The 57671-nt window shown below is 48.7% G+C and carries 48 protein-coding genes and 2 pseudogenes; 45 read left to right on the forward strand and 5 right to left on the reverse strand.

Going from position 1 to position 57671, the window contains the following annotated elements; genetic code table 11:
• The first annotated feature begins 629 nt into the window (after nt 1-629).
• The 10 genes from guaB (at nt 630) to trxA (ending at nt 11105) form a co-directional block, all read left to right on the forward strand.
• Complete coding sequence (guaB, locus tag NtB2_RS03640; protein ID WP_109245591.1) at nt 630-2111, forward strand: IMP dehydrogenase; 1482 nt, start codon at nt 630-632, stop codon at nt 2109-2111.
• A 139-nt stretch (nt 2112-2250) separates the two neighbouring features.
• Nucleotides 2251-3054, forward strand: a complete 804-nt coding sequence (locus tag NtB2_RS03645) for a Cof-type HAD-IIB family hydrolase (RefSeq protein ID WP_109245592.1) — start codon at nt 2251-2253, stop codon at nt 3052-3054.
• 12 nt (nt 3055-3066) lie between these two features.
• Nucleotides 3067-3654, forward strand: coding sequence for a peptidylprolyl isomerase (locus NtB2_RS03650; RefSeq protein WP_109245593.1), 588 nt, complete (start codon nt 3067-3069; stop codon nt 3652-3654).
• A 1-nt stretch (nt 3655) separates the two neighbouring features.
• Nucleotides 3656-4060: a CvfD/Ygs/GSP13 family RNA-binding post-transcriptional regulator gene (locus tag NtB2_RS03655; RefSeq protein WP_109245594.1), complete on the forward strand. Its 405-nt coding sequence runs from the start codon at nt 3656-3658 to the stop codon at nt 4058-4060.
• An 11-nt stretch (nt 4061-4071) separates the two neighbouring features.
• Entirely contained in the window at nt 4072-4677 is a 606-nt protein-coding gene (locus tag NtB2_RS03660; RefSeq protein WP_109245595.1) for a TVP38/TMEM64 family protein, read from the forward strand.
• 149 nt (nt 4678-4826) lie between these two features.
• Nucleotides 4827-6128, forward strand: a complete 1302-nt coding sequence (locus NtB2_RS03665; protein WP_109245596.1) for an FtsW/RodA/SpoVE family cell cycle protein — start codon at nt 4827-4829, stop codon at nt 6126-6128.
• Nucleotides 6129-6314: 186 nt separating this feature from the next.
• A complete protein-coding gene (gene abc-f, locus NtB2_RS03670; protein WP_109245597.1) occupies nt 6315-7763 on the forward strand; it encodes a ribosomal protection-like ABC-F family protein in 1449 nt (482 codons plus the stop codon).
• 19 nt (nt 7764-7782) lie between these two features.
• Nucleotides 7783-8346, forward strand: a complete 564-nt coding sequence (locus NtB2_RS03675; protein WP_109245598.1) for a CvpA family protein — start codon at nt 7783-7785, stop codon at nt 8344-8346.
• A 17-nt stretch (nt 8347-8363) separates the two neighbouring features.
• Nucleotides 8364-10700, forward strand: coding sequence for an endonuclease MutS2 (locus NtB2_RS03680; RefSeq protein ID WP_109245599.1), 2337 nt, complete (start codon nt 8364-8366; stop codon nt 10698-10700).
• A 90-nt stretch (nt 10701-10790) separates the two neighbouring features.
• Nucleotides 10791-11105 carry a thioredoxin gene (trxA, locus tag NtB2_RS03685; protein ID WP_109245600.1) on the forward strand — a complete coding sequence of 105 codons (315 nt, stop codon included), beginning with the start codon at nt 10791-10793 and terminating at the stop codon, nt 11103-11105.
• Nucleotides 11106-11275: 170 nt separating this feature from the next.
• Here the strand turns inward: trxA and NtB2_RS03690 are convergent, their stop codons facing one another.
• Both NtB2_RS03690 and NtB2_RS03695 read right to left on the reverse strand, forming a co-directional pair.
• Complete coding sequence (locus NtB2_RS03690; protein ID WP_109245601.1) at nt 11276-11596, reverse strand: type II toxin-antitoxin system RelE/ParE family toxin; 321 nt, start codon at nt 11594-11596, stop codon at nt 11276-11278.
• A gap of 12 nt (nt 11597-11608) precedes the next feature.
• Complete coding sequence (locus tag NtB2_RS03695) at nt 11609-11899, reverse strand: type II toxin-antitoxin system Phd/YefM family antitoxin (RefSeq protein ID WP_109245602.1); 291 nt, start codon at nt 11897-11899, stop codon at nt 11609-11611.
• Between the two features lie 122 nt (nt 11900-12021).
• On the opposite strand from NtB2_RS03695, the gene NtB2_RS03700 reads away from it, so the two are divergent.
• The 3 genes from NtB2_RS03700 to NtB2_RS03710 are packed head-to-tail and all read left to right on the forward strand — an operon-like array spanning nt 12022 to nt 15448.
• Nucleotides 12022-13875, forward strand: a complete 1854-nt coding sequence (locus NtB2_RS03700) for an ABC-F family ATP-binding cassette domain-containing protein (protein ID WP_109245603.1) — start codon at nt 12022-12024, stop codon at nt 13873-13875.
• Between the two features lie 41 nt (nt 13876-13916).
• Entirely contained in the window at nt 13917-14609 is a 693-nt protein-coding gene (gene gst, locus NtB2_RS03705; protein WP_109245604.1) for a glutathione transferase, Atu5508 family, read from the forward strand.
• Nucleotides 14606-15448, forward strand: a complete 843-nt coding sequence (locus tag NtB2_RS03710) for a thymidylate synthase (protein WP_109245605.1) — start codon at nt 14606-14608, stop codon at nt 15446-15448. The genes gst and NtB2_RS03710 overlap by 4 nt, the downstream gene beginning before the upstream one ends.
• Before the next feature lie 31 nt (nt 15449-15479).
• Here the strand turns inward: NtB2_RS03710 and NtB2_RS03715 are convergent, their stop codons facing one another.
• Nucleotides 15480-16094: a TetR/AcrR family transcriptional regulator gene (locus NtB2_RS03715; RefSeq protein WP_109245606.1), complete on the reverse strand. Its 615-nt coding sequence runs from the start codon at nt 16092-16094 to the stop codon at nt 15480-15482.
• A 238-nt stretch (nt 16095-16332) separates the two neighbouring features.
• Between NtB2_RS03715 and NtB2_RS03720 the strand changes: the two genes are divergently transcribed.
• Entirely contained in the window at nt 16333-20601 is a 4269-nt protein-coding gene (locus NtB2_RS03720; protein WP_109245607.1) for a 2-hydroxyacyl-CoA dehydratase, read from the forward strand.
• A gap of 254 nt (nt 20602-20855) precedes the next feature.
• On the opposite strand, the gene NtB2_RS03725 is transcribed toward NtB2_RS03720, so the two are convergent.
• Complete coding sequence (locus NtB2_RS03725; protein ID WP_109245608.1) at nt 20856-21440, reverse strand: hypothetical protein; 585 nt, start codon at nt 21438-21440, stop codon at nt 20856-20858.
• Between the two features lie 381 nt (nt 21441-21821).
• Between NtB2_RS03725 and NtB2_RS03730 the strand changes: the two genes are divergently transcribed.
• From NtB2_RS03730 to NtB2_RS03835, 22 genes and pseudogenes are all read left to right on the forward strand, one after another.
• Nucleotides 21822-22286, forward strand: a complete 465-nt coding sequence (locus tag NtB2_RS03730) for a MarR family winged helix-turn-helix transcriptional regulator (protein ID WP_109245609.1) — start codon at nt 21822-21824, stop codon at nt 22284-22286.
• 172 nt (nt 22287-22458) lie between these two features.
• Nucleotides 22459-23940 carry an MDR family MFS transporter gene (locus NtB2_RS03735; protein ID WP_225867046.1) on the forward strand — a complete coding sequence of 494 codons (1482 nt, stop codon included), beginning with the start codon at nt 22459-22461 and terminating at the stop codon, nt 23938-23940.
• Nucleotides 23940-24728, forward strand: a complete 789-nt coding sequence (locus NtB2_RS03740) for a DUF4811 domain-containing protein (protein WP_109245610.1) — start codon at nt 23940-23942, stop codon at nt 24726-24728. Before NtB2_RS03735 ends, NtB2_RS03740 begins: the two co-directional genes overlap by 1 nt.
• A 319-nt stretch (nt 24729-25047) precedes the next feature.
• Nucleotides 25048-25743 (forward strand): histidine phosphatase family protein, encoded by a 696-nt coding sequence (locus tag NtB2_RS03745; protein ID WP_109245611.1) that lies wholly within the window; start codon nt 25048-25050, stop codon nt 25741-25743.
• On the forward strand, nt 25727-26530 hold the full coding sequence (locus NtB2_RS03750) for a M15 family metallopeptidase (RefSeq protein ID WP_109245612.1): 804 nt from the start codon (nt 25727-25729) through the stop codon (nt 26528-26530). Before NtB2_RS03745 ends, NtB2_RS03750 begins: the two co-directional genes overlap by 17 nt.
• A gap of 12 nt (nt 26531-26542) precedes the next feature.
• The gene (locus tag NtB2_RS03755; protein ID WP_125194944.1) at nt 26543-26950 is read left to right on the forward strand and encodes a hypothetical protein; all 408 of its coding nucleotides are present in this window, start codon (nt 26543-26545) and stop codon (nt 26948-26950) included.
• 130 nt (nt 26951-27080) lie between these two features.
• Complete coding sequence (gene hrcA, locus NtB2_RS03760; protein ID WP_109245614.1) at nt 27081-28121, forward strand: heat-inducible transcriptional repressor HrcA; 1041 nt, start codon at nt 27081-27083, stop codon at nt 28119-28121.
• A gap of 11 nt (nt 28122-28132) precedes the next feature.
• Nucleotides 28133-28684: a nucleotide exchange factor GrpE gene (grpE, locus tag NtB2_RS03765; protein WP_109245615.1), complete on the forward strand. Its 552-nt coding sequence runs from the start codon at nt 28133-28135 to the stop codon at nt 28682-28684.
• A gap of 66 nt (nt 28685-28750) precedes the next feature.
• Entirely contained in the window at nt 28751-30577 is a 1827-nt protein-coding gene (dnaK, locus tag NtB2_RS03770) for a molecular chaperone DnaK (protein WP_109245616.1), read from the forward strand.
• A 298-nt stretch (nt 30578-30875) separates the two neighbouring features.
• Nucleotides 30876-31328, forward strand: a pseudogene (locus NtB2_RS03775) (fructose-specific PTS transporter subunit EIIC); the annotation flags it as partial.
• Between the two features lie 168 nt (nt 31329-31496).
• Nucleotides 31497-32945: a cardiolipin synthase gene (gene cls, locus NtB2_RS03780; protein ID WP_109245617.1), complete on the forward strand. Its 1449-nt coding sequence runs from the start codon at nt 31497-31499 to the stop codon at nt 32943-32945.
• A 16-nt stretch (nt 32946-32961) separates the two neighbouring features.
• Nucleotides 32962-34230, forward strand: a complete 1269-nt coding sequence (locus tag NtB2_RS03785; protein WP_109245618.1) for an RsmF rRNA methyltransferase first C-terminal domain-containing protein — start codon at nt 32962-32964, stop codon at nt 34228-34230.
• Nucleotides 34231-34239: 9 nt separating this feature from the next.
• Complete coding sequence (gene rapZ / locus NtB2_RS03790) at nt 34240-35187, forward strand: RNase adapter RapZ (RefSeq protein WP_109245619.1); 948 nt, start codon at nt 34240-34242, stop codon at nt 35185-35187.
• An 18-nt stretch (nt 35188-35205) separates the two neighbouring features.
• Nucleotides 35206-36183, forward strand: a complete 978-nt coding sequence (locus NtB2_RS03795; RefSeq protein WP_109245620.1) for a gluconeogenesis factor YvcK family protein — start codon at nt 35206-35208, stop codon at nt 36181-36183.
• Entirely contained in the window at nt 36183-37088 is a 906-nt protein-coding gene (whiA, locus tag NtB2_RS03800; protein WP_109245621.1) for a DNA-binding protein WhiA, read from the forward strand. The genes NtB2_RS03795 and whiA overlap by 1 nt, the downstream gene beginning before the upstream one ends.
• A 129-nt stretch (nt 37089-37217) precedes the next feature.
• Nucleotides 37218-39818: an ATP-dependent chaperone ClpB gene (gene clpB / locus NtB2_RS03805; RefSeq protein WP_109245622.1), complete on the forward strand. Its 2601-nt coding sequence runs from the start codon at nt 37218-37220 to the stop codon at nt 39816-39818.
• 147 nt (nt 39819-39965) lie between these two features.
• Complete coding sequence (locus NtB2_RS03810; RefSeq protein WP_109245623.1) at nt 39966-40517, forward strand: YceD family protein; 552 nt, start codon at nt 39966-39968, stop codon at nt 40515-40517.
• A 105-nt stretch (nt 40518-40622) separates the two neighbouring features.
• Nucleotides 40623-41318 carry a response regulator transcription factor gene (locus tag NtB2_RS03815; RefSeq protein ID WP_109245624.1) on the forward strand — a complete coding sequence of 232 codons (696 nt, stop codon included), beginning with the start codon at nt 40623-40625 and terminating at the stop codon, nt 41316-41318.
• Nucleotides 41319-41359: 41 nt separating this feature from the next.
• Nucleotides 41360-42886 (forward strand): sensor histidine kinase, encoded by a 1527-nt coding sequence (locus NtB2_RS03820; protein ID WP_109245625.1) that lies wholly within the window; start codon nt 41360-41362, stop codon nt 42884-42886.
• A gap of 127 nt (nt 42887-43013) precedes the next feature.
• Nucleotides 43014-44375 carry a UDP-N-acetylmuramoyl-L-alanine--D-glutamate ligase gene (gene murD / locus NtB2_RS03825; protein ID WP_109245626.1) on the forward strand — a complete coding sequence of 454 codons (1362 nt, stop codon included), beginning with the start codon at nt 43014-43016 and terminating at the stop codon, nt 44373-44375.
• Nucleotides 44376-45449, forward strand: coding sequence for an undecaprenyldiphospho-muramoylpentapeptide beta-N-acetylglucosaminyltransferase (murG, locus tag NtB2_RS03830; RefSeq protein ID WP_109245627.1), 1074 nt, complete (start codon nt 44376-44378; stop codon nt 45447-45449). It begins immediately after the preceding gene.
• Nucleotides 45446-46696, forward strand: a complete 1251-nt coding sequence (locus NtB2_RS03835; RefSeq protein ID WP_109245628.1) for a cell division protein FtsQ/DivIB — start codon at nt 45446-45448, stop codon at nt 46694-46696. Before murG ends, NtB2_RS03835 begins: the two co-directional genes overlap by 4 nt.
• Before the next feature lie 453 nt (nt 46697-47149).
• Here the strand turns inward: NtB2_RS03835 and NtB2_RS03840 are convergent, their stop codons facing one another.
• A complete protein-coding gene (locus NtB2_RS03840; RefSeq protein ID WP_125194955.1) occupies nt 47150-48115 on the reverse strand; it encodes an asparaginase in 966 nt (321 codons plus the stop codon).
• A gap of 251 nt (nt 48116-48366) precedes the next feature.
• Between NtB2_RS03840 and NtB2_RS03845 the strand changes: the two genes are divergently transcribed.
• The 9 genes and pseudogenes from NtB2_RS03845 (at nt 48367) to nrdR (ending at nt 57650) form a co-directional block, all read left to right on the forward strand.
• Nucleotides 48367-49761: an HAD-IIB family hydrolase gene (locus NtB2_RS03845; RefSeq protein ID WP_109245630.1), complete on the forward strand. Its 1395-nt coding sequence runs from the start codon at nt 48367-48369 to the stop codon at nt 49759-49761.
• 707 nt (nt 49762-50468) lie between these two features.
• On the forward strand, nt 50469-51119 hold the full coding sequence (locus NtB2_RS03850) for an HAD family hydrolase (RefSeq protein ID WP_109245631.1): 651 nt from the start codon (nt 50469-50471) through the stop codon (nt 51117-51119).
• A gap of 21 nt (nt 51120-51140) precedes the next feature.
• Entirely contained in the window at nt 51141-53099 is a 1959-nt protein-coding gene (locus NtB2_RS03855) for a GGDEF domain-containing protein (protein WP_109245632.1), read from the forward strand.
• A 14-nt stretch (nt 53100-53113) separates the two neighbouring features.
• Nucleotides 53114-53566, forward strand: coding sequence for a 50S ribosomal protein L9 (gene rplI, locus NtB2_RS03860; protein WP_109245633.1), 453 nt, complete (start codon nt 53114-53116; stop codon nt 53564-53566).
• Between the two features lie 2 nt (nt 53567-53568).
• A complete protein-coding gene (gene dnaB / locus NtB2_RS03865; protein WP_109245634.1) occupies nt 53569-54936 on the forward strand; it encodes a replicative DNA helicase in 1368 nt (455 codons plus the stop codon).
• Between the two features lie 492 nt (nt 54937-55428).
• Nucleotides 55429-55689, forward strand: coding sequence for a Veg family protein (locus tag NtB2_RS03870; RefSeq protein WP_109245635.1), 261 nt, complete (start codon nt 55429-55431; stop codon nt 55687-55689).
• 40 nt (nt 55690-55729) lie between these two features.
• Nucleotides 55730-56494 carry a phosphotransferase family protein gene (locus NtB2_RS03875; RefSeq protein WP_109245636.1) on the forward strand — a complete coding sequence of 255 codons (765 nt, stop codon included), beginning with the start codon at nt 55730-55732 and terminating at the stop codon, nt 56492-56494.
• 45 nt (nt 56495-56539) lie between these two features.
• Nucleotides 56540-57193 (forward strand): annotated as a pseudogene (gene trmB / locus NtB2_RS03880) (tRNA (guanosine(46)-N7)-methyltransferase TrmB); the annotation flags it as partial.
• 10 nt (nt 57194-57203) lie between these two features.
• A complete protein-coding gene (gene nrdR, locus NtB2_RS03885) occupies nt 57204-57650 on the forward strand; it encodes a transcriptional regulator NrdR (RefSeq protein WP_109245638.1) in 447 nt (148 codons plus the stop codon).
• Nucleotides 57651-57671 lie beyond the last annotated feature (21 nt).

The following is a 57671-nucleotide window of genomic DNA, read 5'->3' on the forward strand; positions in this document are numbered from 1 at the left end:
TAGAATCAAACATAAATCTTATCTTTCTTTCGGTATTTGTGTGGTTACTTATATCTTAGAGATAAGATTTTTCTTTTGCAAGAAAAAATCGTGTGGGACATTTCCCACACGATTTATTATAGAGCCAGAATAATTTGTGAAAGTCCCTTTCGGGGCTTTTTTGCTACAGTTTTGAGGCAAAAATGCGGCCTAAGAGAGCATTCTTGCCCAAAACTGTGCAAAGCTTTCCTTATTTATGCCTTGCAGGCAGCTTTGTCCCTTCGGGTTGGGGATGTTTCTAATAATGGAGTGCTCGGGGCTTGCTTGGCTAAGCTTTTGAGACAGCAATGCGACCAAGGGGAGCATTGAGGCCCAAAAGCTTCCAAGCAAGGTTACAAATAAAGAAAGCGAAGCTTTCTTCCGTACTTCGACTATTTCTAAGTGCCTCGACGGCTCCCGAAGGGAGACTAAGAGGGGCTTAGAGTTGCTCGAAGCTAGTTCCGCGAGCACCCACTACTAGAAACATCCCCAGCTCAAAGGGAATAGCCGACTGCAAGCCAATTCTATGCCTTGAAAAAAGAAAAGCTAAGTGTTAAAATAGTGAAAATACAAAAAGGCCAATGGCCAAAATAATTGGAGGATATTGATCAATGTCAAATTGGGAAACCAAGTTTTTGAAAAAAGGCTTTACTTTTGATGATGTACTGCTGATTCCTGCGGAATCACACGTTTTGCCAAATGAGGTGGATATGAAGACCCAGTTGGCCCCAAATTTGACCTTGAATATTCCCGTGATTTCAAGTGCCATGGATACGGTCACTGATTCAAAAATGGCGATTGCTATGGCCCGTCAGGGTGGGCTTGGCGTCATTCACAAAAACATGACCATCGAGCAACAGGCTGAAGAAGTCCACAAGGTAAAGCGTTCAGAGTCAGGTGTCATCACAGATCCTTTCTTCTTGACACCAGAACACATGATTCAAGAGGCTGAAGACCTGATGAGCACCTACCGTATCTCAGGTGTCCCAGTGGTTGAGACCCTTGAAAACCGCAAGCTGGTTGGGATTTTGACCAACCGTGACCTCCGCTTCATCTCAGACTATAATCAAAAGATTAAAAATGTGATGACGGCTGAAAACTTGGTGACAGCGCCAGTTGGCACAACTTTGGAAGACGCTCAAGCCATTCTCCAAAAACACCGGATTGAAAAATTGCCATTGGTTGATTCAGAAGGCCGTCTTTCTGGTTTGATTACCATCAAAGATATCGAGCGTGTGATTGAATTCCCTAATTCTGCCAAAGATTCTAAGGGACGTCTCTTAGTGGCTGCTGCCGTTGGGGTAACATCAGATACTTTCGACCGAGCAGAAGCCCTCTTCAATGCAGGTGCTGACGCAATTGTTATCGATACAGCACACGGTCATTCAGCTGGTGTCCTCCGCAAGATTGCAGAAATCCGTGACCACTTTCCAGACAAGACCCTGATTGCAGGGAATATTGCGACGGCTGAAGGTGCCCGTGCCCTTTTTGAAGCAGGGGTTGACGTGGTCAAGGTCGGTATCGGCCCTGGATCAATCTGTACGACCCGTGTCGTTGCCGGTGTCGGTGTGCCACAGATTACTGCTATTTACGACGCTGCAGGTGTAGCTCGTGAATACGGCAAGAAGATCATCGCTGACGGTGGGATCAAGTACTCTGGCGATATCGTCAAAGCCCTCGCGGCAGGTGGTGATGCGGTAATGCTCGGCTCAATGCTTGCAGGTACTGACGAAGCACCAGGTGAAGTTGAAATTTACCAAGGCCGTAAGTATAAGACTTACCGTGGTATGGGTTCACTTGCAGCCATGAAGAAAGGGTCTAGCGACCGTTACTTCCAAGGTGCAGTCAATGAAGCTAACAAGCTGGTCCCAGAAGGCATCGAAGGTCGCGTGGCCTACAAGGGCACTGCTTCAGATATCGTCTTCCAAATGATTGGTGGCCTGAAATCAGGTATGGGCTACACTGGTGCAGCCAATCTCGACATGCTCCATGAAAATGCTCAATTTATCGAAATGTCAGGTGCTGGACTTAAGGAAAGCCATCCACACGATGTGCAAATCACTAAAGAAGCCCCTAACTATAGCGTACAATAAGAAAAAGGCTAGTGTTCTAGCTTTTTTATTTTCACCAAAAACCGTCTAGCTGAGCAAAGAAGCTGTTTTCATCCCGCTTTTCAGACGTGGCATTTAAGGGAAGAAACTGATATAATTAAGACTAAGTAAGGAGTTCAGGATGACAGATTTATTAGACAAGGCTTCAAAAATTAAGATTATCTTCTTTGATATTGATGACACACTGAGGGTCAAGACGACGAGCTTCATGCCTGAGTCCATCAAGCGAGTCTTTAGCGCCCTCAAGGCCAAGGACATCCTGACTGGGATTGCGACAGGTCGCAATCTCTACGGTGTCGTCCCTGAGATCCGGGCCCTAAATCCAGACTTCTTGGTGACCATCAACGGAGCCTATGTCGAAGACGGCAAACACCAGCCCATCTACCAGCAGTCCTTTTCAGACGAGCTGGTGGAGGGTATCGTTGATTGGATGAAGGCTGAAAAGAGCGACTATGCCTATGTCGCGGCTGACGACCTCCGGGTATCAGCCTGGAATGACCTGATTGATGAAGCCATCCAGCCGATTTATGGGACCCTCAAGGTAGAGCCAGATTATTATCAGTCTGAGAAAGTCTATCAGATGCTGACCTTCTCGGACCATGATGACAAGATTAAATTGCCTGAAAGCTTAGTCAAAGAAGTCCGCCTGGTCCGCTGGCATGAGCATAGCTCAGACATTGTGCCGGTCGAAGGCAGTAAGGCCATCGGCTGTCAGAAGGTCCTTGACCAGCTAGGACTCAAGCCTGAAGAGGCCATGAACTTTGGCGATGGCCTCAACGACCGGGAGCTCTTTGACTGGGCTGGCCTCTCTGTGGCCATGGAAGTCTCTCATCCTGAAATTTTAGAAAAGGCCGACTACATTACCGACAAGGTCGAGAATGACGGCATTCTAAAAGCTTTACAAGAATTAAAAATTATAGATTAAAGAGGAAATACAATGACATATCCACAAACTGACCTGAACAATGTAAAAGGCCCTAAGGCCACAATCCACACCAATTTTGGCGACCTCAATATCCAACTCTTTGAAGAACAAGCTCCAAAAACTGTCAAAAACTTTGTTGAACTCAGCAAAAAAGGCTACTATGACGGCGTGATTTTCCACCGGATCATCAAGGACTTTATGATTCAGGGTGGTGACCCTACAGGGACCGGCATGGGTGGTGAGTCTATCTATGGCTCAAAATTTGAAGATGAATTTTCGACAGATGTCTTCAACATCCGCGGAGCCCTCTCTATGGCTAATGCTGGCCCAAATACCAACGGTAGCCAGTTCTTTATCGTCCAAAACAAGAACCTGCCTTATCCTAAGGACGCCCTCCTTGAAGGTGGTTGGCCTGAAGAAGCAGCAGACGCCTACCAAAATGGCGGTACACCTCATTTGGATGGCCGTCATACCGTCTTTGGCCAGCTCGCTGACGAAGCTTCCTACAAGGTCCTCGACGACATTGCAGCCACTGAGACAGGGGCTCAAGACCGGCCAGTCAAGGATGTTGTGATTGAAGGCATCGATATTACTGAATAAAATGGACAAGAATGTAAAAATTGGAGATGTCGTTGAGGCTGAAATCATCGGTTTGCAGGACTATGGTTGCTTTGTGAAATTTCATATCACTGCTGAAAAAATCCTGGAATACAAGGGCCTCATCCACATCTCTGAAATCCAATCTGGCTTCATCAAAAATATCCACGAAGTGGTCAAGCTCAATCAAAAAATTAAGGCTCAAATCATTGATATTGATGAGTACTCAGGAAAAATCAGTCTCTCTATGCGGAGCCTAGAAGAGGCCCCTAAGGTCCACCACTACTATCGGAAGAAATATTTCACAGATAACCGCTTAAATATTGGCTTTTCAAGCTTAGACAAGCATTTGAAGGACTGGGTGCGGGAAAATGAAGCTTATTTGAGCCAACAACAAAAGCGGAAGTAGAGGGTCTGCCTTTGAATGAACAAGTCTTAAAATATGTGAAAAGGACCTTTAATATCCTGACCATACTGGGACTGGTGGCGACCATTGTCGGCGGCATCTACCTTTGGAGGATAGGGGCCTTTCAAAATCAAGAGGCCCTCAGGCAGGTCATTTTGGCCCATCATTACATGGGACCGCTGATTTTCTTTTGCCTGCAAATCCTGCAGGTGATTGTCCCGATTATCCCGGGTGGCATCACGATGGCGGCTGGTGTTCTCATCTTTGGCCCGGTCTGGGGCTTTATCTACAACTACGTCGGCATTGTCCTTGGCTCCCTCCTTCTGTTTTATTTTGGAAAGAAGTATGGCCAGAGCTTGGTCAAGACCTTCATCAAGGAAAAGTCCTACAACAAGTACATGGGCTGGCTCGACAAGGGGCAGAAACGCTTTAATATCGTCTTTACCCTCTTGATTCTCTCGCCGGTCGCACCAGATGACGCCCTGGTCTTGATTGCCAGCCAGACCCGGATGAGCTGGAAGTATTTTACGCTGGTCATGTTTCTTTGTAAGCCCCTGCCCATCTTGTTTTATTCTTATTTCCTGATTTTTGGGGGAGATTTTATTGGGCATTTCTTATAAATAGCTACTATAGAGTGGAACGCAACGAACCTTATCTGAACTCTTAACTCCCTGTTGAGAGTTTTTTCATTTTCATTTTTATCCAAAAGTTAAGCAAAAAAAGGTATAATAGAAAGGAAATTCTAGTGAAGTGATAGAGAGGGAATAAAATGCCCGAAGCAATAAATAATAAAGCAAAAAATAAAGCGAAAAATAAACAAGTCAGACGATTTACCTTTGACAGCCGGATTGACTATGCCGTCATCCTCCCGGTCCTCCTTTTGATCGTGATTGGCCTCTATGCCCTCTGGGTGGCCGTTTCTCATGATTATCCTAACCAGGCGATGACCTTCGTCCTCCAGCAGGGCTCCTGGGTCATCATCGGCCTGGTCATTGCCTTTCTGGTCATGCACCTCGATGCCAAGTGGCTCTGGCAGTTGACACCAGCCTTTTATTTCATCGGCCTGGCCTTATTGGTCCTCCCGCTCTTCTTATTTGACCCCAATCTGGTCGCCTCGACCGGGGCGAAAAACTGGGTCTCTATTGGAGGCCATACCCTCTTCCAGCCCTCAGAGTTCATGAAGATTACCTATATCCTTATGCTCTCCCGCTGGATTGTGAGTTTTCAAGATAAGTTAGAGACCCGTGAGCTCAAGGACGACTTCCGCCTGATTGGCCGGCTTTTCCTGGCCACATTGCCCGTCGCCGTCCTTAGTGTTTTCCAACATGACTTCGGGACCTTCCTGGTCTTCGTTGTCATCCTGGCTGGTTTGATTCTGGTTTCAGGTGTTTCCTGGAAGATTATCCTGCCGGCAGTCCTCGCTGTTGTCCTGATCATTGTCGCTGTTGTCCTCCTGGTCATGAATCCGACAGGTCAAAAATTCCTAGGCGAGGTCTTCAGTCAGTACCAGGTTAACCGCTTTGTCGCCTGGCTCCATCCTTTTGAATACACAGAGACCTTCTCTGCCCAGCAGGCTGCTGCCCTGACGTCGGTCGGCATTGGTGGCCTCTTTGGAAAGGGCCTTGGCATGGCCAATGTCCACGTCCCTGTCCGTGAGTCAGACATGATTTTTACCGTCATTGGCGAAGATTTTGGCTTCATTGGTGGTGTGGTCGTGATTGTCCTTTATTTCATCCTGATTGCCCGGATGATTCGTGCGACCTTCCAGTCCAACAACCCCTTCTATACCTACATTTCGACCGGTTTTATCATGTTATTACTCTTCCACGTCTTTGAAAATATCGGGGCTGCCATTGGCGTCGTGCCACTGACCGGAATTCCACTGCCCTTCATTTCTCAAGGGGGGTCAGCCCTCATGGCTGACCTGATTGGTGTCGGCCTCGTCTTGTCGATGAAGTATAATCAGCTCCCTGACTGGTTCAATGCCAGAGACCAGGCCAGACGAAATCTGGAGATTAAGAAGAACAAGCGACGGCGGGCCAAGGCCAGCCAAATGGCTTCTAAGTCTTGACAGGTCTTCGGACTTATGATAGACTGATGCTATCATTTATCGGAGGTAAGGTCTATTGATTCTTTAAGTCACTGTACAATTTAACATTCCATATCGCATGGTTTTTTGTCAGGACTTAAAGAAGAGAGAGATTGACCTTTTATTATCATAAAAGCTCTTTTTGCAGTCCTGTGAAAGGAGTTTTTTATGTCCAATATTCACATTTCATCACTCAATCTATCTTATGGCTCCAAGGTCATCTTTGACAATGCTGAGCTCAATATCGACCTCAGCTGGCAACTGGGCCTAGTCGGTAGAAACGGCCGGGGAAAGACTAGCCTGCTTAAGCTTCTGGCAGAGCGAATCCCAGTCAGTCAGTACTTTCCGCAGACAATCCCAAACCCCAGCCAGCTGACCTTCTACCTGCTCCAGGATCTAATCGCTGTCGAGCAATGGCAGATCGAGCGGGAACTCAATCTTCTCAAGGTCGATTTGGACTGCCTTTGGCGACCTTTTGAGAGCCTCTCTGGTGGCGAGAAGACCAAGTGCTTGCTGGCCCTGCTCTTTCTTGATGAGGGAGGATTTTCCCTGATTGATGAGCCGACCAATCATCTGGACCAGGCTTCAAGAGAGGATTTGCTCTATTATCTCAATCAAAAAAAGTCTGGCTTTATCATCGTCAGCCATGACCGTGACTTTCTCAATCGGGCGACCGACCATACGCTAGCCATCGAGCGACAGGACATCCGTCTTTATCAGGGCAATTATGCGACCTATGAGGCGGAAAAGGCCTTGACAGACCAGCAAGAAGCCAGTGAAAATCAAAAGCACGAACGTGAAATCGCCAGGCTCAAGCTCACCGCCAGAAGCAAGGCCGACTGGTCGGGCAAGCGGGAGAAGTCTAAAAACAAAGGCGAGTTCTCAGACAACGGCTTTGAATCGGCCAGGGCTGCTCGGATGATGAAAAAGTCCAAACAACTTGAGCGAAGGCTCCAGCAGGAAATCACAGAAAAAGAAGGCCTCCTGAAGAACATCGAGAAGATTAATCCGCTGACTATGAATACCAAAAAGAGCAAGAGTCCTGTATTACTGAGCCTCGAGGAAGTCATCCTCTCTTATGATCAGCCCCTCTTTGAGCCCGTCAGCCTTGACCTAAAAGCTGGCGACATCCTGTCTATCGAAGGACCTAATGGCTCAGGCAAGACCAGCCTCCTAAAGGCGATATTATCAGATTTTGATGCTAGTCTATCCGGAGAGATTAAAAAAGCGCATCAACTTAAAATCTCCTACCTCAGTCAGAATCAGAGCTACAGAGGCCAGCTAAGAGACTTGGCCGAATACTATCATCTGGACCTCGAGCTCTTTTATAACAATCTCAGAAAACTCGGACTCGAGCGAAAGAGCTTTGAACAGGCTATCGAGAGCATGAGCCAGGGCGAGCAGAAGCGGGTCGCCCTCGCCAAGTCCCTCACAGAGTCGGCTGAGCTCTATCTCTGGGACGAACCCTTAAATTATTTGGACGTCTTTAATCAAGACCAGTTGATTGACCTGATTCATCAACATCGGCCCAGCATGATTCTGATAGAGCACGACCGGCGATTCCTAGAGGCTGTCAGGGCCGAGACTATCCAGCTCGCTCCTACGCAAAGTCGCTGAAATATGGTAAAATAAGAGCATGATTATAAATCTCGTCATCATTATCCTCTTGATTTGGGCCTTTATGATTGGCTATTCAAGAGGCCTGATTTTACAGGTCATCTATAGTCTGGCAGCCCTTGTGGCCGCAGTTATTGCAGGGATTGGCTATCAGGGTCTGGCTAAGACGCTGACGAGCTGGGTGCCCTTTGCCAGTGCGACGCAGGACTCTAAGCTCTTGTTTTTTGGAAATCCCCAGCTCTTGTTTCGTGCCGACGATGCCTTTTACGCTGGCTTGGCCTTCCTGATTATCTTTCTGGTCGTCTTTACGATTGCCCGCCTGCTGGGCCTCCTACTCCATATTGTTGCCATGCCTTTTGGGCGAAAGGGCAAGATTATTGCCGGTATCCTAGGCCTTGCGACGACCTATTTTGGCCTCCAGATGGCCTTTACCCTATTGGCCCTTGTGCCGATGGGCAATGTCCAAGAACAGCTCTACGCTTCAGGACTGGTCCGCTTTATGGTCCTCCACACACCGATTAGCTCGAGCATCTTGCAAAATACCTTTATCCAAAACATCACACATCTCAATCCTCTGGGTTGAGTTTTATTTGAGAAATTATGAATTCAAAAATATTAAATATCCTGGAATTTGACCAGGTCAAGGCCCAGTTTGAGTCTGGCCTTGTCACAGCCCAGGGCAAGCAGGAGCTGGCTGAGCTTCAGCCCTTGATCAGCCGAAAAAAAATCCAGGCCCTCTTTGATGAGATGGCTGATTTTCAGGCTTTGCAACAAGAAAACGGGCCGATCGGTCTTAGCAAGACCACTGACCTCTCAGAGAGCCTCCGCCGCCTAGAGCTAGACGCTAGCCTTAACGGTCCTGAGTTTGCAGAAATTAAAAAAGTCATCCAAGCAGGCATTAATTTGACCCGCTATTTTGAGGCTGCGGTCAATGTTCAAGTGCCAAGCCTAGAGGACTTGTTTGGAAAGTTCATTGACCTCTCAAGTCAGAATGCCGCCCTGAGTATCTTTGATGCGGCCGGTAGCATTTATGATGAGGCCTCAGCAGCACTTCTCAGTATTCGGACCAGCATTAAGCGGCATCAGTCCGATATCCGTAAAATCATGCAGGAGCTCCTGTCTAAGAACACGAGCTATCTCACAGAGTCCATCGTGACTATCCGTAATGACCGGCAGGTCCTGCCAGTACGTGCAGAGAGTAAAAACCGAATTCCCGGTGTGGTGCACGACATGTCAGCTTCTGGCCAGACCCTCTATATTGAGCCTAATGCTGCAGTCGCTGCCAACAACGCCCTCCATCAAAAGCGGATTGAGGAGAAAAATGAAATTGCAAGAATTCTTCAGGCTCTTGCCGAAGAACTCAAGCCGCATACAGAAGACATCCGCCAAAACGCCTGGCTGATTGGTCATATTGACCTGATTGCTGCAAAGGTCGACTATATGGTCAAATCCAAAGCCAGCATCCCCGAGCTTTCTAGCAAAAAGACCATCAAGCTCTTTGAGGCCCGCCATCCCCTGATTGACCCTAAGGTCGTTGTGGCCAACACGATTGATTTTGACGAACAGCTCAATAGCATTGTCATCACAGGCCCGAATACAGGTGGGAAGACGATTACCCTCAAAACGGTCGGCCTGCTCAACCTGATGGCCCAGTCCGGCCTGCCGATTCCTGTTAAGCTGGGCAGTCGCCTGCATGTCTTTGATGACATCTTCGCGGACATCGGGGATGAGCAGTCCATCGAGCAGAGTCTGTCGACCTTCTCCAGCCACATGACCAATATTGTCAATATCCTGGCCAAGGCGACCGACAACAGCCTGGTCCTCTTTGATGAGCTTGGGGCAGGGACCGACCCTAAAGAGGGGGCAGCACTTGCCATTGCCATCCTTGAAGATTTAAGAAGTCGGAAAATTAAGAGCATGGCATCGACCCACTACCCTGAGCTCAAGGCCTACGGCGTCGAGACAGCTGGTGTCCTCAATGCCAGCATGGCCTTTGACATTGATGAAATGAAGCCGACCTACCGCCTACAACTTGGTGTACCTGGACGCTCCAATGCCCTTGAAATCTCAAGGCGTTTGGGCCTGCCGGAGAATATTGTCCAGGGGGCGAGCAGTCAGATTTCAGATTCTGAGCAGGATGTCAATCAGATGATTGCCCGCCTTGAAGAAAAGACGCTCGAAGTGGCTGAGCGGGCCGATAATATTCGCCAGCTAGAGCTGGACAATCAAAGGCTCCACAAGGACCTCAGCAAGGCCCTGAAACAGCTGGAACGCAACCGAGAGCATGAGATGGAAAAGGCCAGAAAAGAAGCTGAAGAGGTCGTCAAGACTGCCTCAGCTGAGGCCCAAGAAATTCTCAAACATCTTAATGAAAAGTCTCTCCTTAAACCACACGAGATTATCGCCGCCCGTGGCGAGCTTGAAGACCTGATTCCCAATGTGGATGTCAGCAAAAACAAGGTCCTCAAGAAGGCCAAAGCTCAGCGCGGCCTCAAGCAGGGGGCTGAAGTCATGGTCCTCGGCTATGGTCAACGTGGTAAACTGGTCCGCCTCGAAAAAGACGGCCGTTGGACCGTCCAGATGGGCTCTGCCACTACAAAGCTTGCCGAGTCAGAATTTGAATTGACCGAAGAAGAAAAGGCCAAGAACCAGCCCGCCAAGACCAAGCAGGTCAGCCGAAAGGTCAGCAATAATGTCAAGGCACAGCTCGACCTGCGGGGTATGCGCTATGAAGAGGCCGAGCTGGCCCTAGATAACTATATCGACCAGGCCCTGCTCGCCAATCTGATTCAAATCACGATTGTCCACGGGATTGGGACAGGGGTTATCCGTGAGATGGTCCAGAAGAAGCTCCAGAAACACCGCCATATCAAGGGTTACGAATATGCTCCGATTAATGCAGGAGGCTCTGGTGCGACGATCGCTACTCTAAAATGATAAATTCCCATCGACTTTACAAACAAATCTTTTGCAAATAAAAAAGCCTTGCTCTATAATAAGTCTATCATCTAATAAGGAGATCCAAAAATGGAATATACCGTAACTGACGCAACATTTGAAGAAGAAACAAAAGAAGGCCTCGTCCTCATCGATTTCTGGGCAACATGGTGTGGCCCTTGTCGCATGCAAGCCCCAATCTTGGAACAACTTTCAGAAGAACTTGACGAATCAGAACTTAAGATTGTCAAGATGGACGTTGATGAAAACCCAGGTACTGCTCAAAGCTTCGGCATCATGAGCATCCCTACTTTGATGTTCAAAAAAGACGGCGAAGTAGTGAAGCAGATCGTTGGAGTGCATACTAAGGCGCAATTGAAGAATTTGGTTGCTGAATTAGCATAATTGAAACAGGCTTAGGCCTGTTTTTTGTTTTCTCAGGAATTAGAGATTGCAAAAAAATCCCAGTCAAAAATGGATTTGGCTGGGATTTTTTTTTGCTCTCTATTATCTATAAATTCGCTAGTAAAGTATTGAAGCGGGCTGATATAGATACTTTATCTCTGGCCCTAGCCCTAAAAAAGGAGGGTATAATCCTGCTTCTGATGAATTATATGCTGGATAAAAACCATATCTCTTACTTCATCATAATGGTAGAGAATGACATAGCTACTTACTAGAAGTCGTCGAAAATCAACGCCCTCTGTGTCAATGCCAGGAATGAGATCGGTGAGTAGTGGGTAAGATTCAGGCCTTTGAGCAAGAAGCTTCATCTTATCATATAATGCAGTCAGTAAGTTTTTTTCAGCCTGAGGATTCTGAAGCGTGAAACGAAGGTAAAAACGGATGTTTTTAAGTTGTTCTTGAGCTTTGGGGAGGACTTTAACTTCTGTCATCAGGTCTCCTCCCTAGGTCCTGGGTCCTGTGCCCCAGTCTAAATCATCAATGTCAACGTAGTTTTCTTCTTCGACATCCTTCATTCCTTGGCGAAGGTCATTTTCTAGCTGACGAAGTTGCTTCCAGTATTCTTTTTCAACTTCAAGTTGATGAAAGTGATTGAGCATTTCTTCGGAAATGACAACGGCGTTCCTTCCGGTCTTTAGGGTAATCGTCAGTTCTTTTGAGTTATCAGCGACATCTTCGAGCAGATGAAAGAGGTTGGCCCTAAATTTTGTGGGCGTGGTGGCGAATTGTTCCATGCTGATCTCCTTTCAGATTCTTTATGTTCATTATAACGTACATCGGAAAACTCGTCAAATGACTTGCCCCCCGAATATGCTATAATTAAAAGCAAGTAAAAACAAGGGAAAACACAGTTAAAATGCCAGACTTCATTAGTAGCAATCTCACCAAATCCGTCGGCGATAAGACGGTCTTCAATAACATCAGCTTTATGATTCACGACCTGGACAGGATTGGCCTACTCGGAATCAACGGGACGGGGAAGACGACCCTCCTCAACGTTATCTCAGGCCAATCAGGCTTCGACGGAGACCGCTCTCCCTTTGATAAGCCCAGCAACTATAAGATTACCTACCTGACTCAAGAGCCTGATTTTAGCGAAGAAGACAGCATTCTTGAGGCGGTGCTTGATGACGAACTGCCACAAATGCGGGCGATTAAGGCTTATGAGGCGGCCCTGACAGACCTGGACAAGCTAGAAAACGCTCAGAGTCAGATGGATGCCCTGGATGCCTGGCAGGTAGAGGCGGATGTGAAGACGGTCCTATCAAAGTTAAAGCTTCCTGACCCGAGCACAAAAATCAAGGGCCTTTCTGGTGGCCAGAAGCGCCGAGTTCAGCTGGCTCAGGCCCTGGTCAACGACAGTGACCTACTGCTTTTGGATGAACCGACCAACCATCTGGACGTCGACACGATTGCCTGGCTACAAAATTACCTGAAAAATGCTAAGCGGACCGTCCTTTTCGTGACCCACGACCGTTATTTTTTGGATAATGTGGCAACCCGGATTTTTGAGCTGGACAACAGTCAACTCAAGGAGTACCAGGGTAATTATCAGGACTATCTGGCAAAGAAGGCCGAAGATGATGAGCGTGAGGCCGCGGCGACCCATAAGGCCAAGCAGCTCTACAAGTCAGAGCTGACCTGGATTCGCAAGTCTCCGCAAGCCCGGGCAACCAAGCAGCAGGCCAGAATCCAGCGTTTTGAGGACCTGGAAGACAGTCTGAAGACTGGGAAAGCCGAAGGCGACTTGGCTGTGAATATTGCCAGTCAACGTCTGGGTAAAAAGGTCATCAACTTTGAAGTGGCAGGCTTTAGCTATCCTGACCGTAAGATTTTCAGTGACTTTAACCTGATTGTCCAACCCCGGGCCCGGCTTGGGATTGTTGGCGACAACGGGGTCGGCAAGTCAACCCTGCTCAACATCATCGCAGGCGAGCTGGAGCTGACTTCTGGCAAGCTAGACATCGGCGAAACCGTTAATATTGGCTATTTCAGCCAGGAAATCCGTGGACTTGATGAAAATAAGCGCATCATTAATTTTCTAGAAGAAGTCGCTTCTGCCAGTCAATTAAAATCTGGCGAACAGCTTTCTGTCGTAAATTTGTTGGAGCAATTTCTCTTTCCACGTTCCACACATGGGACGCTTATTAGCAAGCTTTCTGGTGGCGAAAAGAAACGGCTCTATCTCTTGAAAATCCTGCTTCTCCAGCCTAATGTCCTCCTGCTTGATGAGCCGACCAATGACTTGGACATTGCGACCTTGACGGTCCTTGAAGACTTTCTGGCAGACTTCCCAGGGGCAGTCATAACGGTCAGTCACGACCGCTATTTCCAGGATAAGGTGTCGACGGAGCTTCTGGCCTTTGAAGAGGGAGCGATTAACCACTACTTTGGAGCTTATTCAGATTATCTGGCTGTGAAGTCAGAGGTAAAGGCAGAACTTCCAAAAATGGAAACGGATAGCAAGCCCGCGATCAGCCGCCGGCAAACGGAGAAAGTCCGCATGACCTATCAGGAAAAGCAGGAATGGGCAGTCATTGAAGATGAGATTGAGGCTTTGGAAAATCGCATTGAATCCATCAACGATGAAATGCTGGCCAATGGCTCGGATTCTGCCCTCTTGTCCGATCTTCAAAAGGAGCTGGACGAGAAGTCCGCCGAGCTTGAGGGCAAGTACGAACGCTGGGAGTATTTGTCTGAAAAAGCTTAGGCATTATGCTAAAATTGAGCTAAGAAATTGAGGAAATGAAAATGACTGAAAAAGTTGACTATACGCTCTATTACTGGCCGGTTCCCTTTCGGGGCCATTTCTTGCGGGCCATTTTGACCTATGCAGGGGCGAGCTGGACTGAAGGTGAGGACATTCCTGCTTTCATGCAAAAGACATCGGCTGAACAGCCCATTCCCTTTATGGGCCCTCCTTTTTTGATTGACCACGAGGCGGGTGACTTTGCGCTTTCCCAGATGCCTGCCATTGCCCTTTATCTTGGTGAACAGCTCGGCTTGATTCCTGATGATGCGACCAGCCGGGCAACGACCGTCAAGATTGTGGCCGATGCCAATGACCTGATTGATGAACTCACGCTTCAGGGTGGCCGTGAAATGTGGACAGCTGAGAAGTGGCAAGCCTTTTTGCCTCGATTTAAGAAGTGGATGAGCTTCTGGGAGGCAGAGTTGGCAGCTTCTAAGACGGGCCTCTTACTCGATACAGAAGATCTGACGGTCGCTGATATTGTCTCTGCTACGCTCTGGATGACCATGGCAGAACGCTTTGAGGATATTTATCAGCTATTGAAAGAAGAAGCCCCCCTAACCCTAGCCTATGCCCATGAAATCTGGCAGTTGCCCGTCTTTCAGAAGTTCTCTACGGACACTATCTCCAAATATGGAAACAGCTACTGTGGCGGACAAATCGAAGAGTCACTAAGAAAGGTTATTAAATGACGTTTGCTGACAAAATTTTCAAAGAAAATATCAAGAATATCATGGACAATGGCGTTTTCTCAGAGAATGCCCGGCCAAAATACAAGGATGGAAAAACCGCTAACAGCAAGTATATCACGGGTTCTTTTGTGACCTATGACTTGCAAAAAGGTGAGTTTCCCATCACAACCCTCCGCCCAATCCCTATCAAATCGGCCATCAAAGAGCTGATGTGGATCTACCAGGACCAGACCAGCGAGCTTTCAGTTTTAGAAGACAAGTACGGTGTGAAATACTGGGGCGAATGGGGCATCGGAGATGGCACGATTGGTCAGCGTTATGGGGCTACTGTCAAGAAGCATAATATTATCGGAAAATTGCTTGACGGCTTAGAAAAGAACCCCTGGAACCGCCGGAACATCATCAACCTATGGCAGTATGAGGACTTTGAAGAGACCGAAGGTCTCCTGCCTTGTGCCTTCCAGACCATGTTTGACGTCCGCCGTGAGGCTGACGGTGAGATCTATCTGGATGCGACCCTGATTCAACGGAGCAACGACATGCTGGTGGCCCATCACATCAATGCCATGCAATATGTGGCCCTGCAAATGATGATTGCTAAGCACTTTTCATGGAAGGTCGGTAAATTCTTCTATTTTGTCAACAATCTTCATATTTACGACAATCAGTTTGAGCAGGCGGCTGAACTCCTTAGCCGCGAGCCAATCTCTAACAAGGAGCCTCGCCTGGTCCTCAATGTACCAGATGGGACGAATTTCTTTGACATCAAGCCTGAGGATTTTGTGCTTGAGGACTACGAGCCTGTGAAGCCACAGCTTAAATTTGACTTGGCGATTTAATAATGAAAAAAACTGCCCTCTGGCAGTTTTTTCATATATCCCGTTCAATATTCACACCCAGGACCGTCAAATGGCCGTTAGAAATCAGCTTGATAATCAGTCTGGCAAAGTCATCCGGGCTCATGCTCTGGCTATCTGCATTGACCCACCACTTCATGGTGCCGGTCAAGATTGAGAGGATGTAGGAGAGGACGAAGTCATTGGGGACGATGATGTCTTCTTCTCTGACCTCGAGTTGGGCAAGGAGGCTTTCGTAGCGTTCGTTTAAGATGGCGAGGAAGCGGACGATGACCTTTTCGTCCTGGGCCTTGTCGATGACGATTTCGGCGAGCTCTGGATAGAGGCGGACGAAGCTGTAGAAGCGACTGAGCATGCCTTCAAGCTTTTTGACCTGGACTCGGTTTTCTTCGACGGGCTGTACCTCATCGAGGACAGCGATAAAGTCGATGATAAAGTCGTCAATCAGGCTGTCATAGAGGTCTTCCTTGTCGGCATAGTGGGCGTAGAAGGTCGCCCGGTTGATCATGGCAGTATCTGCGATTTCCTGGATGCTAATTTTTTCAAATTTTTTCTTTCTTAAAAGTTCAAAAAATGCCTGGCGGATCATGCTTCGGGTCCGTTTGATTCTCAGGTCTAATTTAGCCATTTCAACCTCCTGTTGTTTATCCATCATTTGATGAGAATCTGTTGCTTATATTATAAGCCATTCCAGAAATGGAAACACAGACTATCCTTGTCAAAGACTTTTGTCATAATTGACAGTTCGCCTAAGATTGTCGTATAAATCACATATCGCCCGAATATGATGATTCTATAAGACGGCCTATGTGATATAATTAACAATATATTAAATAAACAACAGCTTGTTGTTTCAGAGGTACAAGATGGAGAATTATCAGGCAGGGATTGATGTCGGCTCTACGACAGTCAAATTGGTCATTTTTAATGAAAATCGGGAGTTGATTTTCTCCCGCTACGAACGGCATTTTTCGGATGTTAAGGCGGCGACGGTTAAGGTCTTAAATGACTTTATGGCTGAGGCGGGCGACGTCCAGCTTTCGCTTGCCATCACGGGCTCAGGTGGGATGGGGCTTGCTGAAGTGCTGGATCTGCCCTTTGTCCAGGAGGTCATTGCCTCTAGTCTGACGATTGAGGCCTTGATTCCAGAGACGGATGTCATGATTGAGCTGGGTGGTGAAGATGCCAAGATGACCTTCTTTGACAATGGTAGTCAGGAGCTCCGGATGAACGGGACCTGTGCCGGCGGGACGGGGGCCTTTATCGACCAGATGGCAGCCCTGCTCAAGGTTGATGCTAACGGTGTCAATGAACTCGCTAAAAATTACGAAAAAATTTATCCTATCGCCAGCCGATGTGGTGTTTTTGCCAAGACCGACGTCCAGCCCCTGCTCAATGAAGGGGTCCGCAAGGAGGACATCGCAGCCAGCATCTACCAGGCCGTGGTCAATCAGACCATCGCAGGCCTTGCCAGTGGTCGTAAAATCAAGGGCAAGGTCGCCTTTCTCGGCGGTCCCCTCTACTTTATGAGCGAGCTCCGCAAGCGATTTATTGAAACACTGAATCTGGCCGACGAAGACGTGATTTTTCCAGAAAATCCCCAGCTCTTTGTGGCCATGGGGGCCGCTCTCAATGAAGAAAAGCGGGAGGCCAGTGTAAGCGAGCTGATTGCCGGTCTTCAAAATGATGCCAGTGACAGCCTGATTCCCCAGGACACGCTCGATCGTCTCTTTGAAAATGAAGCAGAGCTGACAGCCTTCCGTGCCCGCCATGCCCAGGCCTCTGCCAACTATAAAAACCTCTCAGACCACCATGGGCCGGCCTTTCTCGGGATTGATGCAGGCTCTACGACGACTAAGGTCGTCCTGATTGACGGCGAGGGGAATATTCTCTTTGACCACTATGGTTCCAATAATGGAGAACCGCTGGAGTCTGTGATTTTTGTCTTAAAAGCTCTCTACAAGCTCCTGCCTGAGGATGTCTACATCGCCAAGTCTGCTGTGACGGGCTACGGCGAGCATCTGATTAAGGCTGGCCTCAAGGTCGACCTGGGCGAGGTCGAGACCATGGCCCATTATAAGGCGGCTGATTACTTTAATCCAGGCGTTGACTTTATCCTCGACATCGGTGGTCAAGACATGAAGGCCATGCGGATTATTGATGGGGCTCTGAGCTCGATTTCACTGAACGAAGCCTGCAGTTCCGGATGTGGAAGTTTTATCGAGACCTTTGCTAATTCCCTCAAGTATGATGTGAAGGACTTTGCCCAGATTGCCCTGCTGGCAGAGCATCCGGTCAACCTTGGCTCTCGCTGTACCGTCTTTATGAATTCCAAGGTCAAGCAGGTCCAAAAGGAAGGGGCGACGGTTGGTGATATTTCAGCCGGTCTGTCTTACTCTGTCATCAAGAACGCCCTCTACAAGGTCATCAAGGTCAAACGGCCTGAAGAGCTGGGGGAGAAGATTGTCGTCCAAGGTGGGACCTTCTACAATGAGGCCGTCCTCCGTGCCTTTGAGAAAATCTCTGAGCGTGAGGTCGTCCGTCCTAGTATCGCAGGGCTCATGGGGGCCTACGGCTCTGCACTGATTGCCATGGAGCATGAAGTAGCCGGCGAGATGTCCGGCATGCTGAGCCTGGCTGAGCTTGAGGCCTTTAGTACGCAAAAGGAATTTATGGTCTGTGGACTCTGCGAAAACAACTGTAAGATGACGCTGACTGTCTTTAACGACGGCAGCAAGTTTGTCACAGGCAATCGCTGTGAACGGGGCCAGGAAAAGGCGACTGAAATCAAGCTTGACCGCTCTGACAAGAAGGTCAACCTGGTCGACTACAAATATAAAAAGCTCTTCAAATACCGGAGTCTGACCAAGAAGAAGCAGACCCAGGGCGAAATCGGGATTCCCCGTGTCTTGAACATGTATGAAAACTATCCCCTCTGGCATACCATGCTGACAGAGCTGGGCTTCCGGGTGGTGCTTTCGCCCCGCTCTGACAAGGAGCTCTTTGAAAAGGGTATTGAGACCATTCCTTCTGATACGGTCTGCTATCCGGCTAAACTCAGTCACGGACATATCCAAAGCCTGATTGACCAGGATGTCCCGGCGATCTTCTATCCAAGTGTCCTCTATGAGCAAGAAGAGCAGAAAAATGCCCAGAACCACTATAACTGCCCGATTGTCCAGTCTTATCCTGAGGTCATCAAGAACAATATGGATGAAATCAGAAATGGCGAGGTCAAGTACCTCCATCCATTTATTAACCTGGCCAATCCTGAAAGTATGGCGAAGAACCTCCAGGCCTCGCTGACTGAAAATGGCTATAGCTTTGAGCTGGAAGCAGTGGCTGAAGCTGTTAAACATGGCTTTGAAGCCATGGAGGCATTTAAGGCTGACCTCCGTGAAAAGGCTGAGGACTTGCTTGTCAAGATTAACCTGAACAAGGAAAAGGCCATCGTCCTCTCAGGTCGTCCTTATCATCTGGACCCTGAGATTAACCATGGGATTGCTGATATCATCACGCAAGAGGGCTTCCATGTCTTGACTGAAGACAGCATTGCCCACCTGGGCGAAGTGACTGGCCTGCGGGTTGTCAACCAGTGGGTCTACCACAGCCGTCTCTATGCGGCAGCTCATGTGGTTGTAAAAAATAAGAATCTGGAACTGGTCCAGCTCAACAGCTTTGGCTGTGGCCTTGACGCTGTCACCACCGACCAGGTCGAAGAAATCATGCGGGGCCACAACAAGCTCTATACGGTTCTCAAGATCGACGAAGGCTCCAACATGGGGGCCGTCCGCATCCGCCTGCGGAGCCTGAAGGCCGCCGTGGCTGAACGCTCAAGACAAAATATCGAGGCCACAGAAGAAATCAAGGAAATTCTGCCTGAAATCCCGACCTTTACTAAAGAAATGAAGGCTAAGCACACCCTGCTCATGCCGATGCTCTCGCCGATTCACCAGGAGGGCTTGATTGACCTGGCCTTTACGGCTTCTGGCTATAATGTCGTCGTCCTGCCTGAAACCCAACAGTCGGTTAACAACGGCCTCAAGTTCGTCAATAACGACTCCTGCTACCCGGCCATCATCACGATTGGTCAGTTGATTGAGGCTCTGAAATCCGGCGAATATGACGTGAACAATACTTCCGTCATGATGACCCAGACCGGTGGCGGATGCCGGGCGACCAACTATATCCCGCTTTTGCGGAAGGCCTTGATTGACGCTGGCTTCCCACAAGTTCCTGTAGTTTCCCTCTCTATGGGTAACCAGGGAACCGAGAAGACCGAAGGCTTCAAGATGACCGTGCCGATGATTACCCGGATGATGATTGCCGTCCTCTACGGCGACCTCTTTGAGCGGGTGGTCTACCGGACCCGCCCTTATGAGGCAGTCGAAGGCTCTGTCAACGCTCTGCATGCTAAATGGCTAAAGAAGGCAAGACATAACATCAAGTCTGCCTCTATCTTTGAGTTTAACCGCAATATGAAGCAGATTGTCAAAGAATTCGATGAAATCGAACTGCTCGATATCCAGAAGCCCCGTGTGGGCGTGGTCGGCGAGATTCTCGTCAAATACAGCAAGACGGCCAATAATGACATCGTCTCCATCATCGAAGAAGAAGGTGGCGAGGCGGTCGTCCTTGACTTGATTGGCTTTATGAACTACAGCCTCTACAATCAAATCTGGAAATCCGATGAAATCGGCTTTGCTAAGAAAAATAAATTGTTTGCACAAACTTTCTTGGGCATTATCAATATGCTTGAAAAGCCAATGGATAAGGCACTGCGGAAGTCTCAGCGTTTTGATGGGATTGAGTCCATCTATGAGATTGCGGCCAATACTGAGGACATCATCTCAGTCGGCAATCACACTGGCGAAGGCTGGTTCTTGACTGGCGAGATGATCGAGCTTCTGCAGAAGGGCGTGAAGAATATCGTCTGCCTGCAACCTTTTGGTTGCCTGCCTAATCACATTGTCGGCAAGGGGATGATGAAGGAACTCCGCCGGCAATATCCTGGGGCGAATTTGGCTCCGATTGATTATGACCCAGGTGTGTCTGCGGTGAATCAGTTGAACCGGATTCGTTTGATGATGGCGACAGCTAAGAAGGCTGTTAAAGAAGAAGTTGTTAGTGTTTGATGCGGTGGCTTCTCTTTAGGGACATTTCTTTCACTTCACTTGCGGATTTTATTTGAGAATATGTAAAAAACTTCATGGCGCTTGCTGTGAAGTTTTTAATGTAATCAGGAAGGCGTGTTCTAAAATGAATGATAATGAGACTAGGTTATTGTTTTTAGACTAAAAATTAAAAATGGAAGAAAAGTCCCGGCCGGTGGCTTTTCTGGAGTATCCTAACCAATAAAAAAAGAACCACCAACAGGTAGCTCCAAAACCTAGTAATCCAAAGCCTTCTCCGTCATATAAATCGAACTCCTCGTCTCCTGAGGGATTTCATAAAGACCTGACCCCTTGATACTGATGGTCGACTGGAGGGGCTCGTCATTTTCAGTAATCGTATAATAGTGGAAGTCGCCCTCAAAATCGCCGGTCGCGACGAGGGTCAGGCGGGGCTCGGCGTCTTGTTCGATGATTTTAATCCAGACCTGCTCATGCAGAATGTGCTGTGTGTCTGGCTCAGGATCGGCCGCAATCATATAGCTGAAACGTAGGAGGTCATCGCTCGGCGTCTGCTTTTTGACGGCTGTTTGCCGGAGGTGGATGACATCAAGTTCCAGCATTTGCTCGAGGAGCTCAAAGGCATCCCGGGCAAATTCGGCCTGGCTGGGTGGGACGACCAGTGTCTTTTGCTTCTTGATCGGAGCCCCCTTCTTAAACTGAATCTTGCTGGCCACAATCGGCTTGTGGGTCAGGGCCAGATTGCCCAGGATGGCCATGCCATACATTTTCTTTTTATGAGGCGACCAGGTCTTTATTTCAGAAATCTGTTCTTCGACAGTATGCAGTTCATTGGGTGTCATATCAACAATCCTTTCATTTTTCTACGACTCATGTTCTTGTCATTATTTTATCATTTTTCTCTCATCTAAAATAACGATATACAAATTTAGAGTTTCTAAAATGAAAGTATTTTGATAAATTCAGTTGACCAGTGGAGTGGAAGAAAAAGGCCGAGGAATTGTGAAAAAGACAAAACTGAAGACCGCATGGGCTTCAGTTTTAGCAATGAGACGCCGGAGGCGTCTGCTTGCGGGTCACACAGTTCCTCGGCCTTTTTCTGTAACGAAACGACTCAAAAGAAGAAAAATCAAAAAATCAAATCCAAATCCTTGCATTCTAAAAAATAAAGATTTATAATAATCAACGGCGTTAATAAATTATATTGTTAGAAAGGAATGAAAATGGATTACAACCAACTTGCTGAGACCTTCATGCATCGTGTCAAAGGCAAAGGTCAGACTGAGGTCTGGAGTCGTTTTCATGCCTACACGCATGGTGAGCGTCAGGTGCTCTTCTATCTCTACAAGAGTTCAGGAAAGCCGGTAATGCCGTCAGACATTGCCAAATACACTGACACCAGTACAGCTAGAGTGGCGACCATCCTCAACAACCTCGAAGAAAAAGGCCTGGTCACCCGAGAGATTTCTCGGGAGGACCGGCGTAAAATCCTCGTAGGGATTACAGGAAAAGGTCGTGAAATCGCTGACGCTCAAAGACAAAAAGCTATTAGCCACGTGGCAAGAATCCTTGCGGAAATGGGAGAAGAAGAGGCGACAAAATTTGTCCAGTCTTTCCAAAATTTCCTGGAAATAGGAATTAAAATTGCCTGTGCTGAAGAACAAGAAGAGGAGGAAAAAAATGTCTGAAGAAACAAAAGACATCTCGCAAGAGGCAACAGAAAAAGTTGATGCGACAGCGACTGAAGCAGAAGCAATGACTTCAGAAGCTTCAAATGAAGCTGAAGCATCATCAAAATCAACTGCCCCTGCAAAAGACTACACAAAAGACGTTCATGGGAAGAAATTCTCACGCAGTCTCATGTTCGCACTGATGATGATTGCCACCTTTGGTGGGATGCTGACCCAAACATTCTTGGGGACCGCCTATCCTACATTGATGGGCAAATTTGACATCACACTGGCAACGGCACAGGGGGCATCTACCTGGTTCCTCCTGGCCAACGGGATTATGATTCCTGTTTCTGCCTTCTTAATTACGAAATTTTCTACGAAATGGCTTTTCTTTGCTGCCTATATCTTCATTTGGGCTGGAATCTTCATTTCTTTCTCAGCACCTGAATCAAGCTGGGGCGTCTTCCTTGCCGGTCGTATCGTCGCAGCCATGGGTGTCGGGATTTCAATGCCACTCTTCCAAGTGGTCATTGTCAACATCTTCCCACCTGATAAAATCGGTGTCCCAATGGGACTTGGTGGCCTGGTTATCGGACTCGCTCCTGCCCTTGGCCCAACATATGCCGGATGGATTCTTTCTACCCATGAAAAATTCCTCGGCTTCATCCAATTGGGTGACTGGCGGACGATCTTCTTGATTCCTTTGATTTTCGTTGGGATCTCAGTGGTCCTGACCCCATTCATCATGCACGACGTCCTGCCTAACCGGGATATGAGGCTTGATGTCCTCTCACTCCTCTTGTCACTGGTCGGTTTTGGTCTCTTCCTTCTTGGATTTACCAACGTGGCTTCAGACGGCTGGGGCGATATGACTTCAGTTATCCTGCCTATCATTGTTGGTTTGATTTTGATCATCGTCTTCGTCGTCCGTCAGCTCAAGATGAAGGATCCCTTCCTGGACCTTTCAGTTTTCAAAGTGAAGCAATTTACTTGGACAACCATTATTGCGGCCATCAATACTGTGGCCATGATGGGTGTCGAACTCATGTTGCCCGTCTACGTCCAAAACGTGCACGGCCTCTCAGCCTTCAATGCCGGCCTCCTGCTCTTGCCAGGGTCAATCATGATGGCTGTCATGTCACCTATCGCAGGTTCTATCTATAATAAACGTGGTGCCCGTCCACTTGCCTTGGTTGGTTTCATTATCTTGGCTATTGGTACCCTGCCATACATGTTCTTGACGGCTTCTACGCCAGAACACTTCATCACAATCACTTACTGGATGCGTTTCGTGGCCATCGGTATGATCATGATGCCGCTGATTACTTCAGCGATGAATGCCTTGCCTGTTGAAAAAGCAGCTCAAGGTTCTGCATCAAACAACACACTGCGTATGATTGCTTCATCCATCGGTGTGGCCCTGCTTGCATCAGTAACACAAAACATTACCAACCATGCCATGCCAGCCCACAGCTTGCAGACCAGCAATCCTTTGGAATACGCTTCTAAGGCGATTGATGCCGCACTTAAAGGCTTCCACGTTTCATTTGCCATCTCATTTGCCTTTGCAGTGATTGGCTTCCTGGCAGCCTTCATGCTCCACAAGGGTAAGACAGTACATACGCCTGATGGACGTGAAATTGACGCACTTGAAGGAGGGGAAAAATAATGATTATCTTACTTATCGTAATATTTACTGCCCTCATGGTTTTTGGTTTCTTCTTCGTGAAGGGGCCTGCCCAATATATCATCGGAGGGCTCGCAACAATCCTTGCCTTCCTGTCCATCCTTGGCCTCATTTTCCATGATAACAATCACTGGGGAATGAAGAAGGTGACCTCGACTGAGACCATGAACATTCCTGTTCAGATGGTCACAGCCATCAAGGTCGGCGACAATACTGGCAACTACGTCTTTACCTATAAGACGGCAGATGACGGGAAGGTCGGCCAGCACTTTGCTCCAGATACGAAAAACATTGTCGAAGCCACAAAGAAGACTTCTAAATATGAAGAAACTTCTGATAAGACAGCTGAAGTCGTGACAACTACTGTCCGCTGGGAATGGGCGAATAACCTTGCCAAGACCATGTTTGGTGTCGGTGGCGAGGCTGGCGAGCTCTACAAGCAGACCAATGTTGTCCGCGTGCCTAAGGGGACCATCCTTGTCGTGAATCAAGAAGAAGCCAAGAAGCTCCAGGCCAATCAATCTAAGATTGCTGAGTCTGCCAAGGCTTCTCAAGAAGCACAGGTCAAGGCCTTGACTGAAGAACACATCAAAGAAGCCCTCGCACAACTCCCTGACGGAGCGAGCGACGAGCAAAAAGAAGCAGTGACCCAGCAAGTGACTGAAAAAGTCCAAGCTCAAGTCGCTGAAAAAATGAAAGCAGCTCAAAATGACCCAGTAGCCTATGCTCAAGCACAGGTGACGGCGATTAAGAGCTTCTTGGAGAAATAAGCTTTGGACATCCTCTTTTAAGGGTGTTTTTTTGTGGTCTTGCCGTTCCGCTTTAGGAAGCCGGTGGAAATGCTGTGAGGCCCGCGAGCAGACCGCTTTGCGGTCTCATCGCTAAAAGTCGAGCCCGATGCTCTCGCCATTTGCCTATTTTCACGGCATTTCCACCGGCTTCCTGAAGCTTCACTGTAGCTGCCAAAGTTGCTTGAGTCTCTTGAAAAAAGGAAGGAAACAGCTAGAGGCCTCTTTCCATATCTGGAAGTCAGTCCCTTCGAGATGTGTTATAATGGTAAAAGATTAAAGCATATTTAAGGAGTGTAAGATGGTCAAAGTTTACTTGGTGCGTCATGGGAAAACGATGTTTAATACGATTGGTCGGGCTCAGGGTTGGTCGGATACGCCACTGACGGCTGAGGGTGAGCTTGGAATCACTGAGCTTGGCCTTGGTTTTAAGGAACGTGGCATCAAGTTTGATGCGGCCTATTCGTCTGATTCTGGTCGGACGATTCAGACCATGGGCTTTATTCTTAGAAATTCTGACAATGAAGGCATTCCCTATGAGATGGACAAACGCATCCGGGAGTGGTGTTTTGGCTCCTTTGATGGAGCCTATGATGGCGAGCTTTTTGATGGGGTTCTCCCCCGTAAATTCGCCGATGCTGGACGGGCTGGAGGGGATTTGGCTGAGATTGCCAATGCCATCTATGAGGTGGACACGGCTGGCTGGGCTGAGCCTTGGGAGGTCTTGAGAGACCGGATTTTGACCGGTTTTCATGATATGGCTGAGCGGGCTGAAAAACGGGGCGACAAGAATATCGTCATTGTGAGCCATGGCCTGACCATCTCGACCTTTGTCAAGCTCCTGAGGCCCGATAAAGAACGTCCCCATGCCCTGGACAATGGCTCAGTGACCCTGCTTGATTATGCAGACGGAAAATTTAAGATAGAGGCCGTAGGCTCGATGGAATATCGCAAGCTCGGCTGGGAGATAATGAAGCAAAATGCAGAGAAGAACTAAAAAGAAGAAAAAACTCAAGTTGGGCCGGATTATCCCGGTCCTCTTGGTCCTGGTCCTCTTGATTGCTGGGCTTAGCTGGTTTGCTATATCAGGCCACAAGAAGAAGTCTGCTAGCTCAGAAGGCCAAAAGACCACGCTGACGAGCCAGAACAGCCAAGGCTCAAGCGACAAGTCGAGCTCTGACTCAGGCCTGCCAGACGCCAAAAAAGCCGACTGGAATCTGGTCTTGGTCAATCGTGACAACCTCAAGCCGGAGATGAATCCGGAGCTAACGACCATCGGCTCTATCCAGGTCGACAGCCGGATTGCCCAGGCGACAAGCGAGTTTTTGGCCGCTGCCCAAAATATTGACCCGTCAGAGCACCTGATTTCTGGCTACCGCTCAGTCGCCTACCAGACCCAGCTCTTCAACCAATACGTCGAAAATGAGATGGTCGGCGGGGCCGGCAGTGTCAATGAAGGTGGCCCAGCCATCTCTAAAGAAGAAGCGACCAAGAACGTCCAAACCTACTCACAGCCACCAGAAGCTTCAGAACACGAGACTGGCCTGGCCTTTGACATGTCGACGGTCAACTCGCTTAATCAGTCTGACCCGAGCGTCGTTGAGCAGGTCGCAAAAATTGCGCCTGAATACGGATTTGTCCTGCGTTTTCCAAAGGACGGCATGGCTTCGACTGGGGTTGACTATGAAGACTGGCACTACCGCTATGTCGGTGTCGACAATGCCAAATACATGGTCGCCCACAATCTGACCCTCGAAGATTATCTGAAAAAACTTCCAGAATAACTAGAAAGTCCTATGTTTTCAAGACCTCGATTGATTCTCTACATGAATCTTGTCCTCTTCTTTTATACACTGATTGATTTTAACCGCAGGCTCTTTGCGGTCGATAATCTCTTTGCCCAGGTGGCCACTGGTGCCGGCAATACCTTGCGGGACCTGATGGCTGGCCTGCCCAGTCTGGTCAATCAATTTCAAGTGGTCATCTATATCATTGTCCTTGCCCTCTTGATTTTGCTGGCCCTTCGTTTTTTCAATGTCGCCTTTGTCCTGATGGAGATTGCGGTCCTCTTGACCCTGATCAATTACGCCATGCAGTGGTTTAACAACCAGCAGAATATCAACTCCCTCTTTGAGGCCGCGGTCATTCTTGTGACACTGGCCTCTATCTGGGCCATTGCCAAGCCTTTGAAACTGGTCAAATAATAAAATTAGCACTCTTGGATTTAGAGTGCTAATTTTTTAGACTTTTTTCTTGACATGCTCTTAGAAAAGACTTATAATAATTTTAGCACTTGAGAGTTGTGAGTGCTAATCTTGAGAAAGAAGGCCTGCCATGGTCACGAAAAGACAGGAACAAATCCTAAACCTGATCGTTAGCCTCTATGCTAAAGACCATGCCCCGGTGGGCTCCAAGGCTCTGCTTGAGATGGTCCAGGCCTCTAGTGCCACCATCAGAAATGACATGAAGGCACTCGAAGAGCTGGGCTACATCCAGAAGGAGCATAGCTCCTCTGGCCGTGTCCCTTCTGCCTCTGGCTACCAGTACTATGTTGAGCATGGTCTTTCTATCGAAGAGTTTAGCCAAAATGACCTCTTCCAGGTCATGAAGGCCTTCGACAAGGAGTTCTATCGTCTCTCTGACATCCTGGAACTCGCCGCAAATGTGACCTCAGATTTAACAGGACTGACCACATTTGTCTTAAATGTTCCCCAGAGTGAGCAGAGTTTGGCTAGCTTTGAGACGGTCATGCTGGACAGCCACTCGATGCTGGCCGTCAGCCGACTGAGCTCGGGCGAAGTCCGTTCGGCCCAGTTTAACCTGCCTCGTTCGATGACCGAGAAAGACCTGGAGGTCTTTGTCGAGATGGTCAATGAACGCCTGGTCGGCAAGACCCTGCTCGACGTGCACTATCGCTTGCGGACAGAGATTCCCCAGGTGGTCCAGCGTTATTTTAAGGTCACGGCAGACGCATTGAAGCTTGTCGATCACATCTTTGCAGAACTCTTTATTGAGCAGTTGACCATTGCTGGTCGCAGTAAAATCTTTGATTATGCGACAGACAATCACGCCGAGCTCTACAAGCTCTTCTCAGATGACCAGCGGATGCTTCATGAAATCCGGGAGGTCACACAAGATGAAGAGCTCCGCAGTGTCCGCATTGATGGCGTAGGTCAGCTCTCAAGAGTCAGCCTCATCTCTCAAAAATTTGTGATTCCTTATCGGGGTCTGGGAACGATTGCCCTGGCGGGGCCAATCGACCTGGACTACCAGCGGATTCTCTCGGTCCTTGACCTAGTCGCCAAGGTCTTGAGCATGAAGCTGGCCGATTATTACCGCTATCTGGATGGCAATCACTATGAAATACGAACTTAAAAGGAGGCTTTATGTCTGAAGAAAATAAAGAAGAAATCAAAAACGAAGCAGTCGAAAACCCGACGGAAGAAGTGACAGAAGAGCTCACTGAAGAAGCGCTCGAAGACATCGTCGAAGAGGAAATCTCAGAGCTCGACCAGGCGCGTGCCGATGCTGAAGAATGGGAAAACAAGTTCCTCCGTGCCAATGCAGAAATGCAGAATATCCAGCGTCGATCGAATGAAGAACGCTTGAATCTCGTGAAATATCGCTCGCAAGACCTGGCCAAAAAAGTCCTGCCAAGCCTTGACAATCTTGAGCGGGCCCTGGCTGTTGAAGGCTTGACAGACGATGTTAAGCGTGGTCTGGAGATGGTCCAAGAAAGCCTGCTCAATGCCCTCAAAGAAGAAGGGGTGACAGAGATTGCGACCGATGGTCCTTTTGACCCGCAGCTCCATCAGGCGGTGCAGACTGTGCCGGTCGATGAAGAGCACGAGGCCGACCATATCGTTCAAGTCTTCCAAAAAGGTTATCAACTTCATGAGCGCTTGCTCCGGCCTGCCATGGTCGTAGTGGCTCAATAAAATAAGACTCGACCGAAATGTCGTAAAACTATCCAAGAAAATAAATAAAAAAAGAAGGTAAATATTATGTCTAAAATTATCGGTATTGACTTAGGTACAACAAACTCAGCAGTCGCAGTTCTTGAAGGAACTGAATCAAAAATCATCCCAAATCCAGAAGGAAACCGTACAACACCATCAGTTGTCGCTTTCAAAAATGGTGAAATTCAAGTCGGTGATGCTGCAAAACGTCAAGCAGTAACCAATCCTGATACCATCATCTCTATCAAATCTAAGATGGGAACTTCAGAAAAAGTTTCTGCAAATGGTAAAGAATACACACCACAAGAAATCTCAGCAATGATTCTTCAAAACTTGAAAGCGACCGCTGAAGCTTACCTTGGTGAAACAGTTGATAAAGCAGTCATCACTGTCCCTGCTTACTTCAACGATGCCCAACGTCAAGCAACAAAAGACGCTGGTAAAATCGCTGGTCTCGAAGTAGAACGTATCGTCAACGAACCAACTGCCGCAGCACTTGCTTATGGTCTTGACAAACAAGATAAGGACGAAAAAGTCCTCGTATTCGACCTTGGTGGTGGTACATTTGACGTTTCTATCCTTGAACTTGGTGACGGTGTCTTTGATGTCCTTGCCACTGCTGGTAACAACAAACTCGGTGGTGATGACTTTGACCAAAAAATCATCGACTGGATGGTTGCTGAATTTAAGAAAGAAAATGCAATCGACCTCAGCCAAGACAAGATGGCGCTTCAACGTTTGAAAGATGCTGCTGAAAAAGCGAAAAAAGACCTTTCAGGTGTGACTTCAACTCAAATTAGCTTGCCTTTCATCACGGCTGGTGAAGCTGGACCGCTCCACTTGGAAATGACTTTGACCCGTGCAAAATTTGATGAATTGACGCATGACTTAGTTGAAGCAACCCGCGAACCTGTTCGTCAAGCCCTCTCTGATGCTGGACTTTCAACTTCAGATATCGACGAAGTCTTGCTTGTAGGTGGATCTACTCGTATCCCTGCAGTCGTTGAATTGGTTGAAAAAGAAACTGGCAAACAAGCCAACAAATCAGTGAACCCTGACGAAGTTGTTGCCATGGGTGCTGCAATCCAAGGTGGTGTCATCACTGGTGATGTCAAAGACGTTGTTTTGCTTGACGTTACTCCACTTTCACTTGGTATTGAAACAATGGGTGGCGTATTCACAAAACTCATCGACCGTAATACAACTATTCCAACATCTAAATCACAAGTCTTCTCAACTGCCGCTGACAATCAACCTGCTGTTGACATCCATGTTCTCCAAGGTGAACGTCCAATGGCTGCGGATAACAAGACACTTGGTCGTTTCCAATTGACAGATATCCCTGCTGCACCTCGTGGTGTGCCACAAATTGAAGTTGCCTTTGACATTGACAAGAATGGTATCGTCTCAGTTAAGGCGAAAGACCTGGGCACTCAAAAGGAACAGACCATTGTCATCAAATCAGGCGACGGCTTGAGCGATGAAGAAATCGAAAAGATGATGAAGGATGCTGAAGCTAACGCTGATGCGGATGCTAAGCGTAAAGAAGAAGCTGACCTCAAAAATGAAGTAGAGCAAACCATCTTCGCAACTGAAAAGACCATCAAAGAAACTGAAGGCAAAGGCTTTGACACTGAACGTGACGAAGCTCAAGCAGCTCTTGATGAACTCAAAAAGGCCCAAGAAGCTGGTAACATGGACGACATGAAGGCCAAGCTCGAAGCCCTCAACGAAAAAGCTCAAAACCTGGCCGTGAAACTCTATGAGCAGGCAGCCGCTGAACAACAGGCTGCTGGTGGAGCAGAAGCTGGAAGTGGCGAAGCTAAGAAGGATGATAAGACTGTTGATGGGGATTTTGAAGAAGTTAAGTAATAAGTCCTTTGGACAGTGAAGAACAGCGGTTTTGAACGCTGTTTTTTTGTGCTTGAAAACGGGATGCCTCCCTAATTATCAAGAATTTTTGTTATAATATAAGTTATCTATAAGTTAAAACGTTTTCAAAAAGGAAATTATTTATGACAAAGAAAAATTATACGATTGGTCTGGACATCGGGACCAATTCAGTGGGATGGGCAGTCATTGACGAAAATCTTGACCTGGTTAAGGGAAATAAGAAAATCACAGAGATAGCTGCCGATGGGACAGTGACTAAGCGAAAGAGTCGCACCAAGGAGGCCCAATCAACAAGGCTTCATACATCTTTGCGACTGGAACCCTTGCTGCGACTGTGGTTCACGGAGGTTCAGTTGTCATGGCAGCCTGCATGGCGGGTGGTATGGTGCCACCGCTTGCGACCACGATTGCTGTCCTGCTTTTCAAGAAAAAGTTTACCCCTGAAGAACGCAATTCAGGCCTGACCAATATTGTTATGGGGCTTAGCTTTATCACAGAGGGTTCTATTCCTTTTGCAGCCAGTGACCCAGCTCGTGCCATCCCGAGCTTCCTGGTTGGTGCAGCCGTCGCAGGAGGCTTGACCGGACTCGCCAACATCAAACTCATGGCTCCCCATGGCGGTGTCTTTGTTCTTGCCCTGACCAATAACCCCCTCTTGTACCTCCTCTTTATCTTGATTGGTGCACTGGTCTCAGGTATCCTCTTTGGATTATTAAAACGTGAGAAATGATTATAAAGACTTGCCTAATTTGGCAGTTTTTTAATTTGCCGATTGCTGGGCATCTCTGACTGCTTGTGGCCCCACAGTTAAAGTTAGCTTTTTTTGAGCGACCACAAACAAAAGGGAAAAATTGCCCAATCCCCCATTTTCCGTTATAATAGGATATAAGAGGTTTTTATGCACATTTTAGCAATGATAGAAGCACTGGTCTTTCTCCTCAATGTTGGCCTGTCTATGGTCATCATTTTTCGGGAGCGGAAGTCCACGTCTTCGACCTGGTCCTGGCTCTTTGTCATCAATGTCCTCCCCGTCCTTGGCTTCTTGCTCTACATCCTGATTGGCCGTGGGATTTCCCACATCCGGGTCTTTAAGGAGAAGAAGGGCTCTAACAAGGGCTTTGACATGCAGGAGGCTGATGCCAGGCAGGCCTTTCATTCGACAGATTTTATCAAAAAAATCACAGGCAATCATGTGATTGGCCAACTCATTCACATGCTTTTTGTCGAGGAAAAGTCCGTCGTCTCAAGCAATACGGGCGTTACCATCTATGATGACGGTCGAGATAAATTCGACGCACTTATTAACGACATCAACGAGGCCGAGCACCATGTCCACTTGGAATACTATATCTTTCGGATGGACCGGCTGGGCAAGGGAATCACAGAAGCCCTCGTCAACGCTAGAAAACGGGGCGTTGAGGTCCGCCTTTTGATTGACGCCTGGGGCTCCAACGGTACCAAGCTCAAACATTTCAAAGCGCTGACCGACCTCGGTGGTCACGTCGCGATCTTCTTTCCGCTGATTTTGCCACTGATCAATCCCCGGACCAACTACCGCCTTCACAGAAAAATCGTCGTCATTGACGGAAAAATCGGCTACACAGGTGGTTTCAACGTTGGTGACGAATATGTCAGCATCACAGAGAAATTTGGCTATTGGCGGGACACGGCGCTACGCCTGACTGGCGACGTCGTCTACTCCCTCCAGCACCGCTTTATCCTCGACTGGAACAGTCAGCATAAAAATGAAATCGACCAAGAAGAAGTCTACTTTCCTGAAGAGACCGCTGAGCCAGGCCAGGTCATCACACAGTTTGTGACCTCAGGGCCTGACGAGCGAAAAGAGCAAATCAAGCTCAACTATATGAAGATGATCTCTGGGGCCCAAGAGGAAATCATCATCCAGACCCCTTATTTTATCCCTGATGAGGCCCTGCTCTCGAGCCTTTATCTGGCCCTGCTCTCGGGCGTGAAGGTCAAGCTTTTGATTCCCAATAAGCCCGATCATCCCCTGGTCTACTGGGCAACCTACTATTTTTCAGCCGACCTGGTCAAGCACGGGGCTGAGGTCTGGACCTATGAAAAGGGCTTTGTTCATGCCAAGATGATTATCGTCGACGGCAGTTTTGCCTCTGTCGGATCGACCAACTTTGACAACCGGAGCTTCCAGCTCGATTTTGAGGCCAATATCAACCTCTATGACCGGGAGCTCAGTCAACAGCTCAGAAGCGACTTTATCAAGGACCTAGACGACAGCAAGCCCTTGCTCTTGTCTGACTATGAAGAACGGAGCTATGCCATCCGCTTTAAGGAGGGCCTGGCCCGCCTGATTAGCCCGATGCTTTAATGTTTAAGGAGAAAAAATGGAATTTCCAGCAGGATTTTTGGAGAAATATGAAGGCATTTTAGGCGAGGAATTTCCCGCCTTCAAGGCCTCTTTTGATCAGCCTGCCGAGTCGGCCTACCGGGTCAATCCGCTCAAGGCCAAGACTGCAGACTTTCCAGATGCCATACCAAACAGTCGCTTGGGCCACTATGGCAAGGTTTCTGGCAAGTCCATCGCCCATGCGACCGGCCTGGTCTATTCGCAGGAACCAGCCGCCCAGGCCGTAGCTGAGCTTGCAGCTCCCAGACCTGGCATGAGGGTCCTTGACCTCTGTGCCGCCCCTGGTGGCAAGTCGACCCATCTCCTGAGCTTTATGGAAAACGAAGGACTCCTCATTAGCAATGAAATCTCGGGCAAACGCTCGAAAATCTTAGTAGAGAATATTGAACGCTTCGGAGCCAAAAACACCGTCGTCTTGAACGAAAGCCCAGAGCGACTTTCCAAGGTCTTTCCAGACTACTTTGACCTGATTGTCATTGACGCCCCCTGCTCAGGCGAGGGGATGTTCCGCAAGGACCCGGATGCTATGCAATACTGGACGCCGGATTATCCTCTGGAATGCTCGATCCTGCAAAAGGAAATCCTTGAAGAAGCCATGAAGATGCTGGCTCCTGCCGGAAGCCTGGTCTACTCGACCTGCACCTGGGCCCCTGAAGAGGATGAGCTGATGACCAGCTGGCTCCTCGAGCAGTATCCTTCGCTTGAAAAGACGGCTGAGACCAAGTGCTGGCCCCATCTCCAGCGGGGAGAAGGACAGTATCTGGCCCGGCTCAAAGATCGCAGAGAAAAAGATGACCGGCCCAAGCTCAAAGCCGCCAAGTCTAACTGGAACAAGGGTCAAAAAGAGCTCTGGCAGGCCTTTGAAAAAGAGGCTTTGACCGTCCAGCTGCACGGAGTCTACCAGGTCTTTGGCGACCAGCTCTATCTCCTGCCTGAGGCTACGCCAGACTTGGGCAGACTTAGAATCGCAAGAAATGGCCTACATCTGGGAACCTTTAAGAAAAACCGCTTTGAGCCAAGCTTTGCCCTGGGTCTGGCCCTGAGGCCTGACGAGGTCAAACAACATGTCAGTCTAAATGAGTCTGACTTTGCCAGATATGTCGCAGGCGAGGCCCTGCCAGGCCAAGAGGCTACTGTCAAAGGCTGGGTCCAGGTCCTGTCTGAAGGCAACGGTCTAGGTTTTGCCAAGGTTGCCAATCAAACACTGAAAAATTACTATCCTAAGGGATTAAGATTTTATATTTAAGGAGGAATCATGGACAATAACACACTTGATATTGTGATCATCACAGGGATGTCAGGGGCAGGCAAGACCGTCGCCATCCAGTCTTTTGAGGACATGGGCTATTTTACGGTCGACAATATGCCACCAAATCTGATTACTAAATTTGTCGAATTATTAACAGCCGACTCAGCCCCTTATGATGCTGTGAAATTTGACGAAGGCGACCAGGCTGTCGAGCCAAAGAAGCCAGGCATCAATAAGCTGGCCATGGTCGTCGACATGCGGAGCCGGGCCTTCTTTGATGAGCTCCAAGACATTGTTACTGAGCTCTCAGACCGGCCTCATGTTAACTTCAAGCTCTTGTTCTTGGATGCCAAGGATGAAGAGCTGGTCGCCCGCTACAAGGAAACCCGTCGGAGCCACCCACTAGCCGTTGACGGCCGGGTCCTTGACGGCATCACAATTGAACGTGAAATCCTCTCTGACCTGAAAAATCTGGCTGAGGTCGTCATTGACACCTCTGAGCTGACCCCTCGTAATCTTCGTGCCCAGATTCTCCAGAAATTTACCGGCTCGACTGAGTCTAGCTTCAGGATCGAAGTCATGTCCTTTGGCTTTAAGTATGGCCTGCCTCTGGATGCTGACCTGGTCTTTGATGTCCGTTTTTTGCCGAATCCCCACTACATTCCTGAGCTGAGAAACAAGACCGGCCAAGACCAGGACGTCTACAACTATGTCATGGAGCACAAGGAGTCTGAGGATTTCTATAGCCACCTGATGGCCATGCTCGAGCCAATCCTGCCGGCCTATCAAAAAGAAGGCAAGTCTGTCCTCAACATCGCCTTTGGCTGTACCGGTGGTCAACACCGCTCTGTCGCCTTTGCTGAACGGGTCTCAAAAGCTCTCAAAGACAACTGGCATTTGAACACCAGCCACCGGGACAAGGACCGTCGCAAAGAGACGGTCAATCGCTCATAAGAAAGTTACTATATTTTAATGAATAAATCTAAAATTGTCGTCATCGGGGGCGGGACTGGGATTCCCGTCCTTCTTGATGCCCTCCGCAAGGAAAACATTGACCTGACTGCTGTCGTGACGGTTGCCGACGACGGTGGCTCTTCAGGAAAAATCCGCAACGCTGTCAATATCGCGCCGCCAGGCGACTTGAGAAATGTCCTCATCGCCATGTCTGACATGCCGCAATTTTACGCTGACATCCTCCAATATCGTTTCGATGAGACTGACGGCCCGCTGGCTGGCCATCCGCTGGGGAACCTCCTGATTGCTGCGGTCTCTGAAAAGCAGGGCTCGATTTCGACGGCCATCCGGACCCTGGGGCGCTTCTTCCATATTTCCGGTAATATCTATCCATCGAGCGACCAGGCCTTGACTCTGCATGCCGTCTTTGAAGACGGGACAGAGGTCGCTGGCGAGAGCTCGATTGGCAAGCATGAGGGCCTGATTAGTCATGTCTACCTGACCGATACTGATACAGGTGGGGCTCCGATTGCCTCGCAAAATGTGGTCAACTGCATCATGGATGCTGACATGGTCGTCATGGGGCCGGGCTCGCTCTATACTTCGATTTTGCCCAATGTCGTCATTCCTGACATTAACAAGGCACTTTTAGAGACAAAGGCTAAAGTTGTCTATGTTTGTAATATTATGACCCAGCGGGGGGAGACAGAAAACTTTACTGACGCCGACCATGTCCGGGTCCTTCACGAGCACCTGGGCAAGAAGGTCATTGACCATGTTCTGGTCAATATCGAGCAGGTCCCGCAAGACTATATGGACAATAATGCCTTTGATGAGTATCTGGTCCAGGTCAAGCACGACTTTGCCGGCCTCAAAGAGCAAGAGGTCAAGGTCATCTCCAACAACTTCCTCAGGCTGGTCAAGGGTGGAGCCTTCCATGATGGCGAGGCGGTCGCCCGGGAAATCATGGGCTTATCCAAGAGGCAGGCTGACTGATGAGTTTTTCAAGTGACATCAAAAAAGAACTGACCAGCCTTCCAGCCAGCAAGACCAGCCTCCTTGCCCTGATTCGGATGAACGGCAGTCTTGGGATTTCTGGTCAGCTAACCCTCAGCATCCAGACGGAAAATGCCGCCATCGCCAAGTACATCTACCAGATGCTCCAAGATTTCTACGATGTCAAAGGGGAAATCCGGGTCCATCAAAAGACGACCTTATCCAAAAACCGGGTCTACCAGGTTTTCTTAGATGAAAATGTCAATCAACTCTTAGACGAGCTCCAGCTGGCCGATAGCCTGATGCTGGAGACCGGCTTACCTGCCAGTGTTAAGGCAGACGTCAAGCTCCAGCCAGAATACCTGCGGGGGGCCTTTCTGTCCAATGGCAGTATCCATAATCCTGAGTCGGGCGAGTACCAGCTCTCGATTGCCAGTGTCTACCAAGAGCATGCTGAAGAGCTCCAGGCCGTCTTCATGAATTTTGACCTGAATGCCAAGGTCATTGCCAGGAAAAATCGCTACATTCTCTACCTGACCAAGGCTGAAGAAATCATGGACTTTTTGACCCTGATTGGGGCCATGCAGGCCAGGCTCAAGTTTGAAGAGGCCAAGATGATGCGGGAGATGCGGGGCCTGGCTAACCGCCAGTCAAATTTTGAGAATGCCAATATCAATAAGACAGTCTCGGCCGCCCAGGAGGCGATTGAGGCTATCCGTCTATTAAAGGAAAAGCAGGCCCTGGTCAAGCTCTCGCCCCAGCTGGTCGAGATTGCTGAACTCAGGCTGGCACATCCAGAGAGCTCGTTGAAAGAGCTGGGAGAATTATTAGAAAAGCCTGTCGGCAAGTCGGGCGTGAACCATCGCCTGAGAAAGCTGATTGAAGCCGCAAATGAGCTTAAATAAGAGCTCTTTTTTTAATGTCAAATTTCCAGTTAAATAGTTTGACCTTTACTGACCAAAGCGTTATAATGAAAAGGTAGTGAGAAATAAATGAGATTATCCTACAAGTTTTTATGACAGGAGTTTATAAAAATGGACATTGAAAAAATGACAACAAGCTTGCAGCAGAGCCTTGCGGCAGCACAACAAATTGCACAAACTAGACAACATCAAAATATCGAAATTCCTCATCTTTGGAGAGCTCTGATCGAGCCCAATAGTTTTTCTGAAAACTTTTATAAGGACTTGGGACTTGACACAGAAGCCTTTATTCAGGCTATCGAAAAGGAAATCGACAAGATTCCGACAGTCCAAGGCGATACTATCCGCTATGGCCAGAGCCTCTCAAATGAACTCTTCCAACTTTTTAATGAAGCAGATAAAGAGGCCAAGAAGCTCGGCGACGAATACCTGTCGACAGAGGTCCTACTTTTGGCCCTCTTCAGCCTGAAGAAGAACGCACTGACGGCCTATCTGACAGCCGCAGGCATTGACCAAAAAAAGGCTCGAGAAGCCCTCGAAAAACTCAGAGGAGGAGAACGCGTGACATCACAAAATGCAGAAGAAACCTACAAGGCCCTCGAAAAATACGGGGTCGACCTGGTTGCCCAGGTCAAATCTGGCAAACAGGATCCAGTCATCGGTCGTGACGAAGAAATCCGTGACGTCATCCGGGTCCTCTCTCGAAAGACCAAGAACAATCCTGTCCTCATCGGCGAGCCCGGGGTCGGTAAGACCGCTATCGTCGAAGGCTTGGCCCAGCGGATTGTCCGTCGGGACGTGCCTGAAAATCTGAAGGACAAGACCATCTTTTCACTGGACATGGGAGCCCTGATTGCGGGTGCCAAGTTCCGTGGTGAGTTTGAAGAACGTCTGAAGGCCGTCCTCAATGAAGTTAAAAAGTCAGACGGCCAAATCATTCTCTTTATCGACGAGCTTCATACGATTGTCGGTGCTGGGAAGACCGAGGGTTCGATGGATGCGGGCAATCTCTTGAAGCCGATGCTGGCCCGTGGCGAGCTCCATCTGATTGGGGCAACGACCCTGGACGAATATCGCAAGTACATGGAAACAGACAAGGCGCTGGAACGGCGTTTCCAGAAGGTCTTGGTGACGGAACCTACGGTTGAAGACACGATTTCAATCCTGCGTGGCTTGAAAGAACGCTTTGAGATTCACCACAGCGTGACGATTCACGATAACGCGCTGGTTGCCGCTGCGACACTTTCAAACCGCTATATTACTGACCGCTTCTTGCCAGACAAGGCCATTGACCTGGTCGATGAGGCTTGTGCAACGATTCGTGTGGAAATGAATTCTTTGCCGACCGAGCTTGACCAGGCCAACCGCCGGCTTATGCAGCTGGAGATTGAAGAAGCCGCTCTTAAAAAGGAGACGGACGATGCTTCTAAGAAACGTTTAGAGATTCTCCGGGCTGAAATTGCTGAGCTCCGCGAAGAAAATAACCAGCTCAAGGCCCAGTGGGAGGCTGAAAAGAAGGAAGTCAATGCGATTTCTGACAAGCGGACCGAGTTGGAGCAGGCCCGCCATGAGCTAGAAGAAGCGCAGAACAATAATGACCTCGAAGCTGCTGCAGCCCTTCGCTACGGCAAGATTCCAGAATTGGAAGCTGGCTTGAAGGCACTCGAAGAAAAGAGCAAGTCTGAAGACCTGAGCCTGGTTCAGGAATCTGTCACTGAAGAACAAATCGCTGAAGTGGTCGGTCGGATGACCGGAATCCCAATTACGAAGCTGGTCGAAGGGGAACGTGAAAAACTCCTCCATCTGGACGAGACCCTTCATCAACGGGTGGTGGGTCAGGACGAGGCTGTCGAAGCCGTTTCTGATGCGATCATCCGTGCCCGGGCCGGTATCCAAGACCCTAACCGGCCGCTCGGTTCCTTCCTCTTTCTGGGCCCTACGGGTGTCGGTAAGACCGAGCTGGCCAAGGCCCTGGCTGAAAACCTCTTTGACTCCGAAGAGCACATGGTCCGGATTGACATGAGCGAATACATGGAAAAGCATAGCGTCTCTCGTCTTGTCGGAGCCCCTCCAGGATACGTTGGCTATGATGAGGGTGGCCAGCTGACGGAAGCCGTCCGCCGCAATCCTTATACCATCATCTTGCTTGATGAGATTGAAAAAGCCCATCCCGATGTCTTTAACATCCTCCTTCAAGTACTGGATGACGGCCGTCTGACAGATAGCAAGGGTGTCCTCGTCGACTTCAAAAACACCGTCTTGATTATGACCTCAAACGTTGGTTCACAGCTCTTGCTGGACGGTTTGTCTGACAATGGCGAGCTGACAGAAGAAACGCGTGAAGCTGTTCTTAGTCAACTCCGGATGCACTTCAAGCCTGAGTTCCTCAATCGTATTGACGATACCATTCTCTTTAAGCCGTTGACCATTGATAATGTCAAGAACATCATCGTCAAGATGACTGGTCAACTTAAGGCCCGCCTTGAAGAAATGGAAGTCAGTTTGGAGCTCTCTGACGAGGTCCAGGGCTGGATTGCTGAAAATGCCTATGAGCCAGCCTATGGTGCACGTCCGCTGAAACGTTATCTGACGAAGGCGATTGAAAATCCTTTGGCGAAGCTGATTATTGCTGGGAAGATTCCGGCTGGGTCTAAGGTTGTTGTCAAGCTTGTGGATGACAAGATTGATTTTGAGATTTTGGCAAGCGAATAAGTGAATGAGAATCTGCTGACAATTTTGTTGGTGGATTTTTTCTTCACTCTGGTGAAAATAAATGTAAGAAAGTGATACCAAAGCCTTGTTGTCGTTTCAAGCAATTTCAGTTATAATATAACTAATAACTTGCAAAGGAAAAATCCCATGAAATGGTCACTCTCAGAAATAAATAAAAAAAAGTACATCGATTTTAATGAAAGCCTGGAACTAGCAGAAGAGCTCAAAGGACGCTCTCAGGAAATCTTGGATGCTAAGAATGTCCAAGCCATCGGCTCTGTCGCTTATGACGACGGCCTCTACTATCTGGACTATCAGCTCAAGGCCAATCTGACCCTGCCTTCATCTCGCTCGCTCAAGCCGGTGGATTATCCGATGGAGGTCTTTGTCTCAGAAATTTTCTCGACAGAAGATGAAATGAAGAATAATGAGGAGTTACTCAACTCGGACATGATTTTCAATCTTGAAAAAGACCTGATTGACTTGGACGAATCTGTGGCCGATAATATCCTCTTAGAAATTCCCTTAAAAATTCTGGCAGAAGACGAATCAGAAGAAGATGAAGCGCTTCCGGCAGGTCAAAATTGGACGGTGCTTTCTGAAGAAGCCTATGCTAAGGCCCAGGCTGAAAAGGAAAAAGAGGCCAAGGAAAAAGCCTCTCCATTCGCTGGATTAAGCGATTTTCTCAACGAAAAATAATCAAGAAAAAATCTCAAGAATAGAGCTTGCAACTTTATGAGAAATATATTATAATAAAACTACGGTTGTTAGAAAATCTTATAATTATCTCATAAAGGAGAAGTCATGCCAACTAAAAAAATCTTGATTATTGAGGATGAGAAAAATCTTGCCCGCTTCGTATCACTTGAATTAGAACATGAAGGCTATACTACTGAAATCAGAGAAAATGGACGGAAAGGACTGGACGAGGCCCTCTCTAAAGACTATGACCTCATTTTGCTCGATTTGATGCTGCCAGAACTTGACGGCTTTGAAGTGGCCCGCCGCCTGCGTAAGGAAAAGCAAACGCCGATCATCATGATGACGGCCCGGGACTCTACGATGGACCGGGTGGCCGGCCTGGACATCGGTGCTGATGACTATATCACCAAGCCCTTTGCCATCGAAGAACTCCTGGCCCGTGTCCGGTCATTCTTCCGTCGGACAGAGCAGATCAAAGGCCCTGAAAACAAGGGCGACAACACCAAATTCCGTGACCTGGTCATCGACAAGAGCAACCGGACCGTCCAACGTGACAATCAGATCATTGACTTGACCCGCCGTGAGTACGATCTCCTCTTGACCCTCATGAAAAATGTGGGCGACGTCGTGACCCGTGAACACTTGGTCTCACAAGTCTGGGGCTACGAAGAAGGGACAGAGACCAATGTCGTCGATGTCTACATTCGTTACCTGCGTAATAAAATTGACGTCATGGGACAGGAAAGCTACATTCAAACCGTGCGTGGCCTTGGCTATGTCATGCGTGAACACAACTAATTAAGGGGCCATGTTTTGATGGCCCTTTTCCTAAAGGAAATATGACCGCAAAATTTTTATTTGACCGCCTCGAGCGATTTATCACAAGGATCAAACGAAAGAACCCTTCTGCTAGGCATTCGATCATGCTCAGATGGGCTTTTGCCAATACCATCTTTTGTTTTGTGACCTTTACGATTTTCTCCATCCTGATTTATCAGCTGACCCTCTCGACCTTTATTTCTGAAGAAAAGCGGAATATGCTCTCAGCCATGGACAATGTCGAGCGGGCCCTGTCGGCCTCTGAGGTGCCTCTGAGCTTTACCAACCTGCCCAATTTCCTGCAAAATGCCCAGGAAAACGAGGTTCATCATGAAGAGCAGGCCGATGATGAGAAGGTCCTACAGCCACTGACGCTGAGCGAGATGGTCGGGGCCAGAAAGTCTTTTTATGTCTACAATGTCGACCGGCGTTTGATTTACTCGACCTCAAAGATTACCTACAGTCTCAGGGGGACAGCGGATAACACGATTCATGAGGTGGGTGGCGATACGCCAGGCTATATGGCTGAGCGGCGGATTATTTCCCGGACGACGGGTCAGGTCATCGGCTATCTGCAGGCCTTTTATGACATGAGCTTTTACTATAGTATCCGGACCCGGCTTTTGGTCAGCCTGGTAATCTTAGAAATTCTGGCGATTTTCATTGCCCAGTTTGCCGGCTACTTTATGGCGAGTCACTTTATGCGACCGCTTGAAAAACTGCACGATGCCATGGTCAAGCAGGCCAAGGACCCGACAAGGGCCTACAAGCCACTGGTTATTGAGACCAGAGATGAGATTGAAGACCTGGCCGAGGCCTATAATACCATGGTCAAGCAGATCAATTCCTACATCGAACGGCAACAACGCTTTACCTATGATGCCAGCCACGAGCTGAGGACGCCACTGGCGGTCCTTGACGGCCATATCAGCATGCTCAACCGCTGGGGCAAGGACGACCCTGAGATTCTGGAGGAAAGCCTCCAGGCCAGCCTTGAAGAAACCCGGCGGATGAAGAGCCTGCTCGAGGACATGCTGACACTCAGCCGGCTGGGAAATGCCACCGACGAGCACCAGCACGAAGTAACTGACCTTGAAAACTCGATTGAGCACATGGTCAAGAACTTCCGGGTTATTAATCCTGAGCTGGACATCAGCTTTGATTGCCAGGTCCAGCAGGCCATCGCTCAAATCTATGAAAATCACTATGAGCAGGCCCTGACCATCTTGATAGACAATGCCATCAAGTACTCGCCAGAGGACCGCTGTCATATCAAGGTCAAGCTGACCGAAGACGACGGCTACTTGATGACCTCTGTTGCTGACAGTGGCTACGGTATCAGCGAAGAAGATATTGAACACATCTTTGACCGCTTTTTCCGGGCAGACAAGGCTAGAAACCGGGACGTCGGCGGAAGCGGTCTGGGACTTTCTATCATCAGCCATATCGTAGAAAATTATCAGGGCTCGATAGAAGTCCAGTCTGCACTTGGCGAGGGGACGACCTTTATTATGAAGATTCCTAAGATTAAGGAAGTTTTGATTTAAGAAGGAGCTAAGGCTCTTTTTTAGTTAGTGAGACGACTGAAATGCCCTCCCAGCAACGGCTTGAATTATCCCCAAAATAGCGGTAAAATAGGGAGATAATAAAAAATCAAGAAAACGAAGTGTAGGAATGAAAAAGATTTCAGACTATGAAAATAAAAAGGTCCTGGTGCTTGGTCTGGCCAAGTCGGGGCTTGCGGCAGCTCAGCTCTTGATGGAGCTGGGAGCTAAGATTACGGTCAATGATGGCAAGGCTTTTGAAGGCAATAATGAAGCGAAAATCCTGTCAGAACAAGGGATTCAAGTCATCTGTGGCAGTCATCCAGTCGAGCTCTTTGACCAGGAAGACTTTGAGCTTTTGGTAAAAAACCCAGGGATTCCCTATGAAAATCCAATGGTGGAGCGGGCGATGGCACTTGGAATTCCCGTCATCACTGAAGTTGAGCTAGCCTATCAGGTCTCAGAAGCCGACATTATCGGCGTGACGGGGACTAACGGCAAGACGACGACTGTGACCATGATTGCGGACATTTTGAATGCTGCTGGTCGCACTGCCAAGCTGGCGGGAAATATCGGTTTTCCCTCATCAGAAGTGGCAAGCACCGCCAAGGCCGATGAGCTCTTAGTCACTGAGCTTTCGAGCTTCCAGCTGATGGGGATTCGGAGCTTCCGGCCTAAGATTGCCCTCATTACCAATATCTTTTCTGCCCACCTGGACTACCACGGTTCACAAGAAGCCTATGAGGCGGCCAAGTGGGAGATTCAGAAGAACATGACACATGAGGATGTCTTGATTCTTAATTTTAATCAGGAAAAATCGCTGGCACTGGCTGAAAAGACTCAGGCAAGGGTCCTGGCCTTTGCGACAGGCCGTGAGGTCGATGGGGCTTATAGTCTGGACGGCAAGCTCTATTACAAGGGCGAAGTCGTGATGGCGGAGGCTGACCTAGCCCTGCCTGGCGAGCACAATCTTGAAAATGCCCTTGCAGCGATTGTGGTGGCCAAGCTCCTCGATATTGGCAAGCAGGCTATCCAGGAGACCCTCAGCCATTTTTCAGGTGTCAAGCACAGAAATCAATACCTGGGCGAGGTCGCTGGCGTCAAGGTCTACAATGACAGCAAGGCGACCAATATTCTGGCGACTCAAAAGGCGCTTTCTGGCTTTGACAACAGCAAACTCTGGTTATTGGCTGGCGGGCTCGATCGGGGCAACAGCTTTGACGAGCTGGCTGAGTACATCTCGGGCCTCAAGGGCATGATTGTCTTTGGCGAAACAGCTCCGAAACTCGAAGCCCTGGCTGATGAGCTGGCGATCCCAGTCATCAAGTCTGAAAATGTTGCGACAGCTTTAGCTTTGGCGCTTAGTCAGGCTGAATCTGGCGATAGCATCCTCTTGAGCCCGGCCTGTGCCAGCTGGGACCAGTACAAGACCTTTGAAGAACGGGGCGACCTCTTTATTTCCGCCTTTGAAACTGCTCAAAAAGGAGCCTAAATGAAACTACTCGTTACAGGTGGTGGGACGGGAGGACATATCTATCCTGCCCTTGCCTTTATTAACTACTTAAAAACACAAGATGAAAATTTAGAAGTCCTCTATGTCGGGACCCAAAAAGGCCTAGAAAGCAAGATTGTGCCCCAGGCTGGCCTGGCCTTTAAGACGGTCGACATCCAGGGTTTTAGACGCTCGCTTTCGCTGGAAAATTTCAGGACGGTCGCTAAATTTTTGAAGTCGGTTGGCCAGGCAAAAAAAATCATCAAGGACTTTGCTCCGGATGCGGTCCTGGGGACCGGAGGCTATGTGGCTGGCCCTGTGGTCTATGCAGCGGCCCAGCTCAAGATTCCTACACTTATCCATGAGGGAAATTCTTATCCGGGCGTGACCAACCGCTTTTTGGCGAAACGCGTCACAAAGATTGCGGTCGGCTTTCATGCGGCAGAGTCATATTTCCCAGCTGAAAAGACCAGTTTTACTGGCAATCCACGGGCCCAGGAAATCGCTGACTCGGCTAAGGTCAATCAAAAATTTGACCAGCCGACCGTCGTGATTTTCGGTGGCTCTCGGGGAGCTTTGACTCTGAACGAAGCCTTTGTGTCTGCCCTGCCTAAGCTGGCTGAGGCCCCTTTTAAGACCATCTATGCCTCAGGCGAGATTTATTATGAAGACTACAAAGAAACCTTTGAGCAGTATCGTGACAAGGAAAACATTGAAATCCAGCCCTACATCAACAACATGATTGACCTGCTCTCAAAGAGCCATCTCTTCCTCGGTCGCTCTGGCTCAACGACCATCGCTGAAGTGACGGCCTTGGGGCTCCCTGCCATCTATGTGCCGAGCCCTAATGTGACGGCTGACCAACAGACTAAAAATGCCCAGGAATATGTTGACCAGGGGGCTGCAGTCATCGTCAAAGATGCTGAGCTCACGGCTGATAAGCTGGTGCAAGCTATTTCCGAAATTCTCGAAAATAAGGTAAAATATGAGGAGATGCATAAGGCCAGCCTTCTGGCAGGTGTGCCAGATGCAAGCGAACGCCTTTATCAACTCCTTAAAGAAATGGTGCAATGACAGAAAACGACAAGAAGACGGACCTGACCCCCTGGCAACAGAAGCACCTGGAATACCAGGAAGAGCTCGCCAAGGCCAATCCTCAAGCTGAATCAATAGAAAAAGGCGGGAAGGCCCGTCATCTTTTTGGACGCAAGAAAAAAGAGGATGAAGTGGAAGAGGAAAGTTCTTATGAGGCTGAGGGCGAAGGCTTTTCTGAGGAAGAAGCTGAGCCTTATGAGGCTGAAGGGCTTTCTGATGAAGCATTTGATGAAGCATTTGATGACGAGACCTTTGAGGAAGTAGAAGAAGACGAGAAAAGGCCCTACTGGCTGACCATCCGTCCTATCTTTATCAAGATGTGGCCGGCCCTGGCGGTAGTTCTCGTTGTCCTGCTCGGCTCGCTTTACTTCATGTCGCCGATGAGCAAGATTGGTGCCTTTGCCGTAACTGGCAACAAGCATGAGGAGACGTCGGCTGTCGTCAAGAGCTCTGGCCTCCATCAGGGCGACTCTATTTTCTCTATTTTACGCCATAAAAAGATCATTGAAGGGAAAATCGCCAGTGAATATCCTTATGTTGAGGCGGTCAAGCTTAAATACAGCTTTCCAAATAAGTTCACGGCCCTAGTAACCGAGCATGCCCCTGCGGCCTATGTCCAGCAGTCCAACAAGAGCTATCTGGTCCTGGACAATGCCTATATTGACAAGAGCAAGGAGATTGCTGATGTCAAAGGCCTACCGGTCTTGGTTAATTTCAGCGATGAGCAGACCAAGACCTTTGTCCAGGCCTACGAAAGTCTGAAGCCTAGTCTGCAAAAGCTGATGACGACGGTCAATAAGACGCCGACCGATGCGACCAAAGACTTTATTTCCATCGACATGACGGATGGCAATCAGGTCCGGGTGCCACTGAGTCAGATGGCGATTAAATTGCCTTATTATCCTAATGTGGCCAAGCAGATCACGGCTCCGCAGGTGGTTGACATGGAGGCTGGTATCTATGCCAAGTCCAAGGACGCCTATGCGGCTGACCTGGCTTCTATTTCAGAGTCTAAGTCGTCTTCTATTCAGGCTTCGATTGATGCCAAGGCTTCATCGGAGGCGAATGCTTCATCATCTTCGTCATCATCTTCAGATGGAGATAGCAGCTCGAGCACTGATGATAGTGCTAGCGATAGTAGCGATGCTTCGGCGGATGACTCTGCTACGGGCGATGCTGTACCGGCTGACAGTACGACAGAGGCTGCAACAGCTGAGAGTCAGTAAAGAAAAAAATCATTCCAGAGGGGATGATTTTTTAATATAGAGATTGTGCCTGGGCTTCGCTTCACTCCGCTCGAAGGGAAGCTAATCGGCGGAACATGCTCTGAGTTCTAATTTGCCGATGATCTTCCCAGGCTTCGTTCTGCTTGGCAAGTGCTGTAAGGCTGTAGCTGATTTTTAAGGAGTTCTACTGCGTCATTGTTAAAAGAGCGTTAGCTTTGCTTTTTCTTTGAGATTACTTTGGAATGCTTAGAACGATTCTTATAAGTAGGAGTCCTAGCAATCTTGAGCAACAAGCCTATCCTCAACCTCCAGTCATCAGTAATAATGCTCTTCAGTCCTCAGAAAAGCTGTTAGACCGATTAAAGATTAGCAGTAGCCACTAAGCGAAACGGAGCGAATCTTAGGCACAAATCAAAAAAGAAGGCAATCTAACCTTCTTTTTTCTGTTCTACTTTAGTTTTCCATAAACGATTTCAGGCTGGCTAATTTTAAGCCGGCGTTGATACCGATGATAAGCTTGAGTCGGGCTTTTTGGGAATTGACCTCAGGGGCAAACATGATGCCGGATTCTTGCAGGGCTTGTCCCCCGCCCTCGTAAGAATAGACGGGCTCTGCGATGCCATTGAAGCAACGAGAGACGAGGACGATAGGGATTTCTTGACTGAGCAATGGTTTGAGTTTTTCATAGGCCTGAGGGGGGAGATTCCCGGCACCCAGGGCTTCGACAACCAGGCCGTCCAGCCGGTCGATGTCAATCATGTCAAAGATTTCCCCGGTCATGCCAGCGTAGGCCTTGATGATAGGGACCTTGCCCTTGGCTGACTCGACATTGAGCTGTTGGTGCTCGGTGTCCTGGTGGAAATAGATAATCCTGTTCTTGGTCAGGAGTCCCAGAGGGCCGTGGGTCGGCGTCTGAAAAGTCGAGATATTGGTCGTGTGGGTCTTGGTCACATAGCGGGCCGAGTGAATCTCGTCATTGAGGACGACCAGGACGCCACGATTTCTTGAGTCGTTGTTGATGGCAACACGGATGGCAGAGAGGAGGTTGTAAATCCCGTCAGTCCCGAGCTCATTGCTTGACCGCATAGCACCCGTCATGACGATAGGCTTGCCACGGGGAATGGTCAAATCAAGGAAATAAGCCGTCTCCTCGAGCGTGTCCGTCCCGTGCGTGATGACCGCCCCATCAAAGCTCTCTTCATTGAAGGCCCGAATCAGGCGTTCTTTCAAGACTAGCATGTGGTCGAGGGTAATGTGGGGGCTGGGCAGATTAAAGATGTCTTCGGTGACCAACTCAATATTGTCCAGTGGAATGGTCGCCGAAACCATCGGATTTTCAGCATTGGGATGGACGTGGCCATTAGCATCTTCAGCCATCGAAATGGTCCCACCAGTATGGAGGACCAGAATTTTTTTCAAGGTCGTTTTAGTCATAGCTTAATTATAGCGGATTTGGCTGGAAAGGACAATGTTTGGGGTGCTGATTGCTTTGTTTAGTCATTGATTATAGTATAGGTTAATAGGGATAAGGAAGCTAGTTGGACTTAGTTTCGCTTTTCCGGAATGAAACGAATCTAAAGACCAAGGATTTTTGCCTAAGCAGTGAAAAAAACATAAAAATAGCTTATAATTTAATCTATAAGCCAAGTTCATATTCATACGGAGGAGCAATGGAAATCAAGGCAGTTTTCTTTGACTTGGACGGGACCCTATTTAACTCGATGCGGTCCGTCTCAAATTCAACCCGGCAGGCCATCGTCGACCTGCACCGGAACGGCATTTATGTCGGCATCGCCACAGGGCGAGGCCCGGCCTTTTGCCTGCCCTTGATGGAAGAGCTCAGCCTTGATTTTGCCGTCGTTTACAACGGCCAATATATTTTCACCCCCAAAGAAGTCCTCTACGAAAAGCCGATGGACAAGAAGGTTGTCCGCAAGCTCATCCGCTATGCCCAGAAAAATGCCCGGGAAATCTCGCTGGGAACTGCCCACGGTGTTGGTGGCTCAGGCCTCTTGAAATTTGGCGAGACCCGACTTGCCAGCATGCTGGCAGGCATCCTTCCTTCAGGGACCTCAGGCATCGCGAGAAATTCCTTTAAGCACGTCGTCCGCAGGCTTGCTCCAAAAAATAATTACCTGAAACTTTTAAGAGAACCGATTTATCAGATGATGATGGTGGCGACCGCCAAGGAGACCGACAGCATCGCGGCCGAGTTCTCTGAGCTCTCGATTACACGCTCAAACTCCTACTCGATTGACCTGATTCCAAAGGATGCTGGTAAACTCTCAGGCATCCAGTGGCTGGGCGAGCACTACGGCTTTGATATCCACGAGACCGTCTGCTTTGGGGATTCTGACAACGACCTCTCCATGCTTGAAGCGGCCGGCTACGGTGTGGCCATGGGAAATGCCAGCCCTGCCATCAAGGAGGTCGCCGACTACGTGACTGACGGCAACAACCAGGATGGGATTGCCAAGGCCCTTGATTTTTATGGTCTGGTCCAATATATCCCCGGCAAGTCCTTTGTGTCTAAAGACCGGAATTTCAACCAGGTCAAGGAGTTTCACAAGAAGATGGACGGTCGGACCCAGGAATACCCGATTGCCTACGAGGCTGAAGAGGCCAGCCACCGGGCTGACTTTAAGGTCGAGGAAATCGTGGAATTTCTCTATGCGGCCTCAGAGCACAATCCGGATGTCTTTAGGCTTTTGGTAGACCAGCTCCACGCCGATGTTGACAAGGCGGTCAAGAAGGTCAAACGCAAAGAACATCCAGAGGACAAGCTGACCGGTCAGGTCGATGCCTTGATGGACCTGCTCTATCTGACCTATGGTAGTCTGGTCCTCTCAGGTGTTGACCCTTATGAAATCTTCCAGGCCGTCCACACCTCAAATATGGCCAAGATTTTCCCAGACGGCAAGGCCCATTTTGACACAGAGACCCATAAAATCTTGAAGCCAAAGCACTGGGAGCGATTTGCCCCCGAGCGGAAAATCAAGCGGGAGCTCGACCGCCAGAAGCGGGTGGCTAAGAAGAAGTGGCCACAGTTGGATGTGGAGGATTGATGGATTTCCGGAAACGTAAGAAAAGTCCCATGTACGGGGCTTTTTTATATGCGGGATATATAGATTGTGCCTGGGATACGCTTCACTCCGCTCAAGGGGAAGCTAATCGGCGGAACATGGTCTGAATTCTAATTTGCCGATGAACTTCCCACACTACGTTTTGCTTGGCGAGTGCTGTAAGGGTGGATCTGTCTGTGTTTATGTGTTTATTCATTTCAAAGCGAGGAGTCGAGGAAACTGTCTTGACATTGCAAAACATGAAGGTTGCCTGAGCAAGTAATCTGGACTTGACGGATAAACAGTTTGCGTGGAAGCATATAGAAGGATCTGGCGAGAAGCTCAGTGGTCCAGATGGTAATTTTGTGAAAGACGGTGTGCGTTTGTGAGAGGTCAATTATCATTCTGGCCTGTTGATAAGGCCTTTGCCATCACTGCGGTGGATAGTAATATTGTGTTTCATTGAGAGAAGTAGGAGAGCCTACAAATTAGACCGCCAAAGCTTAGCAGTACCACCCAAGCGAAACGAAGCGTCTGAAAATCATCGGCAGTTTAGAACAAAGACCATGTTCCGCCGATTAGTTCCAGCTTGAGCGGAGTGAAGCGAATCCCAGGCACAAACAAAAAAAGCATTTCCAGCCCCAAACACCCCAGCTAAAGAAAGCCCGGACATCTCCCCCTAGATGTGTTATAATAGAAACGAGGTATTTATGACAGTAAAAGCGATTATCTTTGATATGGATGGTGTCCTGGTAGACACTGAAAACTACTATCTGAAACGCCGGGAGGATTTCTTTGCCAGTCAGGGGATTTCTCTGGCCGGCTTTCCCCACAGCTTTTTCATCGGTGGTAAGATGCAGGATGTTTGGGACAAGATTTTAGGCGATGCCTACAGTCCTGAGGAGAAAGCAAAGATTCTCTCAGCCTATGATAAGCATAAAAAGGGCAATGTCCTGCCCTATACAGAGTTGCTCTTTCCAGATGTCAGAGATATTTTAGAGTTTCTGAAAAATAAAGGCATCCGGATGGCACTGGCTTCAAGTACAGCCATGTCAGATATTGAGCACAATCTCAAGGTCAATGAGCTGGCAGGATATTTCGAACTGCTTCGCTCTGGCTCTGACCTGAAGCACTCTAAACCTGACCCAGAAATCTACCTGATCACGCTTGAGGCCTTGGGGCTCGCCAAAGATGAAGTGATCGTCATCGAAGACTCAGAAAAAGGCATCGCTTCAGCTAAGGCGGCTGGCCTCGAATGCTGGGCCATCAAGGATGACCGTTTTGGTATGAATCAAGAGGCGGCAGACCAGATTTTTCCGAGTCTGACCGCAGTAAAAGAAAAATTAGCAGAAATGTTATAAAATCAGAGAGGAGGAAATCTGATGCAAGAGAATGATCGCTTGACCCGCTTTATCATCGCTATGATGGTCATTGTCCAAATTTTGCAGACGGCAGGCCTCTTTTTGTTTGAAGAAAAACGGATCATTTTCGTCTATCTACTGGTCCTGAATATCGTCATTAGCATCCTACTTTTGAGGCAGGCCAGACAAAACCAAATCCGCCGTTTTAATTTTATCCGAAAAATTAATGACGAGGCTGAAAACTCGCTCAATGCCACGCTTGACAATATGCCAATCGGTGTCATCCGCTATACGGCAGAGAGCTTTGAGCCTGAGTGGTTCAACCCCTATGTCGACTTTATCTACCGGGGCAATGAAAGTCAGCTGACAGCCAAGACCATCCAGGACATCGTGGTCAGAGCCAGCGACGAGGGCTATCTGGCCGTCGGCGACCGGAAATACAGCATCCGCATCGATGAAGAAAAGAAGCTGATTTACCTGGCTGAAGCGACCAAAGAAGCCGAGCTCAGAGGCGACTACAACGATGCCCGGGCCGTGATTGGCGCGATTTCTGTTGACAATTACGACGACGCGACCGACCTCCTCTCAGATGCTGAGCGGATTAAAATTAACAGTTTTATTACGAGCTTCTTGGAGGACTTTACCAAGGAGAAGAACATCTATCTCCGCCGCCTCAATGCTGAACGCTATTATTTCTTCTCAGATTATAAGACTTTATCATTTTTGATGGAAGATAAGTTTTCTATCCTCAATGAATTTCGGACCTTGTCAGCTGAACAAGGCAGTCCACTGACCCTCTCTATCGGGGTCTCTTACGGTTTCGACGACTTCCCCAATATCGGCCGGGTCTCTCAAAACAACCTCGAACTCGCACAGGTCCGGGGTGGCGACCAGGTGGTCGTCAGAGAAAATGCTCAAAACGCCCATCCTGTCTACTTTGGTGGGAATTCTGAGTCGGTCTCTCAAAAGAGTCGGACCCGGGCACGTGCCGTGGCGACCGCCCTCAAGACCATCATGACTGAGTCAGACAATGTCTTTATCATGGGCCACCGCTATCCCGACATGGATGCCTTTGGGGCCGGCGTGGCCATGAAGGCCTTTGCCAACATGACCGGCAAGGAGGCCTTCGTCGTCTACGATGAAGAGCAACTCCTGCCAGACGTGAGCCGGGCCATTGAGATGCTCAATCAGACTGAAGACGGCCAGAGCCATATTCTCAGGCTCCAGACGGCCAAGAAGCACAAGAAGGCCAATTCATTGCTGATCATGGTCGACCATTCTAAGACCGCTCAGACGCTGAATCTGGACTTCTACAAGTCTTTTGGCAAGGTGGTCGTTATTGACCATCACCGCCGTGATGAAGACTTCCCCAATCAGGCCCTGCTCTCTTATATCGAGTCGTCGGCCAGCTCAGCTTCTGAGCTCTCTGTCGAGCTCCTGCAATTTCACTCGAGCGGTCGCAGATGGATGTCTGTCCCTGCGGCCTCAGTGGTCCTCGCCGGGATTTCAATGGATACCAAGGGCTTTACCAAGTCAACAACCTCAAGGACCTTTGAGGCAGCCGCCTATCTGAGAAGTCAGGGGGCTGACAACAACCTCATCAAGTCTATGATGGCGACCGACTTTGAGGATTACAAGCAGGTCAATGAAATCGTCCTTCAAGCTGAAATGGTCGCAGACAAGATGGTCTTGTCAGTGGCACCAGAAGACAAGAAGTATGATTCTGTGACCACGGCCAAGGCCGCTGATACACTGATCGACATGGCCGGTGTCCAGGCAGCCTTTGCACTCAGCCATCATCCCAATGGCTATATTTCTATTTCCGCCCGCTCATTTAACGGCTTTAATGTCCAGAGCATCATGGAGGAAATGGGCGGTGGTGGCCACTTCAACAGCTCGGCCGCCCAGATTTATGAAAAGCCCATGGCTGAAGTCAAGGCTGACCTGATTCAAATCATTAAAAATCATCAAGAAAATTAATAAAGGAGTAACTCATGAAAGTTGTATTTTTAGCAGATGTTAAAGGCCAAGGAAAAAAAGGCGAAGTCAAAGAAGTCCCATCAGGCTACGCTCAAAACTTTCTCTTCAAGAAAAAATTAGCCAAGGAAGCGACAGCCCAGGCCATCTCTGAGGTCAAAGGCCAAGCCAAGGCCAACGAAAAGAAGGAAGCTGAACTCCTTGCTGAAGCAAAAGAGCTCAAGGCCAAGCTTGAAGCCGAAGACTTTATCGTTGAAATCGGCGAAAAGGTGGGTCAAGACGGCCGGCTCTTCGGTGCGGTCAACTCTAAGAAAATCGCTGAAGCCCTGGAAAAACAGTATAAAATCAAGCTCGACAAGCACAAGCTGGTCCTTGACAATCCTGTCCGTGCCCTCGGCATCAAAGACGTGCCAGTCAAGCTCTACAAGGATGTGACAGCGACGCTTAAAGTCAGGGTTGGAGAAGCCTAAGCATGCCAGAAATTAACCTATTGAGGACGCCGCCCCAGGATGATGAGGCAGAAAAAGCTGTCCTGGGGGCGATTATTCTGGATGAAGACCGCCTAATTGAAGTCAAGGAATTTATTACTGCCGACGACTTCTATAAGACGGCCCACAAGATTCTCTTCCAAGCCATGGAGCACCTGAGCGACAACCGGATCAACATCGACCCGCTGACCCTCCGTTCCCGCCTTGAGAGCCAGGGCGACCTTGAGACCATTGGCGGGGTGTCCTACTTTGCTGAGGTGGCCAATAGCGTAGTGACGGCTGCCAATGCTGAATACTACGCCAAGATTGTCGCTGAGAAATCCCTCCTTCGCCAGCTTATCAGAAAGCTGACGACCAGCGTTGACAAGGCCTATGAGCAGGACGGTCCGGCTGAGGACATCCTGGCTGAGGCAGAAAAAGCCTTAATCGATGTCCAGCAGGGTAGAAATAGCTCAAGCTTCCGCAAGATTGCTGATGTCCTTGAGCTCAATTATGACGACCTGCAACAGCGGGCCCAGCAGGACTCGAATATCACAGGGATTGCGACTGGCTATCATGAGCTGGATGCCATGACGACCGGCCTTCACGCAGAAGAGCTAATTATCTTGGCCGCACGTCCCGCCGTGGGTAAGACCGCCTTTGCACTGAACATCGCCCAAAACATTGCCACCAAGCAGAAGAAGGCCGTAGCCATCTTCTCTCTGGAAATGGGGGCGGAGAGCCTGGTCAACCGGATGCTGGCTGCTGAAGGCTTGATTGAGTCCATGCACCTGCGGACCGGTCAGCTCGATGATGAAGAGTGGAACAAGTACTTTATCGCCATGGGGACGCTGGCAAACTCTGATATTTATATTGATGACACGCCAGGGATTAAAATCACAGAAATCCGTGCTCGCTCAAGAAAGCTAGCCCAGACTAATGACCTTGGCCTGATTGTCATTGACTATCTCCAGTTGATTTCAGGGACTGGCCGGGAAAACCGCCAACAAGAGGTCTCTGAGATTTCCCGTCAACTCAAGATTTTGGCGAAAGAATTGAAGGTGCCGGTCATTGCCCTCAGTCAGCTCTCCCGTGGGGTGGAGCAACGGCAAGACAAGCGACCTGTCCTTTCCGACATCCGTGAATCCGGCTCGATTGAGCAGGATGCCGACATCGTTGCCTTCCTATACCGGGATGACTACTATGAGCGGGGAGACAGCGACGATGAAAGCCCAGGCCTGCCTGCGGAAATCGATAACAAGGTCGAAGTCATTATTGAAAAGAACCGCTCCGGAAGCCGGGGGACAGTAGAGCTCCTCTTCCTCAAGGAATATAACCGCTTTTCAAACATCGAGAATCGCTTTCCAGACTAGATTTTTAGGCCTGATTCATGTTATAATATCTAGCGAATGTCTTTGGGCGTTCCGTCACAGTTTTTTCGCAAAAGCACTGTGAGGCCGCAAGCGAAGCCTTCGGCTTCCATTGCTAAATGTCGAGCCCTTTGGTCTCGCCATTTGCCATATTTCACAGTGTTTTTGCGTAAAAACTGTGACTCCACTTATGCCTATTTACAACATGAATGAGGACCTTTTGGGATAGGTCTCTGCTCATGGAGTAGCTTACCACTAACACGACAAGTTTTTGGTGATTATAAAATAGTCACGAGTGGAGTGGAAGAAATCTGCCCGATTGGCCGTGAAAATTGGCAAATTGGGAGACCCGTAGGGGCTCACGATTTAGCAATGGAACGGCGTAGCCGTTCGCTTGTGGCCACACGGTCAATCGGGCAGATTTCTGGAACGAAACGGACCCAAAGAGCAGAAACCCCAACCAAATTCTTCAAAAAGAAGAGAAAGAGGTAAAAATTGGATAATCAAAATCAAGAAGTAGGAAAAATCGTCGATATTCGTGAACAAGTGCAGGCTCACTTGGGTCAAACGATTGAAATCACATCGCAATTTGGCCGTAAGCGGGAAAACCGTCATAAGGTCAATTTGATTGAAGCCTATGCCACGCACTTTGTCATCGAAAATATCCCCCTGCGTGGCCCTAAGACTACTGAGTCTTACCAGTACGCTGATATTTTGACACAGACCATTTTGATTCACTACCCTGACCACAAATAAGTCAATACAATTTCACATTCTATAGAAAGGAGGGAGAAGGATGAACTGGGACATGACCCCTATCAAGGGAAGTTCAGGCAATGCCTACTCAGCCAGAGTAGACAAGGAACGCCTCTTCATTAAAAAGAACGGCAACCCCTTCCTGGCATCCATCGTCATGGAAGGCATCACGCCACGTGTCCTCTGGACCAGCCGGACCATCGAGGGCGATACGCTCTCAGCCCAGCCCTGGATTTCTGGTCATACATTGAGCCCAGACGACATGACGGACACCCAGATCAACGTCATCCTCTCCCACCTCCACCGCTCCCACAAGCTGGTCGAGTCTTATAAGAAAATGGGAAGTCAGCTGGTCACGCCGGCTGTACTCCTTGAGCAGGCGGAAAATTCCGTCGACTTGCTCAAGACCAATTCTTACCTGACCAAGGTCATCGCAGAGCTCAAGGCCAGTATCCCTGAGCTCAAAGAAGATGAGATTCGTGTCGTCCATGGCGATGTCAACCACAAGAACTGGATGCTTGAAGACAAGACCCAAAAGCTTTATCTAGTCGACTGGGACACGGTCTTCTTGAGCGACCCCTGTGTCGACATTGCCCATATTCTGAGCCACTATATCAAACCTTCTGACTGGAAGGCCTGGCTCCAGTATTCTGGCTATGTCCCGACGGATAAGCTGATGGAGAAGATTGCCTGGTATGGGAAATTGAGCTTCCTACGTCAGATTGCTGTGGACGCAGGCCATGGTGACTTAAAAAATGTGAATGAAGAAATCCTGGCTCTTCGAGCCTTCAACGATTTATTCTAGGAATGTAGAGAGGGCGACCTCTCCTTTTCGCTATTAAAAAGGAAGTTTATGCGCGTAAGAAATCGTAAAGGAGCAGCAGAGCTCCTCGAGCAAAATCAACAAATCGTCGTCCAAAATCCGACCGATTTCAAGGGGAAATGGGCTGAGCGTTTTGGCAATGATCATCCCATCCATATCGAGGTCGGATGCGGAAAAGGTGGCTTTATTACCGGCATGGCAGAAAAGCACCCAGATATCAACTACATCGCCATTGACATGCAACTCTCCGTCCTGTCCTATGCCCTTGACAAGGCCATAGAAGCAGGCCTGCCCAATGTCCAGATGATGCTGGTCGATGGCTCTCAGCTAACCGAATACTTTGCTCCAGGCGAGGTGGACTTGGTCTACCTGAACTTTTCAGACCCTTGGCCAAAGACTCGCCACGAAAAACGTCGTCTGACCCATGCCAACTTCCTCAAGACCTACCAGGAAATCTTGCCATCTGAGGGTCAGGTCCACTTTAAGACGGACAACCGGGGCCTCTTTGAGTATTCACTGGCCAGTATGAGCCAATACGGCATGACCCTGCAAAAGGTCTGGCTGGACCTTCACAAAGACGAAGCTTTTGCTGAAGAAAACGTCATGACCGAATACGAAATGAAATTTTCTAAAAAAGGCCAGGTCATCTACCGGCTCGAGGCCCAATTCCCTAAAAAATAAGGAGAATGCCATGAAATGTCCAAAATGCCAATCTGAACATTCTAAAGTCGTCGACTCACGCCAGGCAGAGGATGCCATCCGTCGCAGACGTGTCTGTGAAGAATGTGGCAACCGTTTTACCACCTTTGAACGCATCGAACAAATGCCGATTTTGGTCATCAAGAAGGATGACAAGCGGGAGCCTTTCAGCCGGCAGAAAATCATCGACGGCCTGGTCCGCTCGGCCTACAAACGGCCGGTCTCATCTGAAGACATCGAATCTGTGACCAATAAAATCGAGCAACGAATCCGCCAGCTCGATAGTAACGAGGTCGAAAGCGAGACCATCGGCGAGCTGGTCATGGAAGAACTGGCCGGCATTGATGACATTACCTATGTCCGCTTTGCCAGCGTCTACCGTTCATTTAAGGACGTCCAGGAGTTGGAAGAGCTTCTGAAAAACATTACCAAGAAATAGAAATAGTGAGTAGATAAGACT

Source organism: Lactococcus termiticola (assembly GCF_003116835.1).
Lineage (GTDB): Bacteria > Bacillota > Bacilli > Lactobacillales > Streptococcaceae > Lactococcus > Lactococcus termiticola.

Excerpts from the sequence above, each read along its gene's own strand:
- guaB (WP_109245591.1), top strand. The coding sequence starts at position 630 with ATGTCAAATTGGGAAACCAAGTTTTTGAAAAAAGGCTTTACTTTTGAT.
- NtB2_RS03645 (WP_109245592.1), top strand. The coding sequence starts at position 2,251 with ATGACAGATTTATTAGACAAGGCTTCAAAAATTAAGATTATCTTCTTT.
- NtB2_RS03650 (WP_109245593.1), top strand. The coding sequence starts at position 3,067 with ATGACATATCCACAAACTGACCTGAACAATGTAAAAGGCCCTAAGGCC.
- NtB2_RS03655 (WP_109245594.1), top strand. The coding sequence starts at position 3,656 with ATGGACAAGAATGTAAAAATTGGAGATGTCGTTGAGGCTGAAATCATC.
- NtB2_RS03665 (WP_109245596.1), top strand. The coding sequence starts at position 4,827 with ATGCCCGAAGCAATAAATAATAAAGCAAAAAATAAAGCGAAAAATAAA.
- abc-f (WP_109245597.1), top strand. The coding sequence starts at position 6,315 with ATGTCCAATATTCACATTTCATCACTCAATCTATCTTATGGCTCCAAG.
- NtB2_RS03675 (WP_109245598.1), top strand. The coding sequence starts at position 7,783 with ATGATTATAAATCTCGTCATCATTATCCTCTTGATTTGGGCCTTTATG.
- NtB2_RS03680 (WP_109245599.1), top strand. The coding sequence starts at position 8,364 with ATGAATTCAAAAATATTAAATATCCTGGAATTTGACCAGGTCAAGGCC.
- trxA (WP_109245600.1), top strand. The coding sequence starts at position 10,791 with ATGGAATATACCGTAACTGACGCAACATTTGAAGAAGAAACAAAAGAA.
- NtB2_RS03690 (WP_109245601.1), bottom strand. The coding sequence starts at position 11,596 with ATGACAGAAGTTAAAGTCCTCCCCAAAGCTCAAGAACAACTTAAAAAC.
- NtB2_RS03695 (WP_109245602.1), bottom strand. The coding sequence starts at position 11,899 with ATGGAACAATTCGCCACCACGCCCACAAAATTTAGGGCCAACCTCTTT.
- NtB2_RS03700 (WP_109245603.1), top strand. The coding sequence starts at position 12,022 with ATGCCAGACTTCATTAGTAGCAATCTCACCAAATCCGTCGGCGATAAG.
- gst (WP_109245604.1), top strand. The coding sequence starts at position 13,917 with ATGACTGAAAAAGTTGACTATACGCTCTATTACTGGCCGGTTCCCTTT.
- NtB2_RS03710 (WP_109245605.1), top strand. The coding sequence starts at position 14,606 with ATGACGTTTGCTGACAAAATTTTCAAAGAAAATATCAAGAATATCATG.
- NtB2_RS03715 (WP_109245606.1), bottom strand. The coding sequence starts at position 16,094 with ATGGCTAAATTAGACCTGAGAATCAAACGGACCCGAAGCATGATCCGC.
- NtB2_RS03720 (WP_109245607.1), top strand. The coding sequence starts at position 16,333 with ATGGAGAATTATCAGGCAGGGATTGATGTCGGCTCTACGACAGTCAAA.
- NtB2_RS03725 (WP_109245608.1), bottom strand. The coding sequence starts at position 21,440 with ATGACACCCAATGAACTGCATACTGTCGAAGAACAGATTTCTGAAATA.
- NtB2_RS03730 (WP_109245609.1), top strand. The coding sequence starts at position 21,822 with ATGGATTACAACCAACTTGCTGAGACCTTCATGCATCGTGTCAAAGGC.
- NtB2_RS03735 (WP_225867046.1), top strand. The coding sequence starts at position 22,459 with ATGTTCGCACTGATGATGATTGCCACCTTTGGTGGGATGCTGACCCAA.
- NtB2_RS03740 (WP_109245610.1), top strand. The coding sequence starts at position 23,940 with ATGATTATCTTACTTATCGTAATATTTACTGCCCTCATGGTTTTTGGT.
- NtB2_RS03745 (WP_109245611.1), top strand. The coding sequence starts at position 25,048 with ATGGTCAAAGTTTACTTGGTGCGTCATGGGAAAACGATGTTTAATACG.
- NtB2_RS03750 (WP_109245612.1), top strand. The coding sequence starts at position 25,727 with ATGCAGAGAAGAACTAAAAAGAAGAAAAAACTCAAGTTGGGCCGGATT.
- NtB2_RS03755 (WP_125194944.1), top strand. The coding sequence starts at position 26,543 with ATGTTTTCAAGACCTCGATTGATTCTCTACATGAATCTTGTCCTCTTC.
- hrcA (WP_109245614.1), top strand. The coding sequence starts at position 27,081 with ATGGTCACGAAAAGACAGGAACAAATCCTAAACCTGATCGTTAGCCTC.
- grpE (WP_109245615.1), top strand. The coding sequence starts at position 28,133 with ATGTCTGAAGAAAATAAAGAAGAAATCAAAAACGAAGCAGTCGAAAAC.
- dnaK (WP_109245616.1), top strand. The coding sequence starts at position 28,751 with ATGTCTAAAATTATCGGTATTGACTTAGGTACAACAAACTCAGCAGTC.
- cls (WP_109245617.1), top strand. The coding sequence starts at position 31,497 with ATGCACATTTTAGCAATGATAGAAGCACTGGTCTTTCTCCTCAATGTT.
- NtB2_RS03785 (WP_109245618.1), top strand. The coding sequence starts at position 32,962 with ATGGAATTTCCAGCAGGATTTTTGGAGAAATATGAAGGCATTTTAGGC.
- rapZ (WP_109245619.1), top strand. The coding sequence starts at position 34,240 with ATGGACAATAACACACTTGATATTGTGATCATCACAGGGATGTCAGGG.
- NtB2_RS03795 (WP_109245620.1), top strand. The coding sequence starts at position 35,206 with ATGAATAAATCTAAAATTGTCGTCATCGGGGGCGGGACTGGGATTCCC.
- whiA (WP_109245621.1), top strand. The coding sequence starts at position 36,183 with ATGAGTTTTTCAAGTGACATCAAAAAAGAACTGACCAGCCTTCCAGCC.
- clpB (WP_109245622.1), top strand. The coding sequence starts at position 37,218 with ATGGACATTGAAAAAATGACAACAAGCTTGCAGCAGAGCCTTGCGGCA.
- NtB2_RS03810 (WP_109245623.1), top strand. The coding sequence starts at position 39,966 with ATGAAATGGTCACTCTCAGAAATAAATAAAAAAAAGTACATCGATTTT.
- NtB2_RS03815 (WP_109245624.1), top strand. The coding sequence starts at position 40,623 with ATGCCAACTAAAAAAATCTTGATTATTGAGGATGAGAAAAATCTTGCC.
- NtB2_RS03820 (WP_109245625.1), top strand. The coding sequence starts at position 41,360 with ATGACCGCAAAATTTTTATTTGACCGCCTCGAGCGATTTATCACAAGG.
- murD (WP_109245626.1), top strand. The coding sequence starts at position 43,014 with ATGAAAAAGATTTCAGACTATGAAAATAAAAAGGTCCTGGTGCTTGGT.
- murG (WP_109245627.1), top strand. The coding sequence starts at position 44,376 with ATGAAACTACTCGTTACAGGTGGTGGGACGGGAGGACATATCTATCCT.
- NtB2_RS03835 (WP_109245628.1), top strand. The coding sequence starts at position 45,446 with ATGACAGAAAACGACAAGAAGACGGACCTGACCCCCTGGCAACAGAAG.
- NtB2_RS03845 (WP_109245630.1), top strand. The coding sequence starts at position 48,367 with ATGGAAATCAAGGCAGTTTTCTTTGACTTGGACGGGACCCTATTTAAC.
- NtB2_RS03850 (WP_109245631.1), top strand. The coding sequence starts at position 50,469 with ATGACAGTAAAAGCGATTATCTTTGATATGGATGGTGTCCTGGTAGAC.
- NtB2_RS03855 (WP_109245632.1), top strand. The coding sequence starts at position 51,141 with ATGCAAGAGAATGATCGCTTGACCCGCTTTATCATCGCTATGATGGTC.
- rplI (WP_109245633.1), top strand. The coding sequence starts at position 53,114 with ATGAAAGTTGTATTTTTAGCAGATGTTAAAGGCCAAGGAAAAAAAGGC.
- dnaB (WP_109245634.1), top strand. The coding sequence starts at position 53,569 with ATGCCAGAAATTAACCTATTGAGGACGCCGCCCCAGGATGATGAGGCA.
- NtB2_RS03875 (WP_109245636.1), top strand. The coding sequence starts at position 55,730 with ATGAACTGGGACATGACCCCTATCAAGGGAAGTTCAGGCAATGCCTAC.
- nrdR (WP_109245638.1), top strand. The coding sequence starts at position 57,204 with ATGAAATGTCCAAAATGCCAATCTGAACATTCTAAAGTCGTCGACTCA.